Annotated in this window: 60 protein-coding genes, 1 tRNA gene and 1 pseudogene (2 of these 62 running past the window's edge); 43 read left to right on the top strand and 19 right to left on the bottom strand. The window is 61.6% G+C overall.

The window, feature by feature from the left end:
* A protein-coding gene (locus AKN84_RS04075) for a YoaK family protein (protein WP_050419479.1) crosses the window boundary here: on the top strand, positions 1-155 show its final stretch. Its footprint begins 526 nt before the window's first position; the window shows 155 of its 681 coding nt (coding positions 527-681); its start codon lies off the left edge, out of view; the stop codon is at positions 153-155.
* A gap of 99 nt (positions 156-254) precedes the next feature.
* Here AKN84_RS04075 and AKN84_RS04080 read toward each other — a convergent pair whose 3' ends face one another.
* Positions 255-890, bottom strand: a complete 636-nt coding sequence (locus AKN84_RS04080; protein ID WP_050419480.1) for an alpha/beta hydrolase — start codon at positions 888-890, stop codon at positions 255-257.
* Positions 887-1825 carry a ring-cleaving dioxygenase gene (locus tag AKN84_RS04085; RefSeq protein WP_050419481.1) on the bottom strand — a complete coding sequence of 313 codons (939 nt, stop codon included), beginning with the start codon at positions 1823-1825 and terminating at the stop codon, positions 887-889. The genes AKN84_RS04080 and AKN84_RS04085 overlap by 4 nt, the downstream gene beginning before the upstream one ends.
* Before the next feature lie 129 nt (positions 1826-1954).
* Here AKN84_RS04085 and AKN84_RS04090 point away from each other — a divergent pair.
* A pseudogene (locus tag AKN84_RS04090) lies at positions 1955-2850 on the top strand (LysR family transcriptional regulator).
* A 10-nt stretch (positions 2851-2860) separates the two neighbouring features.
* Positions 2861-4165: an adenylate/guanylate cyclase domain-containing protein gene (locus tag AKN84_RS04095; RefSeq protein ID WP_244484921.1), complete on the top strand. Its 1305-nt coding sequence runs from the start codon at positions 2861-2863 to the stop codon at positions 4163-4165.
* Here AKN84_RS04095 and AKN84_RS04100 read toward each other — a convergent pair.
* From AKN84_RS04100 to AKN84_RS04115, 4 genes are read right to left on the bottom strand one after another with little or no spacing between them, the layout of a single operon-like run.
* The gene (locus AKN84_RS04100; RefSeq protein ID WP_050419482.1) at positions 4162-5274 is read right to left on the bottom strand and encodes an alkene reductase; all 1113 of its coding nucleotides are present in this window, start codon (positions 5272-5274) and stop codon (positions 4162-4164) included. The genes AKN84_RS04095 and AKN84_RS04100 overlap by 4 nt on opposite strands.
* Before the next feature lie 47 nt (positions 5275-5321).
* Entirely contained in the window at positions 5322-6503 is a 1182-nt protein-coding gene (locus AKN84_RS04105) for an FAD binding domain-containing protein (protein ID WP_050419483.1), read from the bottom strand.
* Between the two features lie 8 nt (positions 6504-6511).
* On the bottom strand, positions 6512-7621 hold the full coding sequence (locus AKN84_RS04110; RefSeq protein WP_050419484.1) for an FAD binding domain-containing protein: 1110 nt from the start codon (positions 7619-7621) through the stop codon (positions 6512-6514).
* 28 nt (positions 7622-7649) lie between these two features.
* A complete protein-coding gene (locus AKN84_RS04115; protein WP_050419485.1) occupies positions 7650-8858 on the bottom strand; it encodes an MFS transporter in 1209 nt (402 codons plus the stop codon).
* 345 nt (positions 8859-9203) lie between these two features.
* Between AKN84_RS04115 and AKN84_RS04120 the strand changes: the two genes are divergently transcribed.
* From AKN84_RS04120 to AKN84_RS04130, 3 genes are read left to right on the top strand one after another with little or no spacing between them, the layout of a single operon-like run.
* Positions 9204-10505: a c-type cytochrome gene (locus AKN84_RS04120; RefSeq protein WP_050419486.1), complete on the top strand. Its 1302-nt coding sequence runs from the start codon at positions 9204-9206 to the stop codon at positions 10503-10505.
* Positions 10506-10546: 41 nt separating this feature from the next.
* On the top strand, positions 10547-11035 hold the full coding sequence (locus tag AKN84_RS04125) for a (2Fe-2S)-binding protein (protein WP_050419487.1): 489 nt from the start codon (positions 10547-10549) through the stop codon (positions 11033-11035).
* Positions 11032-13260, top strand: a complete 2229-nt coding sequence (locus AKN84_RS04130) for a xanthine dehydrogenase family protein molybdopterin-binding subunit (protein WP_050419488.1) — start codon at positions 11032-11034, stop codon at positions 13258-13260. Before AKN84_RS04125 ends, AKN84_RS04130 begins: the two co-directional genes overlap by 4 nt.
* A gap of 57 nt (positions 13261-13317) precedes the next feature.
* Here AKN84_RS04130 and AKN84_RS04135 read toward each other — a convergent pair whose 3' ends face one another.
* Entirely contained in the window at positions 13318-13989 is a 672-nt protein-coding gene (locus tag AKN84_RS04135) for a TetR/AcrR family transcriptional regulator (RefSeq protein ID WP_050419489.1), read from the bottom strand.
* 198 nt (positions 13990-14187) lie between these two features.
* On the opposite strand from AKN84_RS04135, the gene AKN84_RS04140 reads away from it, so the two are divergent.
* From AKN84_RS04140 to AKN84_RS04235, 21 genes are all read left to right on the top strand, one after another.
* A complete protein-coding gene (locus AKN84_RS04140) occupies positions 14188-15438 on the top strand; it encodes an FAD binding domain-containing protein (protein ID WP_050419490.1) in 1251 nt (416 codons plus the stop codon).
* A gap of 36 nt (positions 15439-15474) precedes the next feature.
* The gene (locus AKN84_RS04145) at positions 15475-15774 is read left to right on the top strand and encodes a DUF485 domain-containing protein (protein ID WP_050419491.1); all 300 of its coding nucleotides are present in this window, start codon (positions 15475-15477) and stop codon (positions 15772-15774) included.
* A complete protein-coding gene (gene actP, locus AKN84_RS04150) occupies positions 15771-17429 on the top strand; it encodes a cation/acetate symporter ActP (protein WP_050419492.1) in 1659 nt (552 codons plus the stop codon). Before AKN84_RS04145 ends, actP begins: the two co-directional genes overlap by 4 nt.
* A gap of 29 nt (positions 17430-17458) precedes the next feature.
* The gene (locus AKN84_RS04155) at positions 17459-17881 is read left to right on the top strand and encodes a cupin domain-containing protein (protein ID WP_050419605.1); all 423 of its coding nucleotides are present in this window, start codon (positions 17459-17461) and stop codon (positions 17879-17881) included.
* Positions 17882-18261: 380 nt separating this feature from the next.
* The gene (locus AKN84_RS44550; RefSeq protein ID WP_128970412.1) at positions 18262-18519 is read left to right on the top strand and encodes a hypothetical protein; all 258 of its coding nucleotides are present in this window, start codon (positions 18262-18264) and stop codon (positions 18517-18519) included.
* A gap of 20 nt (positions 18520-18539) precedes the next feature.
* On the top strand, positions 18540-19361 hold the full coding sequence (locus AKN84_RS04160; RefSeq protein WP_050419493.1) for a hypothetical protein: 822 nt from the start codon (positions 18540-18542) through the stop codon (positions 19359-19361).
* A 13-nt stretch (positions 19362-19374) separates the two neighbouring features.
* Complete coding sequence (locus AKN84_RS04165; protein WP_050419494.1) at positions 19375-20199, top strand: hypothetical protein; 825 nt, start codon at positions 19375-19377, stop codon at positions 20197-20199.
* Between the two features lie 27 nt (positions 20200-20226).
* Positions 20227-21255 (top strand): beta-ketoacyl synthase N-terminal-like domain-containing protein, encoded by a 1029-nt coding sequence (locus AKN84_RS04170; RefSeq protein ID WP_050419495.1) that lies wholly within the window; start codon positions 20227-20229, stop codon positions 21253-21255.
* A gap of 15 nt (positions 21256-21270) precedes the next feature.
* The gene (locus AKN84_RS04175) at positions 21271-21534 is read left to right on the top strand and encodes an acyl carrier protein (protein ID WP_050419496.1); all 264 of its coding nucleotides are present in this window, start codon (positions 21271-21273) and stop codon (positions 21532-21534) included.
* Complete coding sequence (locus AKN84_RS04180) at positions 21527-23956, top strand: virginiamycin B lyase family protein (protein ID WP_050419497.1); 2430 nt, start codon at positions 21527-21529, stop codon at positions 23954-23956. Before AKN84_RS04175 ends, AKN84_RS04180 begins: the two co-directional genes overlap by 8 nt.
* Positions 23953-24450 carry an SRPBCC family protein gene (locus tag AKN84_RS04185; protein WP_050419498.1) on the top strand — a complete coding sequence of 166 codons (498 nt, stop codon included), beginning with the start codon at positions 23953-23955 and terminating at the stop codon, positions 24448-24450. Before AKN84_RS04180 ends, AKN84_RS04185 begins: the two co-directional genes overlap by 4 nt.
* Positions 24447-26588 (top strand): virginiamycin B lyase family protein, encoded by a 2142-nt coding sequence (locus AKN84_RS04190; protein WP_050419499.1) that lies wholly within the window; start codon positions 24447-24449, stop codon positions 26586-26588. Before AKN84_RS04185 ends, AKN84_RS04190 begins: the two co-directional genes overlap by 4 nt.
* A 30-nt stretch (positions 26589-26618) precedes the next feature.
* On the top strand, positions 26619-27689 hold the full coding sequence (locus AKN84_RS04195) for an alpha/beta hydrolase family protein (protein WP_050419500.1): 1071 nt from the start codon (positions 26619-26621) through the stop codon (positions 27687-27689).
* Positions 27686-29545, top strand: coding sequence for a virginiamycin B lyase family protein (locus tag AKN84_RS04200; protein WP_050419501.1), 1860 nt, complete (start codon positions 27686-27688; stop codon positions 29543-29545). Before AKN84_RS04195 ends, AKN84_RS04200 begins: the two co-directional genes overlap by 4 nt.
* A complete protein-coding gene (locus tag AKN84_RS04205; RefSeq protein ID WP_050419502.1) occupies positions 29542-30324 on the top strand; it encodes a cyclase family protein in 783 nt (260 codons plus the stop codon). The genes AKN84_RS04200 and AKN84_RS04205 overlap by 4 nt, the downstream gene beginning before the upstream one ends.
* A gap of 16 nt (positions 30325-30340) precedes the next feature.
* Positions 30341-31576 (top strand): beta-ketoacyl-[acyl-carrier-protein] synthase family protein, encoded by a 1236-nt coding sequence (locus tag AKN84_RS04210; protein WP_050419503.1) that lies wholly within the window; start codon positions 30341-30343, stop codon positions 31574-31576.
* The gene (locus AKN84_RS04215) at positions 31576-32244 is read left to right on the top strand and encodes a 4'-phosphopantetheinyl transferase family protein (protein ID WP_050419504.1); all 669 of its coding nucleotides are present in this window, start codon (positions 31576-31578) and stop codon (positions 32242-32244) included. Before AKN84_RS04210 ends, AKN84_RS04215 begins: the two co-directional genes overlap by 1 nt.
* Entirely contained in the window at positions 32225-32887 is a 663-nt protein-coding gene (locus AKN84_RS04220) for a DUF3052 family protein (RefSeq protein ID WP_157863244.1), read from the top strand. Before AKN84_RS04215 ends, AKN84_RS04220 begins: the two co-directional genes overlap by 20 nt.
* A 10-nt stretch (positions 32888-32897) precedes the next feature.
* A complete protein-coding gene (locus tag AKN84_RS04225) occupies positions 32898-33425 on the top strand; it encodes an SRPBCC family protein (protein ID WP_050419506.1) in 528 nt (175 codons plus the stop codon).
* 5 nt (positions 33426-33430) lie between these two features.
* Positions 33431-34588, top strand: a complete 1158-nt coding sequence (locus tag AKN84_RS04230) for a cytochrome-c peroxidase (RefSeq protein ID WP_128970415.1) — start codon at positions 33431-33433, stop codon at positions 34586-34588.
* Between the two features lie 11 nt (positions 34589-34599).
* Positions 34600-35373, top strand: coding sequence for a hypothetical protein (locus AKN84_RS04235; protein ID WP_050419508.1), 774 nt, complete (start codon positions 34600-34602; stop codon positions 35371-35373).
* Here AKN84_RS04235 and AKN84_RS04240 read toward each other — a convergent pair.
* The 4 genes from AKN84_RS04240 to AKN84_RS04255 form a co-directional block, all read right to left on the bottom strand.
* Complete coding sequence (locus AKN84_RS04240) at positions 35363-36301, bottom strand: AfsR/SARP family transcriptional regulator (RefSeq protein ID WP_128970417.1); 939 nt, start codon at positions 36299-36301, stop codon at positions 35363-35365. The two genes, AKN84_RS04235 and AKN84_RS04240, sit on opposite strands and share 11 nt — an antisense overlap.
* A gap of 72 nt (positions 36302-36373) precedes the next feature.
* Positions 36374-36715 (bottom strand): hypothetical protein, encoded by a 342-nt coding sequence (locus AKN84_RS04245; RefSeq protein WP_128970418.1) that lies wholly within the window; start codon positions 36713-36715, stop codon positions 36374-36376.
* 218 nt (positions 36716-36933) lie between these two features.
* Positions 36934-37899, bottom strand: coding sequence for an ImmA/IrrE family metallo-endopeptidase (locus AKN84_RS04250; protein ID WP_050419511.1), 966 nt, complete (start codon positions 37897-37899; stop codon positions 36934-36936).
* Positions 37896-38276: a helix-turn-helix domain-containing protein gene (locus AKN84_RS04255; RefSeq protein ID WP_050419512.1), complete on the bottom strand. Its 381-nt coding sequence runs from the start codon at positions 38274-38276 to the stop codon at positions 37896-37898. Before AKN84_RS04255 ends, AKN84_RS04250 begins: the two co-directional genes overlap by 4 nt.
* Positions 38277-38423: 147 nt before the next feature.
* On the opposite strand from AKN84_RS04255, the gene AKN84_RS04260 reads away from it, so the two are divergent.
* The 5 genes from AKN84_RS04260 to AKN84_RS04280 all read left to right on the top strand — a co-directional run bounded on the left by AKN84_RS04260 (position 38424) and on the right by AKN84_RS04280 (position 42223).
* The gene (locus AKN84_RS04260; RefSeq protein WP_050419513.1) at positions 38424-38912 is read left to right on the top strand and encodes a hypothetical protein; all 489 of its coding nucleotides are present in this window, start codon (positions 38424-38426) and stop codon (positions 38910-38912) included.
* Positions 38913-38935: 23 nt separating this feature from the next.
* Positions 38936-39415 carry a hypothetical protein gene (locus AKN84_RS04265; protein WP_128970419.1) on the top strand — a complete coding sequence of 160 codons (480 nt, stop codon included), beginning with the start codon at positions 38936-38938 and terminating at the stop codon, positions 39413-39415.
* The gene (locus AKN84_RS04270; protein ID WP_050419515.1) at positions 39412-39957 is read left to right on the top strand and encodes a Mov34/MPN/PAD-1 family protein; all 546 of its coding nucleotides are present in this window, start codon (positions 39412-39414) and stop codon (positions 39955-39957) included. The genes AKN84_RS04265 and AKN84_RS04270 overlap by 4 nt, the downstream gene beginning before the upstream one ends.
* A gap of 89 nt (positions 39958-40046) precedes the next feature.
* Positions 40047-41507 carry a ubiquitin-activating E1 family protein gene (locus AKN84_RS04275; protein ID WP_157863245.1) on the top strand — a complete coding sequence of 487 codons (1461 nt, stop codon included), beginning with the start codon at positions 40047-40049 and terminating at the stop codon, positions 41505-41507.
* Complete coding sequence (locus AKN84_RS04280) at positions 41504-42223, top strand: hypothetical protein (protein WP_128970422.1); 720 nt, start codon at positions 41504-41506, stop codon at positions 42221-42223. Before AKN84_RS04275 ends, AKN84_RS04280 begins: the two co-directional genes overlap by 4 nt.
* 508 nt (positions 42224-42731) lie before the next feature.
* On the opposite strand, the gene AKN84_RS04285 is transcribed toward AKN84_RS04280, so the two are convergent.
* Together AKN84_RS04285 and AKN84_RS04290 are read right to left on the bottom strand one after the other, a co-directional pair.
* Positions 42732-44102: a tyrosine-type recombinase/integrase gene (locus tag AKN84_RS04285; protein ID WP_050419518.1), complete on the bottom strand. Its 1371-nt coding sequence runs from the start codon at positions 44100-44102 to the stop codon at positions 42732-42734.
* A gap of 222 nt (positions 44103-44324) precedes the next feature.
* Positions 44325-44409 (bottom strand) — tRNA-Leu (locus AKN84_RS04290).
* A 170-nt stretch (positions 44410-44579) separates the two neighbouring features.
* Here AKN84_RS04290 and AKN84_RS04295 point away from each other — a divergent pair.
* A complete protein-coding gene (locus AKN84_RS04295; protein ID WP_050419519.1) occupies positions 44580-45140 on the top strand; it encodes a disulfide bond formation protein B in 561 nt (186 codons plus the stop codon).
* A 103-nt stretch (positions 45141-45243) separates the two neighbouring features.
* On the opposite strand, the gene AKN84_RS04300 is transcribed toward AKN84_RS04295, so the two are convergent.
* Together AKN84_RS04300 and AKN84_RS04305 are read right to left on the bottom strand one after the other, a co-directional pair.
* Positions 45244-46329 carry an AbrB family transcriptional regulator gene (locus AKN84_RS04300; protein WP_128970424.1) on the bottom strand — a complete coding sequence of 362 codons (1086 nt, stop codon included), beginning with the start codon at positions 46327-46329 and terminating at the stop codon, positions 45244-45246.
* Positions 46330-46616: 287 nt separating this feature from the next.
* A complete protein-coding gene (locus AKN84_RS04305; protein WP_050419520.1) occupies positions 46617-46898 on the bottom strand; it encodes a PsiF family protein in 282 nt (93 codons plus the stop codon).
* A gap of 188 nt (positions 46899-47086) precedes the next feature.
* Here AKN84_RS04305 and AKN84_RS04310 point away from each other — a divergent pair, with 188 nt between their 5' ends.
* Complete coding sequence (locus tag AKN84_RS04310) at positions 47087-47578, top strand: hypothetical protein (protein ID WP_050419521.1); 492 nt, start codon at positions 47087-47089, stop codon at positions 47576-47578.
* A gap of 66 nt (positions 47579-47644) precedes the next feature.
* Here AKN84_RS04310 and AKN84_RS04315 read toward each other — a convergent pair whose 3' ends face one another.
* Positions 47645-48202 (bottom strand): TetR/AcrR family transcriptional regulator, encoded by a 558-nt coding sequence (locus AKN84_RS04315; protein ID WP_050419522.1) that lies wholly within the window; start codon positions 48200-48202, stop codon positions 47645-47647.
* A gap of 175 nt (positions 48203-48377) precedes the next feature.
* On the opposite strand from AKN84_RS04315, the gene AKN84_RS04320 reads away from it, so the two are divergent.
* From AKN84_RS04320 to AKN84_RS04345, 6 genes are all read left to right on the top strand, one after another.
* Positions 48378-48812, top strand: coding sequence for an acyl-CoA thioesterase (locus AKN84_RS04320; RefSeq protein ID WP_050419523.1), 435 nt, complete (start codon positions 48378-48380; stop codon positions 48810-48812).
* 5 nt (positions 48813-48817) lie between these two features.
* Positions 48818-49261 (top strand): PaaI family thioesterase, encoded by a 444-nt coding sequence (locus tag AKN84_RS04325; protein ID WP_050419607.1) that lies wholly within the window; start codon positions 48818-48820, stop codon positions 49259-49261.
* Between the two features lie 254 nt (positions 49262-49515).
* Positions 49516-49902 carry a CidA/LrgA family protein gene (locus tag AKN84_RS04330; RefSeq protein ID WP_050419524.1) on the top strand — a complete coding sequence of 129 codons (387 nt, stop codon included), beginning with the start codon at positions 49516-49518 and terminating at the stop codon, positions 49900-49902.
* On the top strand, positions 49899-50621 hold the full coding sequence (locus AKN84_RS04335; RefSeq protein WP_050419525.1) for an LrgB family protein: 723 nt from the start codon (positions 49899-49901) through the stop codon (positions 50619-50621). Before AKN84_RS04330 ends, AKN84_RS04335 begins: the two co-directional genes overlap by 4 nt.
* 135 nt (positions 50622-50756) lie before the next feature.
* Positions 50757-51494: a sulfite exporter TauE/SafE family protein gene (locus AKN84_RS04340; RefSeq protein ID WP_128970436.1), complete on the top strand. Its 738-nt coding sequence runs from the start codon at positions 50757-50759 to the stop codon at positions 51492-51494.
* A gap of 36 nt (positions 51495-51530) precedes the next feature.
* Positions 51531-52208 carry a DsbA family protein gene (locus AKN84_RS04345; RefSeq protein WP_050419527.1) on the top strand — a complete coding sequence of 226 codons (678 nt, stop codon included), beginning with the start codon at positions 51531-51533 and terminating at the stop codon, positions 52206-52208.
* A 17-nt stretch (positions 52209-52225) separates the two neighbouring features.
* Here AKN84_RS04345 and AKN84_RS04350 read toward each other — a convergent pair whose 3' ends face one another.
* Positions 52226-52828: a CGNR zinc finger domain-containing protein gene (locus AKN84_RS04350; protein WP_050419528.1), complete on the bottom strand. Its 603-nt coding sequence runs from the start codon at positions 52826-52828 to the stop codon at positions 52226-52228.
* A 68-nt stretch (positions 52829-52896) separates the two neighbouring features.
* Between AKN84_RS04350 and AKN84_RS04355 the strand changes: the two genes are divergently transcribed.
* A complete protein-coding gene (locus AKN84_RS04355) occupies positions 52897-53574 on the top strand; it encodes an AzlC family ABC transporter permease (protein ID WP_157863246.1) in 678 nt (225 codons plus the stop codon).
* Positions 53567-53869, top strand: a complete 303-nt coding sequence (locus AKN84_RS04360) for an AzlD domain-containing protein (RefSeq protein ID WP_050419530.1) — start codon at positions 53567-53569, stop codon at positions 53867-53869. Before AKN84_RS04355 ends, AKN84_RS04360 begins: the two co-directional genes overlap by 8 nt.
* A gap of 27 nt (positions 53870-53896) precedes the next feature.
* Here the strand turns inward: AKN84_RS04360 and AKN84_RS04365 are convergent, their stop codons facing one another.
* Both AKN84_RS04365 and AKN84_RS04370 read right to left on the bottom strand, forming a co-directional pair.
* Positions 53897-54103 (bottom strand): hypothetical protein, encoded by a 207-nt coding sequence (locus AKN84_RS04365; protein ID WP_050419531.1) that lies wholly within the window; start codon positions 54101-54103, stop codon positions 53897-53899.
* Positions 54104-54166: 63 nt separating this feature from the next.
* Positions 54167-55054, bottom strand: a complete 888-nt coding sequence (locus AKN84_RS04370) for a LysR family transcriptional regulator (protein WP_050419532.1) — start codon at positions 55052-55054, stop codon at positions 54167-54169.
* 120 nt (positions 55055-55174) lie between these two features.
* Between AKN84_RS04370 and AKN84_RS04375 the strand changes: the two genes are divergently transcribed.
* Positions 55175-55864 carry the 5' portion of an SDR family oxidoreductase gene (locus tag AKN84_RS04375; protein ID WP_050419533.1) on the top strand. The gene runs 51 nt beyond the window's last position, so the window shows 690 of its 741 coding nt (coding positions 1-690); the start codon lies at positions 55175-55177; its stop codon lies beyond the right edge, outside the window.

Below are 55864 nucleotides of genomic sequence, written 5' to 3' on the forward strand. Positions count from 1 at the left end.
CGCGTCTCAGCAAGATGGCCGCGAGCGTGACGGCGTTCGCGCTCGGGTGCGCCGCCGGCGCAGTCCTCTACGCGAAGCTCGGGACGTTGTGTTTCGTCATTCCTCCGCTGATCGCGTTACCGGCCGTGTTCCTGGCGTCGGCTGAACCGAAGTGACGGATTGACGAGACGATGACGTCCCCCTCTGGGTTGATCGACAGACCCACCGGTCGGCGGACCGCCTTTCCGAACGGCACACCGACCGAGGTCAGATTGTCAGGACACCGTCGCCTGGTTCCTCGTCTCGGCAATCCACGTGCGGCCGAGCGCAATGTCCGCCTGCGAGAGCTGATGGCCGATCGGCAGTATGCGATGGTCGACCTTGGCTCCCGCCGCCGACAGCATGGCGGCCAGTGCGGCGGCATTGTCGGCCGGCACGATGGGGTCTTGCCGTCCGGACAGCATCAGGACCGGCTTTCCGTCGAGCTGCGCGTCCGGGGGATCCGTCAGCGGCACCATGGTGCGAAACAGAAGTGCGCCGGACAGCGCGTGCGGATCCATCAGCATGAGAGCGGCGGCGATATTGGCGCCGTTCGAGTAGCCGACGGCCAGCGGCGCGTCGATGCCGTACCGGCTGCGCGCGCCTCGGACAAACTCTGCGAGTTCAAGCGCGCGATGGCGAACGTCCTCTTCGTCGAAGACCCCTTCCGCCAAACGACGGAAGAAGCGCGGCATTCCGTTTTCGAGCACCCGGCCGCGTGGCGCCAGCAGCGGGGATCCCGGCGAGATCATGGCGCCAAGCTGCAGCAGATCGTTTTCGTCGCCGCCGGTGCCGTGAAGGAGCAGCAAGGGCGGAGCATCCGCCCTGTTGCCGGCCTCGAAGCGATAAATGAACGGAGACTTCGCGGTCATGACGCGGCTCCTTGAAGCTTGGGCAGCACGCCCTCGATCTCCTTGCGGTGCGGCTCGAGGAAGCTCGGCAGCTTCAGGTCGCGGCCAAGCGTTTCCAGCGGTTCGTCGACCGCGAATCCCGGAATGTCAGTCGCGATCTCGAAGAGGACGCCGCCCGGCTCCCGGAAGTAGATCGAGCGGAAGTAGTTGCGGTCCTTCTGCTCGGTGGGATGCAGCCCATGATTGCTGACGAGGTTCTGCGCCATGATTGCCTGCTCGGCATCATCCTTCGCCCGGAACGCGATGTGGTGCACGGAGCCGCGGCCCTGGCTGCCGCGCAGAAAGCCCTTCGCCTCATAGATGTCGACGATGTTCCCCTGCGCATCGCCGGGTACCGTGAAGCGCGTGACCGATCCCTCCCGCGCGGTCTCTCGGAAGCCGAACACGTCGGTCAGGACCTTTGCAGTCTTGGTCGCATCGTCGAGCAGCAGCGTGACGCCCTGGAAACCGCGGATGGCGTGTTCGGCCGGTACGTCGCCGTTGCTCCAGGCAGGTTCATCCTCGGCGCCGGCAACGCCGACAAGCGCGAGCGCCATTCCGTCCGGATCGGAGAACGCGAGCACGGACTCGCCGAAACGCTTCTCGAGCGCCTCGAACTTGATGCCCTTCTCGAGGAAGCGCTGCGTCCAAAAGCCCAGCGAGCGCTGCGGCACGCGGAACGTGGTCTGATGGGTTTCGCCAACGCCGCGGCGACCCGCGGGGGCTCCCTCCCAGGGGAAGAAGGTGAGGATCGAGCCCGGCCGGCCGGCCTCGTCGCCATAATAGAAATGGTAGGTGGCCGGATCGTCGAAATTGACGGTCCTCTTGACGAAGCGCAGTCCGAGATCGCGCGTGTAGAAGCCGAAGTTCTTTTGGGGGTCGCCTGCGATGGCGGTGACGTGATGGATGCCTGACACTTTTTTGCCCTCCGGGTCCGTACGAGCCGCTTGGCTCTTGAGACGAGATATCGGATGGCTTTGATTTAAGGACAATCCATGATCATATGACATGACTGTCTACGAAATAGCGACAATTTGGATCGAGGGATGGATAAAGTCACCAGTCTGCAGGCTTTCGTGAAGGTGGTCGAAACCGGCAGTTTCTCCGAAGCGGCCCGCCAGTTGCGCCTGTCTAGGTCCGCCGTCAGCAAATACATCGGCGACCTGGAGGAGAGCCTCGGCGTCCAACTCCTCAATCGCACGACGCGGCACGCCAGCCCGAATGAGAATGGCCAACTCTATTTCGAGCGCGCGCTAGTCATTCTTTCGGAGATTGATGCGGCCGACCAGGCCGTCACGCACCTGCAGTCGGCTCCCCGCGGTCTTCTCCGAATCAATGCGCCGATGTCCTTCGGCACGATCAGGCTTGGACCGGCGCTCGCCGACTTCATGGTCAAGTATCCGGAAATGCAGCTCCAGCTTGTGCTGAGCGACGATCTCTCGATCCCGTCCAGGACGGTTTCGACGTGACCCTACGAATCGCGGAGCTCGAATCATCGAGCCTGATTGCACGAAAGATCACGCCCATGCCGAGGGCGATCTGCGCGTCGCCCGAGTATCTCGATAAGCATGGTACCCCATCGCACCCGCGGGATCTGCGCGATCACGCCTCGCTGACCTACGGCTTCCTGCTTACAGGCAACCAGTGGAAACTGACAGGCGCGGACGGGGAGCACTGGATCCAGCCCGCCTGGTCGCTGTGCGTGAACAACGCGGAAGTGTTGCGTGATGTCGCCGTCAAAGGCAGAGGAGTGGCGTTGATACCCAAGTTTATCGCCGGAGAGGCAGTCAAGAACGGAGAGTTGAAGGAGATACTGAAAGACTTCCGGTCGCCGCCGCTTACACTGTATGCGATCTATCCGCCGACGCGACATTTGTCGCTGAAGGTCAGGCTCTTCATCGATTTCCTCGTCGAACGCTTTGGCCACGAAGCCGATGCGTGAGGGAGTTGCAATGGCCTCCAGGCTCGTCGATCCGTCGCCTCGATCCTACCCCCCATCGGTTTCGTTCGTGCGCAGGGCCGGCCCCATTTTACGCGCCGTCGGCGAGACCGACACGTTCGCCGACATCCAGAACTGGCTTCTGGAGGAAGCTGCCACTGAGCGTGAAATGCTTCACCTTCTAGTCAAGCTGATCACACGAATGAAGGCTGCCGGCTCTTTGGTTGACCGCCTGACCCTGCATATCGGAACGCTCCACCCCCAGCTGGTCGGGTTCGCATGGGTGTGGAATAGCAATGACGGCTTCTGCGACGAGGTCCGCGTGGCCGACGCAACGGTCGCTTCCGATGCGTACAAGCTCAATCCGCTACAACGTATTGTCGAAACAGGGGAGACAATCAGGCGCGAGCCGAACGATCTTTCCGCACAGGCCGAATTTCCTATCATGGCCGAACTGGCGGCCGCCGGCATGACTGACTACGCGGCGATTCCGCTGTGCGGCCTGGATTCGAGAAATGTCATTACCATCGCGACGAAGTCGCCAGGTGGCTTTCGCGGGGCCGAGTTCGACTGTCTGATGGATCTTTTCAAGTTGTTTGCTCTGCATGTGCAGAGGCACAGCGAACTGAGAATCTCCGAGAATGCGTTGGGTGCCTATCTCGGATCGGGCGCTGCTGCCAAGGTGCTCGAAGGTGCGATCAAACGAGGTGCTGGAGACTCGATTCGCGCGGTGATTTGGGTCTCGGACCTCAGAAACTTCACGAAGATGTCGGACGCCTTAGCGCCGCCGGATATGCTCGTGTTGCTCAATGCATATTTCGAGGCGATGGCCAGCGCCGTTTCCGCCCACGGCGGCGAAACCCTCAAGTTCATCGGCGACGGTATGCTCGCCGTGTTTCCAGTGACGGAGGGTGTCGCCGAAGCTGCACGCGCGGCCGCGTCGGCGGCAAGAGAGGCGATCGCCAGGCTCGAGGCCTACAGTCGGAAAATCCGCGTCGCATCCGCCGCCGAAGGCCAACCCTTGCTCCGGGCGGGCATCGTCCTTCATGAAGGGGAGGTGTTCTTCGGCAACATCGGCGCTCCGGACCGTCTGGACTTCACGGTCATCGGTGCAGCCGTCAACGAGGCCTGCCGCGTCGAAGCACTGACCAAGACGATCGGCCGGGATCTTCTCATGACCGAAGCCGTGGCCAGGCACCTCCCGCACGATGTGGAGCATCTCGGCGAGCACCAGTTACGGGGCGTCTCCGCCCGGATGGCCGTGTATGGATTGCCGGATGACAGCTCCAAACGTCGCGCGCGGCTCTGTCCGCCCTAGCCTCGGCCGACAGTCGTTTCGAGGCTTGGATAGTCGAGATATCCCGTATCTGAGCCACCATAGATGCCGATCCGTTGCGGCGCATTGTACGGGCCGCCGGCTCGAATCCGTGCCGGGAGATCGGGATTGGCCAGGAAGAGGCGCCCAAAAGCGACGGCGTCCGCCTCGCCGGAGCTGATGATTCCTGCGGCGCGCTCCGGAGTAATGCCCGCATTGACAATGAGCGGCCCGCTATAGTGGCCGCGGATCATCGAATGCATCCGCTCGTAGTCAGGCGCTCCTGTCCAGGCGTTGGTGTCGGCAAGGTGCAGATAGGCAAGGCCGGCGGTCTGCAGCCAGCGCGCCAGTGGCCCATAAGTGTCTTCAGGTTTCGGGTCGCGCGTGCTGTTGTAATCCGCGAAAGGCGAAAGCCGCAGTCCTATCCGCGAAGGCGGCATGACCTCGGAGATTGCCGCGACGATTTCTTGTAGCAGTCTGGAGCGGCCTTCGGGGTTGCCGCCATAGCCGTCGGTGCGAAGATTGATGGTCGGAGAAAGAAACTGATGGATCAAATAGCCGTTGGCGCCGTGGATCTCCACGCCGTCGAAACCCGCACGAACAGCGTTGGCGGCCGCAACTCTGAACTCGTCTACGACATCCTGGATCTCACCAAGCGTCATCGCGCGTGACGATGTCGCCGCGATCCGCACATATGCTCCGTTGGCGAGGAGCGCCCACACCTGCAATGCGTCCAGATCGTCGTTGACCCCCGAGGGCGACAGCGGTTGCTCTTCGGACAATAGACCGCGCGCGCTTGCGCGCCCGGCGTGCCAGAGCTGCGCGACGATGCGTCCGCCCTTTTCGTGGACCCGATCGACAACCGCTTTCCATCCCTCGGTCTGTTCGTCCGTCCAGAGACCTGGCGTTCGGTCAAATGCCCGGGACCGCGGTCCTACGTTGATGCCTTCGCTCACAATGAGACCGGCGCCCGCACGCGTTGCGTAGTATTCAGATGCGGTCGGATTGATGACGCCGGCCTCGTTGGCGCGCGACCGCGTCATCGGGGCCATGACGATTCTGTTCGCCAGATCGAGCGCGCCCAGGTTCGTCGGATGGAAAAGATCGGTCATGTTTCTTGCTCCTTCGAGATTTGATTCCGGCGTCGAGATCTGACGAGCTAGTCGGTGCTTCTTTCGCGCGACCAGCGATTTCCCAGCGCGAGGCCATATTGATAGAGCGCACCGCCGTATTCGAGCTGCAGCTGCTCGGTGGACTGGAGCGCAACATCGACGTTCGCGCGCGCTGACTTCAAAGCGCGTGCGAGGACGGAAGCCTCATAGGCGGCCTTGGCGGTCCCTCCTGCGGTGTGGGGCCGCACGACGAACGCGGCATCGCCGGTCAGCAGGATTCGACCGAACAAGGTTTTCGGGACCGTCACGTCGCGTATGGTCTGAAGAAAAGGATCCCGCGTTTCCGAGACCAGTGCGGCCATCTTGGGATGGATCTCGCGTGATGCACGCGCCTTCAGCGCGGCAATGGTCGCCTCCGGCGTCGTGCCCCGCGGAAGCGAGGATCGATGTTGGACGCCGTTCTTGTCGGTGAGCACGTTCGCCAAGTCAGCGAGTCCAACGTGCACATACCAGACCCAGTTCAGACGGCGCGAACCTGCCGAGATCGCGCCGTCGCGTCCGGGAATGAAATACGCCAGCATATGCCCGCCGCTGCGGGCCTCGGTGAAGGTGAAGAGGTCGTCGAAAAAGGGGAGAAGATCGCGAGGCACGTCGCCTTCGTCGAGTGTCCCCCTCCAGGCGACATAGCCGGCGTATCTTGCCTCGACATCGGGAAGCAGTCTTTGCCGCGTTGGAGACCCTGAACCGTCAGCGGCCACGAACAGATCGCTTTCGATCGCAGTGCCGTCGCTTAGGGTCGCCGAAACCCTGGAGCCGATCTGGGTTACCGCCTTCACCTCGGAGCCTGCGCGATAGCATTCGTCCGGAACGGCCGCCCGCAGCGCCGCATGGACGGCCTCCCAGGACGTGAACTCCTGCGGCATATCTTGAAGGATGCCGTCCCCGCCGTCGTGGTCGAGATATCGCCGACCGCGGCAGGACGTGAAGGGAAGGGGGCCCGCACCGTTGTCTTCGAGCAGCCGTAACAATTCGTTTTGAACCACGATCCCGGCGCCTCGGGCCAGCATCGGGCCGGGCGTACGTTCATGCACGCTGACGGTTGCGCCAAGTTTTCGAAGGACAATCGCATTGCACAGCCCGGCGACCGACCCGCCGCTGATCGTCACTTTGAAGTCGTGCTCGGCATGCCAACTCATTCGCTTCTCCCAGTTCGCAATTTCGAAGACCATGCTGGCGCTCACATCAGATGGATGCCAAGTTCGCGACCGGATGCGGCGATAGCTCTGCCCGCCTGAACTCGTTCCTGAGCAAAGTTGCGCAGCGCGCTCTCGAGCGGAGCCGATGAGAGATGTTTTTGCAGCGCCATGGCGTCCGCCGCAGCCTTCGCGATTCCCATCCCGGTGTGCGGCCGCAGGACAAACGCCGCGTCGCCGACCAGAACGATCCGTCGCGACGCCATCCGCTCGGTTTCGTAGTCGAAGATGCCCTGCACGAAGGGTTGGGCCGTCGCTTCGATCGCGGCAGCGAAGGAGCCCGGGAGCAGTCGCCTGGCATCGCCGACGAGCCGTTCACGCGCGTGGTCGGAAAGCGCGCCCGGCGGCAGCGAGTATGGGTGAATGCGGCTCTCACGGTCCGTGAGAACCTCATCCCGGGCACTCGTTCCGGCCGCAGGTTGATACCAGACCCAATTGTATCTCCGGCGTCCGGTCTCGGTTTCGCCGTTGGGGCCGGGCACCAGGAAGCCGATGGCATGGGACTGGGGCATTCGAAAATATGCGAAGCGGTCGAGGAGCTGTTCTGCCGCAAAGTTCGGCAGGGCAAGTTCCGGAAGCAGACCGCGCCATCCGACGTAGCCGGCGTACGAATTCGTGGCGGACGGGCCGTCGACCGCGCGACGCGCGACGGATGCTATTCCATCAGCGCCGACGACCAGGTCCGCGATCGCTTCGCTTCCGTCCTCGAAGCATACAGTGACCCGATCGGCCTCCTCGCGAAGGTGCTCGACCTTCCTGTCGAGCAGATATGCGCCTTCCGTCATGTGCTCTCGGAAGACACGATGGACGGAATCCCACGATAGCTGCATCTGAGGCGGCATCTGGGTGACAGCCGGAGATCCTGCGCCATCGAACACGATGCGTTCTCGTGCGACCACGCCGACCCGCGCCACGTGTTCGCATCCGGAAGCGCGCAGGATCGCGAACGTTTCGCGCTTGCCCAGGAGGCCCGCGCCGCGTCCCTCGAGCCCATGGACCGAGCGTTCGTAGACCATGACATCGTGTCCATGCTGTCGAAGCAGCGTTGCGGTGAATAGTCCTGCGAGAGAACCCCCGACGACCGCGATGCGCATGCCTGATAACCTCCGGATCGCCGATGCTTCAGTGACGCGACGCGTTGCCGGTCCGGGATGCGAGCGTCGGTAGCTGCAGCAGCAGGCCCGCGGCCGCAAGCACAGCCCCGTAGCCGCAGACACCGAGCCAGGACAGATGCGCATAGGCCCAACTCGCGCCGAGGGATCCGAGCGAGCCGCCGAGGAACATCGCGGTCATGAACACGGTATTCAGCCGGCTGCGCGCCTCCGGGCGGAGCGCGAAGATCAAATGCTGATTTGAAACCAGCGCGGCATTGACACCGACATCCAGCAACACCACTCCGATGACCAGTCCCGCGACGGCGTTCCAGCCGGCGAAAACCACCCATGAGAAAAGCGATATGGCAGCGGCGATCGCGACCATAAGGTGAGAACCCCGCCTATCGGCGACCCGACCCGCGAGGGGCGCAGCAAGGATGCCCGATGCCCCGATCACACCGAACAGCCCGGCGATTTCCGGTCCGAGCCCGAATGCGGGTTCCTGAAGGTGAAGGGACAGCACGGTCCAGAAAGCGATGAACGAGGCGAACAGCATCGCTTGCGTCGCCGCGGCAAGGCGCAGCGCGGGCTCCTCGACGAGGAGGTGCACGAGCGAATGCAGCGCGGCAACGTATCCGATCTTTTGCGTCGGATGGTGCCGCGGCAGGATCGAACGGACCAGCGCGGCGGCACCGAGTGCCAAAGGCGCGCCCAGCCAAAACATCTCGCGCCATCCGAAATGCGATCCGACGAAGCCGGCGATGGTGCGGCTGAGGAGAATGCCGCCCAATATTCCACTGACGACTGTTCCGACGGCAGCCCCCCTTGTCCGATCGTCGGCAAGCGTCGCAGCGAATGGGACGATCTGCTGGGCCACCGTGGCCGCTACGCCTAGCGCAAGCGAGGCTGCGATCAATGTGGCCGCTGAGGGGGCGGCCGCGGCGAGTGCGAGAGCCGCCGCGAGAACGATGAATTGCGCAGCAATGAGGCGCCGGCGCTCGACAAGGTCACCCAACGGCACCAGCAAGAGCAAGCCGACGGCGTAGCCGAATTGTGTGGCCGTCGGGATCAGACCGATTATCGAAGAGTTCGGGAAGTTTGCCTCGATCAGGCCGAGCAGAGGCTGGTTGTAGTAGATGTTTGCGACCGCGATCCCTGCGCAAACCGCCATAGCGAATGTACGCGCCCGTGTGAGCTCGGGCGCCTTTTGGGCCGTCGCAATCGTTGACGTCTGCATCGCTGCAATCCTCGTTCGCCGGTGCGCCGTTCAGTGTCCACGTCGCCGGCTCTTGACTTCAAGCAGGTCCGAAGCTAATTATCAATTGATAAATAACAAGGCGTCGTCACGAACTGATTGCGGCCTGTGTTTATCGGTGCGCGAACGCGGCCCGCGCGCCGGCTCTTCGCGCGCGAATCCGTTGCTTACCTACGCCTTGAGCAAGCGGGTGTATTGGACGTCGTGTGTATGCTTTGGATTGGCTCGCCGCGCTGTGATCGGGAGATCGTGCAAGCCGCGCGCGAAATTGAAAAGAAGCTGCTTCGATCCTCCTGATATGGCGATCGTATCCGGGAGGAAAGGGCGATGAGGCTCAGGTTTGTTCTGCTTGTGCTGATTGCCATCGGTGCGCTCGGCGGCACCGCGGCGCTTCTCTATGCGTGGGAATCGCCAATTCCTCCCATTGATCCGCGGTCGTTCGGTGCGCCGGATCGGGCGCTGGTACGTCGCGGAGCCAGCCTTGCGCTCATTGGGGACTGCGCCACATGTCATACGGCACCCGGCGGAGTCCCCTATGCGGGAAGGCTCGCGATGCCGACGCCCTTCGGGACGATCTACTCCACCAACATCACCCCCGATCCGGAAACAGGCATCGGGCGATGGTCGATACAGGCGTTCATGCGTGCCCTGCGGTCCGGGGTTGATCGGGAAGGCCGCCATCTGTACCCGGCTTTCCCGTACGATCATTTCACGCGCGTGTCGGACGATGACGCGAGGGCGCTCTACGCCTTCTTCATGTCGATCGATCCAGTCAATTCGTCCGCACCATCCAACGCGCTTCCGTTTCCGCTCAACGTGCGTCTGACATTGGCTGGCTGGAAGCTCCTCTTCTTGCGCCAGGCGCGTTTCGTCGCCGACCCGTCGAGGGATGAAAGGTGGAACAGGGGAAAGTATCTAGTCGATGGACTGGGCCACTGCGGTGCCTGCCATTCTCCGCGAAATCTGCTCGGCGCAGAAAAGGCGTCAGCCGAATTTGAAGGTGGCGAGGCCGAAGGCTGGCGAGCCTATGCGCTCGGCCGATACTCGCAATCGCCCGTCGCATGGGACGAAGCCGCCCTCACGGATTACCTCGCGAACGGCTCGCATCCTCTGCATGGGACTGCGCAGGGACCCATGGCGAACGTGGTCGACAATCTGGCCCAGGTCGATCCTGCTGACGTGAGCGCGATGGCCTACTATCTCGCCTCGCTCGGCAAGAGTGAGGGGCGGAACAAATCGGAGAGAGTTCCCTTTGGTCCGGGACGCCTGCCGCAGGCCGCCGGCGCGCAGGCGGCGACGCCTTCTATTCCATCCGAGCCCGGGGGCGCGATCTATGCCACCGTCTGCGCGTCATGCCACGAAGGCGACAGACCTCCACCGCTGGGCGGCGCAAGACTCGATCTCTCCACCGCGGTCACGGACGACGCGCCCGCGAACCTGATCAACCTGGTGTTGAATGGCATACCCGCGGCTGGCGCTTCCGCGCGTCCGATCATGCCGGGCTTTGGCGATGTCCTTGGCGACCGTCAGATTTCGGATCTCTCCAACTATCTGCGTACCAGGTTCGCAGGAAGGAGCCCGTGGGACGGGTTGGCCGAGGCGGTTGCTGAAGCCAGAGGCGGCCGATGAGTCGACGTCCCACAAGAATCCAGAAGGCTCGGTGAAGCACCATGACAACCTTGATCATCAACGGCGAAAGCCGATCCGTCGCGGCGAGCCCTGATACGCCGTTGCTCTACGTCCTCAGGGACGAGCTCGGCCTGAACGCCGCGAAATACGGTTGCGGGCTCGGCCAATGCGGAGCTTGCACCGTCATCGTCGATGGCAAGGCGGTCTTCTCCTGCGTAACGGCGGTAACGGTGCTGGAGGGACGTGCAGTCACCACGCTGGAAGGACTCGGAAGCCATGATGCGCCTGGCCCGATGCAGCTGGCGTTCATCGCCGAGCAGGCCGCACAATGCGGCTATTGCATTCCCGGCATGATGATGCGTGCGCAGGCGTTGCTAAATCGCGATCCCCACGCCACCGATGAGGCAATCAGAGCGGAACTGCAGCCTCATCTCTGCCGCTGCGGCACGCACATGCGGATCTTGCGTGCGATCCGGCGCGCGGCGGAGGAGACGAGGCCGAAGGCCGCAGAGTCGAGGACAGGTCGATGACGCAAGCAATTTCTCGGCGCAGCGTTCTGACCGGCGCCGGCGCGCTCATCGTCGCCTTCCGGCTGTCCGGGGCGCAGGCACAGACAGAGACCGGCACGGGCGGCGCGCCGTCGAAGCATGGTTTGCCGGGGAGCCTCGACGACACGCCGAGGATCGACGCTTGGATTCGCATCGACGCGTCAGGCGCCGCTTCGATCCTCACCGGAAAGGCCGAGCTTGGTCAGGGCCTCAAGACGGCGCTGCTTCAGGTCGCCGCGGAGGAGCTCAAATTGCCGCTCGGCAGGCTATCGCTGGTTACGGCCGACACGGCGCGGACGCCCAATGAAGGTTACACGGCTGCCAGCCACTCGATGCAGGACTCCGGCACCGCGATCAGGCATGCCGCAGCGCAAGCGCGAGAGCTACTCAAGGACGAGGCGGCTCGCAGGTTCGGTGTGCCCGCCAACGCACTTCAGGTGCGCGACGGCCAGGTGTTCGGCGCTAACGGCAAGCGCCTCTCCTATGGCGAACTGGTTCGCGATCAGCTGCTGTCGGTCGACGCCACCCCGACCTCGCGCCTGACCTCGCCTGCAGACTTTACCGTGATGAGCCAGCCAGTGCCGCGGGTGGATATTCCTGCCAAGGTGACGGGTGGGGCGGCTTACGTCCAGGATATGCGCCCTGACGGGATGCTGCACGGTCGAGTCGTCCGGCCGCCGAGTTACGGCGCCACGTTGCGGGACTGCGATACTTCTCCAGTTGAGAAGATACGGGGAGTCGTCAAGGTCATACGCGACGGCAATTTCCTCGGCGTCATTGCGGAGCGCGAGTGGACCGCGGTGCAGGCGATGCGAACGCTCGCGGCCACGACGACGTGGATCGAACGGCAGGAGTTGCCGGACGAGGCAGATTTGCCGGCAGCATTGATGAGCCTGCCTTCGCGTGACTCGACCATTCGCGACACTGGAAGTCCGGGCAACCCGGGAATTCTGGTCGAGGGCACCTTCAGCAGACCCTATCTGACGCACGGATCAATCGGACCGGCATGCGCGCTTGCGCAATTCGCGGATCAAAAGCTCACGGTGTGGACTCATACCCAAGGCGTGTTCTTCCTGCGCGACGCGATCGCCGGCATGCTGCGGATGCCTACCGAGAACGTGCGCTGTGTCCACGCCGAGGGCGCCGGATGTTACGGCCACAATGGCGCCGATGATGCCGCAGCCGATGCGGCGATGCTCGCCCTCGCAGTGCCTGGGCGGCCGGTCAGGGTCCAACTGATGCGCGAGCAGGAGCACGCGTGGGACCCGTTCGGGCCCGGCATGGTGGTCAAGCTGAGAGCGACGGTCGGAACCGACGGTGCCATTGCCGATTGGCACCACGAAGTATGGAGCCAGTCGCATATGATGCGGCCCGGCCCGCCGGGAACGCTGATCGCCGCCAGACTGAAATCGGACGCCTCTCCGCCGGCGCCGCCCGTCGCCCTTGCGCAGCCCGAGGGAGGCGGCGACCGGAACGCGATTCCGCTCTACGCGATCGCGAACTGCAAGGTGATCAGCCACTTTCTGCCCGATATGCCCTTGCGCGGCTCGTCCATGCGCTCGCTGGGCGGCTATCTCAACGTCCTCTCGATCGAGAGCGTCATTGACGAATTGGCAGTCCGTTCGGGCCAGGATCCCGTGGCGTTCCGGCTTCGCCACATCGAAGATCCGCGCGCGCGCGACGTCATCGAGGCTGCGGCGTCACGCTTCGGGTGGACCGCGCGGGTCAAGTCTTCGGAAAGCACGGGATTCGGGTTTGGTTTCGCACGCTACAAGAATCTCGAAGCCTGGTGCGCGGTGGCGGTCGAGATCGAGGTTCCCCGATTGAGCGGCGTGGTTCGCATCCGTCGCGTCGTGGCGGCGGTGGACACCGGGCAGATTGTGAACCCGGATGGGGTCCGCAACCAGATCGAAGGCGGCATCCTGCAGGCTGCGAGTTGGACGCTGTTCGAGCGGGTGACGTTCGACCGCACCCGCGTGACGTCGGTGGATTGGTCGGCCTATCCGATCATGCGTTTCGATAGCGTTCCGGAGTCAGTCGACGTCCATCTGGTAGACCGGCCGGGCGATGCATTCTATGGCGTCGCCGAGGCTGCGCAAGGACCGACCGGAGCCGCGCTTGCGAACGCAATCAGGGACGCGACGGGAACTCGGCTACACGAACTTCCCTTGACGCCGGCACGCATCAGAAAAGCGATATCGAGGTGACTGCCCGCCGCTTGATGGACGCAGGCCTTTTCCTTCCGGGGGCGCGAGACGGCGTGCCTACACGGTCTCCTTTGCCGGCAGGATAGAGCGAATGCCGCCGAGGAACGTTGTCACCTTCGCGTCGATGATCGAATTGACGTCCGTTTCGAGTGGCATCGAATAGATGAACTTGCGCACCCCGAGATAGAAGATCGCCGCGTGAAGGCCCCAAACCATCTCGATTTCGAGAACGGTGATCGGGAGGTCGCGGGTCGACGGGCGCCCATACTCGAACCTGATTTCCTCGATCAGCTTCTCGAACGCGCGTTCGCGCAGCATCTTGAGATAGCGTGCGTTCAATCCGAGGTCCTTCAGGCCCGCGAACATGAACAGGCGGATCCACTCATAAGTGAGAATGACCCCAGCGTACTCGCGATAGAACTGGATCAGCCTGGTCTTGAGCGGGACCGAGCGATCGGTGATGATCGCCTCCCATGAAGGCCTCCATCGTTCGACGAACACCTCCTGATAGACCCGCTCTATGAGGGCTTCCTTGCTCGGGAAGTAGCGATAGAGCAGGGGTTGGGTGATCCGCAGCCGTCTCGCGAGCTCGCGGGTTTGCCCCTCGAATCCATACTCGGCGAAGAATGAGACCGCCTCTCGCGCGATGATGCCTTCCCGCTCGGACGGGTCCAGCCTTTGCTGCTCTCGGATAGACGTCCTGGAACGCGCTCTGTTGGGCTTCTTCACCGGATTCGTGGGTTTGAGGGCAAATCTGCAGCTTCATACACTGATTTGCTGCCGGAGCCGATCCCGGAGCCCCTGTCACTTTTTGTTTATCGAATGATAAATAAGCATTGACGCCAGTCAATGTCGTGCACATAATTGATCAAACGATAAATAACGAACAATGTTGACCGGTCTAACCGCACCCAAGGGAGGCTGCTGATGCCCAAAGTTCGCTGGACGGAGGAAGTACAGCCGAGAGCACTCGTGATCGGCGGATCCATGGCCGGGTTGTTCGCGGCATTGCTGCTGCGCCGCCAAGGCTGGAACGTTGACGTATACGAACGTATCGGCGCCGAACTGGCTGGCCGAGGCGCAGGAATCGTCACGCACGGCGAATTGTTCGATGTGCTGGCAAGGGTCGGCATCGACACCGATGCGGCCGCTGTCGGAGTCGCGGTTCCCGGCAGACGGGTGCTCGATCGCTTCGGCCGCATCGAAGGCGAGCGCGACTTGCGCCAGGTGCTGACGTCGTGGGGACGCCTCTATGGGCTTCTGAGGGCTGCTCTCCCAGCTGAAAACTACCATCATGGCAGGAGCCTTGTGGAAGTTGCGGAGGCCGCCGACCGCGTGGTGGCGCGCTTCTCAGACGGCTCTGAAGCTTCAGGCGATCTTCTGATCGGCGCAGACGGCCTGTTTTCGTCCGTCCGCGCCCGGCTCGCGGCGGGCGTCCGGCCCAGATACGCCGGATATATCGCTTGGCGGGGCCTCGTTGACGAACGCGACCTGTCACGCCGGACGCGCGCGGAATTGTGCGACTGGTTCGCCTTCAGTCTTCCCCCCGGGGAGCAGATGCTCGGCTATCCCGTCGCCGGCGCCAACGAGGAGATGAATGTCGGAGAACGGCGCTTCAATTTCGTTTGGTACCGTCCGGCCGATGCCGACCATAGGTTGGGCGATCTCCTGACGGACATCGATGGTGTCAGGCACGAACTGTCCATTCCGCCGACCCGGATTCGCCCTGACGTGATCGCTTCCATGCGCCGGGACGCGGAGCGACTTCTCGCTCCGCAGTTCGCGGAGGTAGTCCGCCGTACGCACCAGCCTTTCATTCAGGCCATCCTCGATCTCGAGACGCCGCGCATGGCGCTTGGATCTCGAACCGTCATTCTGGGCGATGCCGCCTTTGTGGCCAGACCGCACGTCGGAATGGGTGTGACGAAAGCTGCCGGCGACGCGGCCGCGCTTGCCGATGCGCTACAGGCCCATTCGGACGATCTCTCAGCCGCGCTGGCCAAATTCGAATCCACGCGGCTGCCCTTCGGAACGGCGGTCGTTCGACGTGCGCGCGATCTCGGCGCCTACATGCAGGCGCAGATCGCCACCGCCGAAGAACGCGCGATGGCGGAACTGCACCGCAGCCCCGAAGCCGTGATGGCGGAAACCGCCGTTACCAAGGGAATAGCCGCCTGACCGCAGTCAAGATTCAAGGAGGGAGGACGACCAACAATGGACCTGCAAGCCATTCAAAACAATCCTACGTTCAGACAGCTCGCGACCGAGCGCTCGCGACTTGGTGCCGGTATGTCGATCGTCATGGCGGCGGCGTACTTCGCTTACATCATGACCATCGCATTCTGGCCGCGCTTGCTCGGTCATCCGCTCTGGAGCGGCACCGTGATTACCTGGGGCGTGTTGATCGGCGTTGGTCTGATCGCGCTCGGATTCGTGCTCACGGCGCTCTATGTGCGCCGGGCGAACTCCCGTTTCGATCGGCTCAATCAGCTCCTAAAGGAGGATTTTCGATGATCTCGCGTCCGGCCTGCGTCGCTTTCCTCGCAACAGCATTTGCCTCTGTTTCTCATCCAGCGGCAGCCGATGCACTCACTGGTGCGATCGGCGCGCGACAATCGTTGAACGGGACAGCGATAGCGATGTTCCTCGGGTTCGTGGCCGTCAGTCTCGTCATTACATGGTGGGCCGCGAGACGGGGCACGAACACGGCAAGGGATTTCTACGCCGCTGGCGCTGGGCTTAAAGGCGTCCAGAATGGACTGGCGATCGCGGGCGACTACACCTCGGCGGCGACGTTCCTGGGCGTCACGGCGCTCGTCTACACATCCGGTTACGACGGCATGATCTACGCGATCGGCTTTCTCGTCGGCTTCCCGATGATCTTATTCCTGATTGCCGAGCCCTTACGCAACCTTGGCCGCTACACCTTTGCCGACGTGGCGGCGTATCGGTTGTCCGAGGTGCCAGTAAGAGCAGTTGCCGGCGTCAACACCCTCGTCATCGTGGTGTTCTATCTGATCGCGCAGTTGGTCGGGGCGGGGAAGCTGATCCAGCTGTTGTTCGGGCTTCCCTACATCTACGCTGTCGGCATCGTGGGCGTCCTCATGATGGTCTATGTGACCGTTGGAGGCATGCTTGCGACGACCTGGGTGCAGATCATCAAGGCCGTGCTGTTGATGTCTGGTTCGGTGCTGATGTCGGTTCTGATTCTCGGTCACTTCGGCTTCAGTCTGGAGGCGCTGTTTCGGGAAGCTGTCGCTCTGCATCCGAAAGCTGACGCGATCATGGCGCCTGGCGGCCTCGTCAAGGACCCGGTGTCGGCGATCTCGCTCGGGCTGGCCCTCATCTTCGGTACGGCCGGATTACCGCACATCCTGATGCGTTTCTTCACGGTGAGCAATGCGCGCGAGGCGCGTACGTCCGTGCTGGTCGCGACCGGGTTCATCTCCGTGTTCTATAGCCTGCTGTTCGTCCTCGGCTTCGGTGCCATCGCGATCGTCTCGGCGAATCCGCAGTTTCGGGATGCGTCGGGGGGACTGCTCGGAGGCGTGAATATGGTTGCCCTGCACCTGGCAGACGCGGTTGGCGGGTCGCTGCTGCTCGGGTTCATTTCTGCAGTGGCGTTTGCGACGATCCTCGCCGTCGTATCCGGGCTGACGCTCGCAGGCGCTTCGGCGGCGAGCCACGATCTCTACGCCCGCGTGATCCGCAGCGGACGTGCGAGCGAGCGGGAGGAAGTACTTGTCTCCAAGGCGGCCGCTATCGCGATCAGCCTGCTTTCGATGGGCCTGGGTATCCTATTCGAGAACCAGAACATCGCATTCATGGTTGGACTGGTCTTCGCGATGGCTGCGAGCGCAAATTTCCCGGTCATACTTCTCTCGATCACGTGGCCCGATCTCACTACGCGGGGGGCGGTGAGTGGATCGCTAGTCGGCCTGCTGGCTTCGGTCGGACTGGTAGCCCTTAGCCCCGGCGTATGGACCGCCACGTTCAAGCTCGGCCCAGCGCCATTTCCGTACGACAATCCGGCGCTGGTTTCGGTTCCGCTGGCCTTCGCTGTGTCATGGGCAGTGTCGGTGTTGGACCGCAGCGCGGCGGCTGCCTCGGTCCGCGCCTCCTTCGGTGCTCAGCACGTTCGCGCTCAGACCGGCTTGGCCGCCGAATGACGCCCATCGGAAACAAAGGAGAAACTACGATGAACGCTGTTGTGACTGAGAAAGGTAGGACCGCCTGGTCCGAGGTCATCCGCAAGGAGTTCGACGCCAATCAGCTCAACGGGCGGGTCGGCACCCGGCTCCTGTCCGAAACGGACCGGGTGCGCGTCTGGGAAATTCGGCTGGCTCCTGGCGAGCGCATCGGATTCCATCGTCACGTGCTGGATTACTTTTGGACCGCAGTGACGCCGGGGCGGGCGCAATCGCACGCGGAGGATGGGACGATCGTCGATGCCGTCTATTCAGTCGGCGAGACCCGGCACTTCACGTACGGAAAGGGAGAGTACAAGATTCACGATCTCAAGAACGTCGGAGATGCCGATTTGTGGTTCACCACCGTGGAGTTTCTCGACAGCGCCAATGCTCCCCTGGAACTCGGCCATGCCGCCGTTCAAGCAGTCTGAGGTGCGATTCTCTGTTGTTCGCGCGAATGAGACAGCACAGCACTTCCGAATTGCGCGTCGGTATCACGCTGTAAAGCAAAGCAAAACTGGCGCACCCGACACGATTCGAACGTGTGACCTTTGCCTTCGGAGGGCAAGCGCTTGGCGCTACCAATCGCGGAATAACCCACGTAACCAATCGGAATAATCGCTTGAGCCACGCCACAGCGCCACTCGAAGCCATGCCTGCGCGACACGCGCGGCCTTGTCTGGACCGCAAATGCCGATCGCATGTGCGATTTGACGCCGAATAGACGCCGCTGTGACGTCCTGGAGACGAACAACTGTTAGTGGTCCCGGAGTTACGGCTTTGACATTAGGTCGCGATTTAGAGAGCGCGAATGAGCGGGGAAAAGCCGTCGGGTGACAACGAGGCAGGTCAAAATCGGTCTCGCTTGCGCGAGGCATTTACTTTGGTGGTTCGGATATGGCGTCATTCATGGACAGCGCACGAAGGAACCCAAGACTGGCAGGCCGAGATCTCGATCGTCGAACCAAAATCGACATCGTCGTCGACCCGCTATGCCATCGGTACCAAGCACATTGTCAACGCTGTCACTGAGTCGCTTGAGGACCGGATGGATCGTGAATCACCGTAGGCACGGGAGGGAGCAGCCCCATGATTGAATCGCGCGCCAAGATTCTATTTGCCATCGTCCTTGCACTGTTCCTGCCGCGATCGGCCTCTGCCGACCATCCGCTCCAAATCATGCGTGGCACTTACGCGGCCCGCTTCGCACTGATCTCACTGTTCGAGGTCCAACCAGGACATGAGACCGATTTCCAGACAATTCTAGCGCAATCTGGCCCGTTCAACCACGTTGTTCCAGGCTTTGCCAACGAGCGTGTGCTCGAAATGAGCACGACGGCCAACACCGAGCCTGCCGCCGCCAAAACCATAGGGCAGCGCGTGGTTTCAGTGATCCGGTGCTTCGACGCCGAAAGCTGTCAGTACATTATGCAAGAACGGGCGCCGGCGATCAGAAGTGTACTGCGCAATGACCCGGTCTACACGCCCGTCAAGTTGGTTGCGCATTTGTTTGGTAACTGGAGTTGGGAAAAGCAGGGGGCGGCCGCTTCGGCCTTTGCAGTCACGATGACGGCGGTCAGCCAATCCCAAAATCTACTGGCACAAAGCGTCTCGCTCTTTGCGCAGCCGAATGTCAGCCTAAGCTTCCTCAAGGACGGTTATGTCGGCCAACTCGGAATGCTGGAAACAGCGCCAGCCAATTCCGACCTGCAGAGCATTCGAGGCCAACTGCAGCAACGTACCGCTCTCATGGGCGCCTCAATCTATCAAGCCGATGACAATTCCTACCTGGTCTACAGCGAGTACTTCCAGGCACCGTCCGCAACTAGGTCTGCCGCGCTCAGCGTCGAAGCGAACAAGTTGCAAGGCGGGCAACTTGGCTCTGTGGTCCAAAACTACGCCGCGCGCTAAAGGGGAAAAAGCTATGCGCACCATGACACGACGCGGTTCGTTCATTCTCCTCACTGGGCTCGTCACATTGACGTCGCTTTCGCAACTCGAGGCTCGAACTCGTGTCCGCACGGCGGCTCCTGCCACGAAACTTACGGCGCTCGTCGTTCTGTATGACGCTATCCCTGGGCAAGAAGCAGCGCTCGAACGCGAGTTGATGACACCGATATCGCAATCGGACATTGCTCGTTACGGCATCGTCAACGACCGAGTTCTCAAAAATATCGATCCGGTGGCCGCCCAGTTCGCGAGCTACACTAAGTTCTCCGGGCGATCCAACAGCAACGACTTCCTTTCGGCGCGCCTCGACAAGGTCAAGAATCTCGTTCGACGAGCGCCCGAAAACCATATCGTCAAACTCGACAGTACGTTCACGCCAGGCCACCGAACGGATAGTCCGACCGGCAAGGAATTTGGCTACAAATCTGTGGGCCAGACAGCTCATTTGTTCCTGGGCGTGCCTGCCCCAAAGTTCGAGCAAGACTACGTGAACTCATTAGCGCAAGTGAAAACCCTGACGGAGAATCGCTCTCCGCAAGGCTGGTTCGGAGACGACCTGTTGTCCTCAACGGCGCCGCGGTCGGCAGAACAACTCGCGCCTTATACGCCGCGCCCCGCGGCGTCGACAATGATGTCGATCAACTATGCAGAATATCAGACGTTCGAAGCGGCCGAAGACGCGTATCTGAATCGCCAGCAGTCCGACGATCCCACCTTCTTACAGTTAGCACGTGTGTTTTTTAGCTCGCTTGAGGTGCCGTCCCGTTTCTACATTTTTAAGGTCGTCGCAAACCGCTAACTGCCTTGCCTACACTTGGAATCACCGATGTATCAGCGCAAAAGCGAGTGCGTGGTCGCCGTCCATGGTGCCGGAAGCGTTCTTCCTGCTGGGGCGCTATGGACTGACGTAAATCGCGCAGAGACTGACGCCAACGCTGACAACCAGCGGAGGCTTCGGGACAACTTCCTAGCCGAAGGTACCGGCCTTAGTCGCCGCGATCTAAAGAAGATCGATCGGATGGCAATGCTAGCACTGTTTGCCGCGCGGTCTGCGATTGAAGAAGCCGCGCTATCTGAAGACGAAATAGCCGGTTGCGGAATTCTCACAGGTAACGCAGTCGCCGGTTGGTCATTCACCGAGCCGCAATTGCGCTCGCTCTATCAGAATGGCCTTTCCAATATCAGCCCCTATCTAGCCTCTGCTTGGTTTCCCGCCGCCTCCCAGGGGCAGATTGCTATCCACATGCACTTGCTCGGGTATGCGAAGACGGTCACGACTGACCGCTGTGCTGGAACCCAGGCCATCGGGATGGCATACGATGCAGTTCGCGCGGGTCGCGCTACCCATCTGTTAGCTGGGGCAGCCGAAGCACCTGTCACGCCGTTCGTCGAAGGCGCGGCAAGACATGCGGGCGCGCCGGATATCAACCTTATCGAGGGAGCGGCCTATCTCGTGCTGGGCGAGTCTATGGCTCGCCGCGCGGCGATTGCCGAGTTGGCGGATCATTCGTCGTTCACCTTGCCGTCCGCAATGTCCGATCGGCTCGCTCTTTGCGCCAAGCAACTGATGCGCCTTTACCAACGCAATTGCGAGGTCGGGCAACTAGTCGACCTCATGATCGATAGCCGCCAGTCGGCGGACCGCGAGTTGGTCACCATATTGCGAGAGCGCGGCTGGCTGGGCGAAGCGCATTTCAATGGGACTATCAATGGTGATGCGCTTGCAGCGACCGGCCCGACCGCCGCAGTCACATTATGCCGTCGGTACATCACGACATCGTACAGGTTGCCGGCAATCGTATTCTCCCTCGGCCGTGATTTCGCAAGTGCGATCTTACTTCGTCCTCCGCACTAAGAAAGGAAAGCAAAAATGTCAGTCGCTCGAACCGACAAGCTGGAAAGCGCTGTGGTCGGACTGCTTCGAACTCTGGGGTGCGATGCACCGACAATTTTGCCTGTGCACGATCTTGCGATCGACCTGGGGATCGATTCAACCGAACTGATCGAACTCGCTATCCTCGTGCGAGATGAGTTTGGCCTCAGCATCAAGCCGGACTTGCGGTCAATGGGAACGGTTTCGGAACTGACAGCCGAACTGTCGCGGTTGCTGAAGCAAGAGCAGATCAGTGTCTGAGAAGCGCACGCCCTGGTTCATCGCGGCCTCGCAATGGCGCCGTGGTTTTTCGCTTGCAGAGGCCATCGCACTTGGTGGCATCCTGGGCGGTTGCCTCGGGATCGCTGTGGGTTCGGCCGAAACCATGCAAGGCGCGAGCCACGTCGTCAAGATGACCGATGCGGCTCCATACTTCAGTGAACCCGATCTGAATATCGCGGTCGGCGATTCAGTCGAATGGGTCAACGAGGGGCCGGAAAAAAAGCACATCGTTACCGACAAGCAGATGAACATGTTTTCCGGGTCGATCGAGATCAAGGATAGATGGAAGTACACTTTCGACCACGCCGGGATCTATGAAATAATCTGCGGTCAGCACTACTACATGCGGTCTCGAATAGCGGTGCACAACGCCGATGGTTCGACCGAACGACGCTTCGAGTTCCCCTACCAGACTGCTTTCAAGGAGTTCGTTATCCCCACGCCGGACGCTGTCCCGCGGATGATCATCAAGAGCAAGCTCGACAAGTCGATGTGGTTCACGATTGGCGGCGGCGGCTTCTACGGCTTTGAGGAGTTTCCGGCACAAAACAAACTCGCCCAAGTCACGGACGATGGCCAGTTTATCGAATATTCAACTCCTGCGCCGGATCACGATGGCTCCAAAGTGGGCGTTGATTCTCTAGTGATGGCCGACAACGGGGATATTTGGTTCACCGAGCGGTTGACCAATCGGATTGGTGTGCTGCGCGACGACGGCGTCATCAACGAATTTCAGATTCCAACTCCCGATGGTTACGCGTTGGGCGTCGATATCGACGCACACGGAAATATTTGGTTCGCCGAACGTCTGGGCAACCGGATTGGCTTCATTACCCCGGCCGGCGCAATTACCGAAATCGAAATGCCAAAGCCAAATTCCGAGCCGCGAACGATCTACGTGGATACCCGTGGGCGTGTCTGGTACACCGCGCGCGAGGCGAACGAGATTGGCTACTACGACACGGGAACCAGGAGTTTCAATCACATCCTCATCCCGACAAAATTGGCGCGACCCGCTGGCATCGCTGAGGGCAAGGACGGCGCAATCTACTTCGTCCAAATGGTCGGCAACAAGATCGGTAAGATCGATGCGGACAAAGTAACCGAATATACGCTCCCAACCTCGTTCTCGGCGCCATTCAAGATCGTCGCCGACGACCAGGGAATTCTGTGGTTTACGGAGGTTTACGGAAATGCGATCGGCCGCTTTGATCCGCAGACCGGCGCGATCACGGAATATAAGATTCCTACCAAAGACAGCCGACCCGGCGGCATTTCGGTCGACGGCCAAGGGCGGATCTGGTTCATTGAGCAGAAGGGCAACAAGGTCGGCTATCTCGATTCGAAGATGCTGCCCGGTCTCTCGAAGAACCAAAGTGCTGAAAAACAGAAGTCACCAGCGAGCCCGATCTCATTCGATAGCCGCGGGCCCGAGCTCGAACAGGAAATCCGGCAGCTTGGCGTTCGGACCAATTTCTCCATTCCGGTGCCTGGCGCCCATCCGGGCAGTTCCCTGGTCGAGGATCGAAGCAAGCGCCTGTGGTTTCCCCTAATACTTGCCAACAGGGTCGCGGTTTACGATCGCAATTCGGGCGGCTACCGCGACTACCAGATGCCCACCGACATCAGCATGCCGACGGCGCTGGATATCGACCGCGCTGGTGATGTGTGGATCGCGGAATTTCGCGGTAACCGCCTAGCGCGTCTGGCCATGGATACCGGTCATATCTCTGAATATGAGATCCCCATCGCCAATGCGCTTCCGAGCGGCGTGGCTATCGACGAGTCCGGCACGATCTGGACCACCCTTCTCAACGGCAATAGCATCGAGGCGTTCGACCGGACCACCCAGGGCTTCAAGAATTACCCACTGCCGCGCGCGGACAGTTCGCCGCTGAGCGTTATCGCCGATGGTCATGGTAGCCTGTGGGTGTCGGCGTCGAATGAAGATAACAGCTATCTAGCGCGCTTCGACCTCGCCTCGCGTCGCTTTGAAACTGTCGAACTTCCAGTCGAGCGGGCCGTTCCAGTCGGAATGATGGCGGGTAAGGACGAACTGTGGGTTGCGCTTGGAGGCGTAGGCGTCATTGCCCGGCTCGACACGGCTACGCGCAGCTGGTCGCAGTACCCTGTGCCCGGATCGAGCTCCGAACCGGCAATGCTAGCTCGCGGACGCGACGGCAGGATCTGGGCTACCGACGGGGGAGGGCTCGGTTCTACCGGTGGAAACCAACTCGTCGTGGTGGATCCAAAATCGGGCTCGATCGGCACCGTGCCTATGACAACGCGCGAAGCAAAGCCAATGGGGATTCTCGCGGCGTCTGACGGTCAGATTTGGTTCACCCAGCAAGGTGCCAATCGATTGTCGAGCATCGGTATTACAGAAGGGAGCAGGCCGTGAATTCATTCCATTCCTCCGTTACTATCGCGCGCAACGTCACCGAGGTTATGGCGGCCTTCTGGAGATTGGAGGAATGGCCAAAGATCACCGCGCACGTGCGCGCAATCGATCTTCTGTTCGATGACGAGAATGTGCAGGTACTTTTGATGCACGTCGACTCGCGTGGCAAACGCGACGTCTTCAAATCGGTCCGCGTCAGGCAGGCTAACGTCATTTTCTATTTTCAGCCGGTACCACCTCCAACTCTGAAATTCCACCGCGGTGCTTGGGAATTCGAAGCCGTGCCGACTGGAACGCGAGTGACGTGCCGACACGAGATAGTCGCTGATCCAAACGGCTGTCGCCAGTTCTTCCTCAATACAGGGCTCGAACTTGAGGCGAACGCCGCCGTCGTCAAACTTGAGGATCTCATCAAGAACAACAGCAACCAGACCATGGAAGCGCTGAAGCGCAGCCTGGAAGCCATTGCGGTCGCCCAAGAGGCCGCCTCATGATCATTCGCGATCTGTCTCGGACTAGGAAAGCCGCTTGGATCGCCGCGACCACGCTCGTCCTGGGTCTAGGGCTTTGTGATGTATGCGCAGCTGGGGAGCCGGGCGGCGCGGTAACGAGCCGTACGACGTCCGTCAATTTCGCCAGCCACATAGGTTTATCGTCGTTGGGCCAAAAATTCACCGTCTCAACCTACGACGTGCCAACGGCTGATGCCGTTCCGCATATCCTAGCGATCGACTCCGAAGACCATGTGTGGTTCAGCGAAAGTGGGGGGCGTTTTGCGGGAAAATTCCTTGACGTTCCCCCGCAAAGCAAGATCGGCCGCATAGAATCTAACGGCGCGATCACCGAATGGTCCTTGCCAGGTGAAGAAACGAGCCCGATGGGCGTGCTCTTCGACCGCAAAGGCTATCTCTGGATCGCCGAGCGGCTTGGCAACCGGATCACACGGATGTCGTACGACGGCGCCGTTACGTACTTCCCCGTGCCGACCCAGGGATCCTGGCCGACCGGTCTCGCCTTCGATTCGCAAGGAGGTGTTTGGTTTACCGAGACCAAGGGAAACAGGATCGGGCGCGTGGATCCGTCAACTGGCCAAATCGAGGAATTTCCCTTTAAGCCAGAGGGCATGTCGGCGACGGGCATCGCGATCGACAGTCGCGACCGTGTCTGGGTCGCCGGCCGCGACGCGAACATCATTGCTGAATGGGATCCACAGAGCAGGGAATTTCAGTACTTCCCACTATCCACGCCGAACGCCAAACCGTGCGGTATCGTCGTCGATGCCCGTGATCGTGTCTGGTTCACTCAGCGCAACGCCGGCAAACTGGCCACGATTTCTGTCGACGGACACATTCAAGAATTCGCGTTGAAAGAGATGAAAACCGGGCCGTTCCTGCCGGTGGTTGATCGCCAGGGCAACATCTGGTTCAGCCAAATTTGGTCGAACAAGGTCGCCAAGTTCAATCCTGAAGCGCGGGAATTCGAAGAATTCCAGGTCGCCGATGATATCAACCATGTCGCGGGCCTGGCTATCGACTCACGCGGCAACGTCTGGTTTGCCTCGCAAACAGGCAACAAAGTCGGCACCATCGCGCGACAAAATCTCACTTATTTCGGTGCCGACGACAAAACCCCAGTTGAGGAGCGGTTGGCCGTTAATGACTCGGACAAGTTCGACTTCCGCTCGTTGGAAGTGCCGACCAAGCAGTCTGTTCCCGGGATTGTTGAGGTCGCGCCCGACGACACAATCTGGTTCACACAGATGGGCGGCGGCTTTGTCGTGCCTGGTTTCCCTCCCGGACCGCCGGGACAAAAGATCGGATACATCCGCGACGGAGCGATAGCGGAATTGGCCACGCCCACGCCCGAGTCGGGGCCGACTTCGATGGCGATCGACTCTAAGAATGGCGATGTTTGGGTAACGCTGCGCTCCGCCAACAAGATTGCACTCGTCCGCAACTATACAGTGACGGAATTTGATTTGCCGGTCGCCAATACGTTGCCAGTGGGAATCACCGTAGACGGCGAGCATAACGTCTGGGTCGCGCTCAGTACGATCGGTGCAGTAGCGCGCCGAACTCCGGACGGCGAATGGCGAGTGCTCAATTTGCCGCATCGCGACGGGAACCCGCGCACGATCTATGCCGATCGCTCAGACACCATCTGGTACACAGAGAAAGACGGTAATCGGCTGGGAGTAGTGAATCAGTCGGACTGGACCGTGCGTGAGTGGACGATCCCCACCCGCGTGGCGTGGCCCTTGTCTCTTTCGGAAGATGACGCGGGCAATATCTGGTTTGCTGAAATGCGCGCGGACAAGCTCGCCCGTTTCGACCGCAAGCTCGAAAAGATTGAAGAGTTCAAGCTCCCAGCCCACTCCGCGCCCTTCAAGATTCTATTCGATCAGAGCAAGCAATTGTTCTGGATTTCGACAGTGTTCGGCAATTCCGTCCTGCGGTTCGACATCGGTCGCCAAAAGGCCACTGCTGCTTTCCGCGTTCCCCACGAGGGAGTGTGGCTTGGCGGTATCGCACGCATGAGCAACGGTTGCTTCTGGGTCACCGAACAATTTGGCAATCGCGTGGATCAACTGTGCATACCAGAAAACTATACCAAGCGAGCAAGTGCTCCTTGATCGTGTGCAGCTTTGTCATGGAGCGGTGTGATGGGTGCCTCGAACCAGTTCATCGTTGACCGGCTGCTGTTTGCTGGTCTGCCGTTCGGCGACCTTCGCCGCTCGGCGGAAACTGCGGCCGATCAAGGCGAGTGGGGCGCGACGTTTTGCGCCCTGGCTGACCGCTATGCAGAGAAGGCCAGCATGGCGGCAAACCGCGGATGGTTGGCCTCGGCACACACCTATTGGCGATGGTCCGCGATAGCGCTGCAGGGTGCTAGCTTCGAGCTTCACTTATTTCCCGAACGTCATCGCGAATATCTGCAAGCAGAACGTCTGCGCCGGAGTGCCCGGGCTGCCTATCGCAAGGCGCTGATGTATGCGGCGCCCGACAGGATTTCCCGCGAACCGGTGTGCATCGAGGCGATGGGCGAGCGAGTGGAGGGTTATCTCGATAAGCCACCTGGGCGCTCGCTGGGCTTGGTCATCTTGGTCAACGGCCTGGATTCCATCGCCGAGGTGGAGTTGCGGGCGTTCGGCACCTGGTTCCTGGAGCGCAGCAACGCAGTATTGTCGCTAAACATTCCAATCAATTACGCAGAAGAGCGACGACGTCCAGCGGTGGACGTCCGCCACCTGGTGCCGTCTATTTGCGATTGGATCGAGCGTAACGGCGGCGTCGAAACGGCAAAATATGGCGTCTTCGGCGTCAGCTTTGGCGGGCACCTCGTCGCGCAGTTTCTTTCAGCGGATCCGCGGATCGTTTGCGGCGTAGCCGTCTGTCCGCCCGCCTTCATCGGCACCAAGGAACTCGCGATCGATCGCATTCGCATCATGTGGGCCTGCGCCCTCGCCAAGTCGTTCAACGGGCTCAATGGCGCGGAGAATTCGCTGACGGACGTCAGGACGTTTGCGCCGCCGCTGGGAAAACTACTGCTCTACGGATGTCACGCGGACCCCGTGTTCGGCGACGAACATCTAGATGCGTACCGCGAGTGGGCGGGCGATAGAGCCGACCTCCGCATGATGGCCGCGGAACATGTGGGGACCTCGCGGTTCTCGGATTGGATTCCTGAGGTCTCGGATTGGATCTGCGACCGGATTGCATCGGGTGGATCATGACCAGATTGTATCGGACCGGCTTCGTCGATTTGGTCGGCCTCGCCATGCTAGCGGTTGTGGCCGGGGGTAGTTGCGCTTTCGCAACGGAAATCATCAACGTTCCCGCCTCGCCCGAAGTGGCCAGGGTGGAGGGGCATTTCCGCGAGTATGCCCTCGATCATTTGCGCAGTGGCCCGGCCATCGTTGCGGTTGACCGCGATGACGACGTTTGGGTTGCTCTGGCGCGCAGTGGCAAACTTATGCGCCTGCGCAATGATCAATTGCGCGCGTATGATATTGGACAAGACAGCCGGCCGGTGGCGCTCGCGCTGGGCACCGCTGAGAATGGTCGTCCTAACGAAATCTGGATTTCTGCGGCCTTCGACGAGAAACTAGTGCGCTTCAACCGACAGACTGAAGCCGTCACGAAATACGCTGTCGGTGGTAGCGGCACTTTTTGGCCATTCATGATCGCTCTCGGGCCGCATGGCGAAGTCTGGTTCAGCGAGCGCGCGGCCGGCCAGATCGGTCGGCTGGATCCGGAAAGTGGGAAGGTCGAACATTTCAAACTCCATTCCGCGGAAGCCGGTCCGGCCGGCCTGGTAGTCGCTCCCAAGGACGGCACCCTATGGTTCACCGAAGGTCAGACCGATCGGATTGGCCGGCTTGATCCCAAGACTGGCGTCGTCACCGACTATGTCATGGGCGAGCAGTCGACTGGTATGATCTCAGGACCCGCGGGCATTGCACTAGATGCCAGCGGTCGCGTCTGGTTCACGAAACTCGAAGGCAAACTCGGCGCCATCGATCCCGAGCACGATAAGGTGGAACTCATCGATCTTCCGGCTGATGCCCGCCGGCCGGCGGGTATAGCAGTTGCACCCGATGGTACCGTCTGGTGCCTTGCGCTCGACGGCAATATGGCCGTTCGCTACGAGCCGCAGACCCACAGATTCACGCTATATCCGCTTCCAACTGGAAGCCCGGACGAAGAACCGGATGCCCCGCCCAGTGCGCGCACCTCGCGGCCTTTCGGCATCGCGTTCGATCGATCCGGAAATCTCTGGTTCTCCGAACAATACACCGGGCAACTCGGCGTGCTGGTATTAGCTCCGCCGTCCGTCAATGTTGTCTCGCCGCGCGACAGGATCCAACAGCACGACCCGTTTGTCACCGTGCGTGCCCTGGACCGCGCCGGCGGGGTATCATCTTTGCAATATGCGCTGGATGATCATCGCATCAGCCTAGACGCGGGCCGACTATCACTGCTGGATACGAAGCCTGGCCCACATCGGTTGGTGGTCACTGCGACCAACGCCGCCGGGCTTTCGGCGAGCGACAGCGTAACGTTCGAATTCCTTCCGGACAGCCCCACTGTCGACGCGCTGTTGAATCAACTCAAGCCGGTGGACGGAGCTGCTATAAGCTCGCGCAATCAGATGCGAACGATGTTGCAGCACGCGCCAAAAGACGAAGGTCGGTCGGCCGCGCTCGTCGCAATTTTGGAAGAACTTCAGACCAAAGCCGACAGATTTGCGAATTTCCCGAGTGCCTACGTCAAAACACTGACCGCCTATTTCCGTCAAACTCAGGTGAGCTTGCTCGAGGTGAAAGTGCTTGATGAAGCGCCCTACTTTTCGCAGGCCACGCTGCGGATCCGGGCTGGCGAAACGGTGACCTGGCGCTACGATCCGCCCAGCCGTGGCCACGTCATGCCCCAATACCCCAATCGAATTGAGATTCCCGGCGAAGGTGTAGTGTCGCCACAACTGCGGGCGGGTGAAAGCTTCGTGCATCGCTTTGCGAGCGTCGGGAAATTTTCCGTCTTGAACAGGGACCGCCCTGAGGCCCGCTTGACAATCGAGGTAATGGAATGATCGAGAGCTGCGATTTACTTGATCTTAGCGTGCCGCTCGGGCCTGGTCCCGGCAACGCCGTCCCAGTCGAGATCGAATATATGTCTCACGCCGCCGGCGGTGTGCACCTCGCGCAGCTCGTCGGCACGACACCGGAATGCCTGTGTGGCGGCAAGGCTTGGGCGAGTGAGCGCGTCTCGGCGATTACACACAGCGGCACCCATGTCGACGCTCCGTTCCACTATTCGGAACTGACAGGCACCCGCCCCAGTCGAACCATCGACCAGATGCCGCTCGACTGGTTTTGGGGGCCGGGCAAGAAGATCACCGTCGAACCCAGAGCGATCAATGTACCCGTTACGATCGAGGAACTGATCGAAGCCGAAGGTAAGGCCGGCATGACGATCGAGGCCCACGACATCGTCGTGTTTGATACCGGCGCGCAGGCCTACTGGGATACGGCTAAGTACAATCGACGGGGACGCGGATTGTCGCCACAGCTTATTAGACATTTAGTGGATCGCGGGGTGTGCGTATTCGGTACCGATGCTTGGAGCCTTGACCCGCCCTATTGGGTGATGCGGCGCCGCATGAAGCGGTTCGGTGCCGATACTGTCTGGGGGGCGCATTACGTCGGCCGGGAGCAGGAATTCTGCGCGATCGAAAAACTGGCTAACCTAAATCTGTTGCCAGCACAGGGATTTTATGTGGCCGCGTTTCCGATCAAGGTTGTCGGCGGCAGCGCCGGTTGGGCACGCGTTGTCGGCTTTGTGCCCCGGAAAAGTCCAACAGACGCGTGATCCGAGAGGGAAGACAATGTCGCGCAGGGTGGCGGTGACCGGTCTTGGCGTCGTATCGCCGGTAGGTGTCGGTACGGAATCGTTCTGGTCGGCTGTCAAAGCCGGCAACAATGGTGTGACCGAGATTCCTGCATCGATTCTGCAGATTCTTCCGGGCCTTCGAACCCGGTCGGCGGCAGGCATATCGGAGCATTGGCTCGCTCAGCCAAAGGGTTCTGGCGCGCGAGTCGAGCGGCTCGGCACCATTGCCTTTCGCCAAGCTCTTGATGACGCTGGGCTCGCGAGCCTGCAGGACGTAAGCAGCGGTCTCGTGTTCGGTACGGCCGTCGGGGATACCGCCGGCATGGAACGCAGTTTCGTCAGTATTGACGAGCGCGGAGCGTTCGACTTCACTAAGGCCGACACCCATCTATTCAATACAATGCATTTTCATGCGACCGCCGCGGAATGGGCGCGCTCATCTCGCTGCGAGGGGCCGACGATCGTGGTCTCGACCGGTTGCACAGCGGGAATCGATTCATTCGGCATTGCGTTCGATCTAGTTCGGAATAATAGGGTTGATGTGGCGGTCTGCGGCGCCGCAGACGCTCCTTTGACCCCCATCGTTTTCGCGGCATTCGATGCGCTTGGTGCATTGTCCAAACGCGACCATGATGTCACTCGCGCCTCGCGTCCGTTTGACCGCACTCGCGACGGCTTCGTACTCGGCGAGGGCGCCGGAGTTCTCGTGTTGGAGGAATACGAGCATGCGCTCAGGCGGGGCGCTAAGATTTACGCCGAAGCAAGCGGCTTTAGCTCGCTGAGCAACGGCTTCCACATGACGGACCTGCCGTCGGACGGTAAAGCGTTGGCTCGTTGCTTCGAACAGGCTATTCTTGATGCCGGAATAAGAGCCTGCGAGATCGATTGCGTCAATGCACATGGCAGTTCTACCAAGCAAAATGACGTGTGCGAGACTAGCTCCATCGCGGCTGTGCTTGGCGATCAAGCTGAAAACGTATCAGTTAATTCGCTGAAGGCGATGGTCGGACATGCCCTCGGCGCGTCGAACGCTATCGAACTTGTGGCTTGTGCCCTCAGTATTCATGAGCAGTTCGTGTTTCCCACGATCAACCTCGATCATCCCGACCCGGACTGCTATCTCGATTATGTTCCCAATCGTGGGCGCAAGCGGCGCATCAGGCATCTCGCAAAATTGAGCAACGGATTTTCCGGAATCCACTCGACGGCCATTCTGAGTAGGGCCACGTAGTGAAGCACGAGACCGACCAGAACGTTGATACCCTAGTTCAGTGTCCGGTCGGGGCGCTGGTCCTGGTTTCGCTGAAAAGGCTCCGGATCGTCTTCAGCATTGGCCGGACGCCTCAGATGCTAACCGGTTGCGAGGTTGCTCTCTGGCAGCGTCTGCAAACCGATCGGCGCCGACTCGAATTTATCGGCGGTCGTCTTGCCGCGAAACTTGCTATCGCGCGGTTGTCGACCGACAACATTGCGTTGTGCAACATCGAGGTGGCGCGGTCAGAAAGTGGAAAGCCGGTCGTGCGTGGAATGATGGGACCTGTCACTGAGGTCTCAATTTCGCATACGCGTGAGTGGGCCGTGGCGCTGGCAGTTCCTGGGCAAGCTCCGTGTGGTATCGACATCGAAGATCGGACTTCGCGGGTACGACTGTCCGGCGACTACTTTCATAAGTCTGAAATCGAACTCGCCGCCAGAATAGGTCCGAAGCGGCATTGGGTGCTCAAGGAAGCCCTGGCGAAACTGAGCAGCAAGGGGCTTGGCGGGGATCCGCATTCCGTCAAACTTGTTGAAGCCCGATCTCCCTCCGAAGCGGCAATATGCCAACGTCAGTCGACTGTTCATGCCTTCTCAGGCGTGCGCCGTTCGCTTGCGGTGGGAATTGCGCTCGGTCGAACTTGAGTTGTGGGAAGTCAAACCGGTATTTGTTACGATGGGCCAGGAAATAAAGTGCAAGGTGGTAGTTGGCGGCCGCAAGGCCGAAGGGCGCCTCCAACTCGAGACGGAGCGACTGTATTTCCGCTCGCCAACTGAAAAACTAGACGTCGCGACGAAAGATGTGAAGGTCAAGGCCAGCAAAGGCGTGTTGTTTGTCAGCATTGGCAAGACCCAATACGAGTTCGAACTTGGCGCGGTCGCCGAGCGATGGGCGGATCGCATTCAGAATCCTAAAAGCTTAGTTCAAAAACTCGGCGTGAAAGCCGGCGCATCCATTGTAGCCATTGGTCGCCGGGATGCAGAACTCATCGACGAGTTGAAGAAGGTCGGCGCAAAAATATCAGCAAGGAAAGGTGGCAAAGACCACGACTGGGTGTTTGTTGGCGTGGAGCAACCCGGCGACCTCAATTTGCTAGAAGGTTTGACAGATACGATCAAGTCGAACGGCGCTGTCTGGATCATATTCCCGAAGGGCCGCTCCGACCTGAAAGCCGAGCACCTTATCGCAACTGGAAAGGCGAATGGCCTTGTCGATACGAAGGTCGCGCGTGTATCGGACCGGTTGACCGGCATGAAGTTCGTGATTCCTGTCAAACAGCGGAAATGATGGTGAGCAAATGACGATAGCCTTTGTTGTTGTCGCAATTCTGGTCCTGCTGATTGCTGCGGTATTCGGTATTGGTGCGGCGTTGCCGAAGGAGCACCGCGCAGAGGTTGATGCCGTCGTACCGCTCAGTCCGGATCACCTATGGAAACTTATCGCTGATCCAAGCCAAGCGACAAAGTGGCGAACTGATCTTGCAAGTGCAGAGGAGATCTCTCCAAACGTTGTGCGCGAGACCTCCAAAAAGGGTGAAGCCATGACGTTCGAGACGATGCACAGCGATCCACCGAACGTTCTTGTGCGTCGGATCGCGGATACCAACCTGCCGTTCGGCGGACAATGGAGAATCACCATCGACCCGGATCAGGGGCAGTCGCGGATTAACATCGTCGAAGACGGTTTCGTAAAGCCTGCCTTGTTCCGATTTGTATCGCGCTTTGCGATGGGCCACGACCGCACGATCAAGAATTTCCTGAGTGACCTGAAGGATTACAGCAGCAAGTTGTCTGCTTCTTCGGACGAATGGACTAGGAAGGAGTAAACTCCATGAATCGTCGCGGCGTATTGCTCCGACGTTTCTTTTCAATCGGCGTCACGGGTTTGCTTACACTTTGCGGCGGAGTCTTGGTGGATGCGAGGCCGTTGAACTCCGAACTCTCCGACGTCGATCCGCTTTTTGCACCGCTCCAAGATCGTCAGGCACCGCCTGTCGATGCTCGCAACGTCGAACAAATCGAATTAGGAAAGATGCTGTTTTTTGATACGCGCCTGTCTGGCGACGCTTCGATTTCGTGCGCCTCGTGCCACGATCCTGAGCAAGGTTGGTCCTTCGCTGACGAGCTTTCACGCGGGTATCCGGGGACTGCGAACTGGAGAAACAGCCCGACCATCGTTAACGCAGTATTTTTGCGTCGGTTTTTCTGGACAGGGCATGCTCCGACGCTAGAAGCGCAGGCGAAGGCCGCTGGTATGGGTGCCATTGAGATGCATGGCACGCCAGGTCTCGTCGAATTGCGCCTTGCGGCCATCCCCGAATATCGCGAACGTTTTGCCCGCGCGTTCGGCGGCGAGATACCGAAGAGCGATGACGTCTGGCGCGCGATCGCTGCCTTCGAACGGACACTGACACAAACCGACACGCCGTTCGATCGCTTCCTACGCGGCGACAGAACGGCTTTGGATGAGAGTCAGGTCAGGGGATTCTCCCTCTTCAAGGGCAAAGCGGGTTGCGCGCGCTGCCACCATGGGCCGCTTCTTACAGACGAGCAATTCCACAACACCGGTGTTCCCGCAAGCACGCGTTGGCGGACCGACACACTTGCCCGCATCAGTTTCAACTTCATGCAGGCTGAACTAGGTGAGGCTAAGGCGGGGCTAAGTGACGACGCAGGGTTGTTTCTATTCAGCAAGCGCCGGGAAGACCTGGGAAAGTTCCGAACGGCCCCGCTTCGCTACACCAAGTACACCGCACCATACATGCATAACGGCTCCTTGGCCGACTTGCGTCAGGTGGTCGAGTTCTATAACGGCGGCGGTGATGTCAATCCCTTCAACGACAACAAGGATGTCAAAATGTCGAGGCTGAACCTCTCGGACAGCGAGATAGCCGACCTCGTTGATTTCCTAGAGTCGCTAAGCGGCGATGAAGTCCGGGTCACAAAGCCAAGGCTTCCCTCCTATCCGGCGCGACCGGTTGACGACTAGGCGTAATGGCTATGTCAAGGCGGGCCCGTCAGCAGTTGTTGCGCGTCATAGCGGGAGGATTCCTGGTCGGATTGTCAGGTGGTCTCTTGTTGGTGAGGTCCCAAGCCGGAGTCCCCGAAGGGGTATATCAAGCAGTTGAGCTTGCCGATGCTGGCAGCATTGTTGGCGAGGTGCTGCGGCCGTCGGGCGAGGGAGAAACAGAGGAATTCCCTGTCAACAAAGACTTCGCCGCGTGCGGCAAGGAACCGCGGCACATAGAGTGGGTACGCGTCAAGGACGGCCGGCTTTTGGATGCCGTGGTTTTTATCGACCGCATTGGATCGGGTAAGCCATTTTCAGCGGCAGAAGACACGGTAGCCTTGCGACAGACTCATTGCAGTTTCGAGCCGCAGCTGCAAATTGTCCGCGATGGCGGAAATCTCGAACTGCGTAACCTCGATCCAGTCATGCACAGCGCCCGGATCTACGAGGTTATCCAGTCAGCGCGGCGTCAAATCCTCAATGCAGTACAGGATCGCGACGCCGATCCGATCTCGACCGTGATAGGCGCTACTCGCGGAAACGCCGTGAAGATCGAATGCGGTGTTCATGATTTTATGTATGCCTGGATCTTTGTTGCTCGCAATCCCTACTATGCCGTGGTGGACGACCGCGGTGTCTTTCACATCGACAATGTACCAGCCGGGACGTACCGCCTTCGAGCGTGGCATGGGCGGCTAGGGTACCGAGAGACGAAAGTGGTCATCTCCGCGCGAGAACAATCTCACGTTGAGTTCATTTACTGAGGCGGCTAGGGTCGTTGGGCGCTCGGTTTTTCTCTTGGGACGGCCCTGCCAATTGAGCCAGGCGCGCTTCAAAGTGCGATGTCGCTCGCGCAATATCCTGGCGCATAGCGCTGAGCGCGCGTGAGATCATTTCCTGATCTAACGCAACTCGAAAACTGGTCCTGTTAAAAGGCTTCCCGGTACGAGTCTGCTGCTTAGCAATCCGTTCAGCCAATGCAGTTGTCTCGGGCATTGGTGAGATGTTGAATGTTGTGGCAAGCGTCCGCCTATAAGTATCATATTGTCGCACCGCTGCGGCACGATTACCCGTCGCGGTGTAACACTCCATCAATTTGACATGGATGTGCTCGGCGAAGGGATCGTAGATCAAGAATCGAATCCCAAGCTCGATGGCTTCACGGTAACGCTTCTCAGCTGCGTTGATGTCAATCATCTCCTCCAGGACAGACAGATAACGCGTCCTGTAAAGCTCGCGATGATAGATACACCAATCTGCGTCGATGCCTTCCAGCAAGTCACCGCTGTACAATGAAGTCGCCTTTTGAAGACGCTCGAATTTGTCCGCTGTCTCGTTGCTCAAAATGACATCGAATTGCTCGAAATCGACCAAGCATTCCAGTGCGGGTACGAAACTTAGTCCCGATCCTGTCTCTGCAAATATTGCCTTGGCATCTTCATGAGCGCTGCCAAATATTGTGCGGATGCGCCACAACTCGGTACGAAGCGAACCCTGACCTTGAGTTAAGTCACGATCTGGCCAAAATAGCTCGACCAGATACTCCCTTCGGAAGAAGCGCCCTCTATTCAAGATTAGGAAATAGAGTAGTTTTTGAGCACGAGCTGTATGGAAATGCTTTAGCTCGCGCCCGCCGACCGAAATTCGTGCGCCGCCAAAAAAAGCCACTGAAATTTTAGGTTTGGGAGGCATGCGAACTCCCTAAGATTGTATTGCAGTATGCAACAACCATAGCGAAGTTATCGTAATTTGCGAGTCCCAAATTTATGAGATCCGCTGGGTCCTGGAGGCAACCACTGCTGCCGCAGCCCTTTCTGCTGCCGGGTCAGCCGCTGGCTTGGGCTGCGTAGGGTGGATGTCGATCGCCTTCGGGATCTCATCCCTCAGGAATGGAAGTTTCAAGGTGACGACCGGCTTTCCGGCTTCCTTCTTGGCCCAGTGGCCTCGTGGAGGATAAGGCACGTCCAGCTTGTCGCAGACCTTGGCGAGACCGTTTCCTGTGATCCCGAATTCCTCGGCAAGCCGAATAATCGGCTTAAGCCAAACCATCCGGTACAGTTCTTCGCGCGTAACGCGCCGTGCATGGGAAGGTGTCGGTACTTCCACCGTTGTTCGCTCCCGGTTAGGTCTTGAAGGGGCAAAGTTCCGGCACAGCATAACTCAAGGGTTGAAGGACGAAAGAAAATCGCCGTTTGCCGCTGAACTCGAAGCGTTGGCGGCAATGGCGGTGCTGAGGACACAAAGACTCACAACTCCGGCTTGACGCTCGGCCCACAATTGACACCGATCGTGCACGCGATGACCGCGCCGGCCTTAGCGGTCAGCTAGGAAGGTTTGGCGATTTTGCCAAGAGTTGCGCGAAACTCTTGCATGCCGGGCATGATAACCGTCGTCGTGTTGACCGGGCGATGGTCGCGCAACAAGACCAGCGTCTGATGGCCCGTGTGGAATGCTTCGCCAATACATTCCCGCGGTTCGCCGTTACGGTCCGTCAATTGAACGCCGCGCGGCGCGATCATGCGCTGCTTGCCGCGGGGCACGAGGGAGCGGAGGGCATGCTGGCCCGTTACCGGCAGCGCCAGCGCCGCGCTGTCATAGATCCTATCGAATGAGATCGATGCAACCACGCGGCGAACATTTGCCCTGAAACCACCAGCGCCGTCGGACGATGCTGGCTCCAGAACAATCAAACAGCAGGCGTGCGGGTTCGTCGTCACATAGCGGCGGAACGTGGCGTAGTTCGACCCGCCGAACTGCTTCGCGAGCGCCATCGCCGTCTTGACTCCGAATTCACGGTCGTGGGCGTGCTTGGCAAACACCTCGCCCTGGAACATGGCCTCCGAGGCGAACACGTTGGCCTCGCGCTCGAACAGGTCCGTGATCTCGGGGTCCAGGGTCTTCTCGCAGTCCTGCATCAAGGCGTACAGCCTCGTTTGATGCGGCATCGAGCCATGGCCGGTTTCATGGAGCTTGACGAAGGCAATCCGGGGGCGCGGCACATCCTTGTCGATAACCACAAGGCGGTCATTGGCTTCGAACAGGCCCAGCACCTTGCTCAGCGCGGATTTGATCGTGGCCAGCCCCGCCGCTGCCTTGGCCGCGAGGCGTTTCATGAAGCTTTCGTTGAGAATCTCGTCGTCGACGACCGTCACTTTCGCGGCCGCGAGGATGTCGTCGATAGGGGTTGGAAATCGTCCGAGCGCGGCGGCGTCTCGTAGAAGACGGTCGGCGTGGCGCCGGACGTTCGCGAGTTGCTCAGGGGTCAGGTAGGAATCGTCGGGCCTGCTCACTTCTGCTTCTTTTGCTGCCGGATGAAACCGAGATAGGCAATAAGTGCCTTTTCTTCCTCCGGCGTCAGGTTTTCGATCGCAAACGTAGCGGCGCGAGCTTGCCTGCGTCCCGATGCTTCTGAATGTGCAGGCAAATAACCCGCCCGCTCCATAAGGTCTTCGTAGGAGGTGCTGTAGACCTCGGACAGCGCGTACAAAATGTTGGGCGAAGGTTTGCTTATTTTATCCTTTTCGAGCTGGCTCAAATACGCGTTCGAGACTTCCTTGTCCGTCGCCTCCTCCACCTGGCGCAAGGTCAGTCCGGCGGCGTTGCGTAGGGCTGCGAGATGCTCTCCTAGCGTTGGCTTTTGATGCGGGCGGTTGCTGCCCTCCGGCATGGCATCCTCTTATCTTATTGATTCATAGTCCATTTTAGCGTTGAGGCTTGGCCTGTCAAGCAGCGCTATTGATTTGCTTGACATATTTAGCAATGCCTCATAAATGTAGCGTGACGCTCGCGTTGCGGGCCCGAAAAGGAACAAGATATGGATTCGAGTGCCGACCACGAGGTGCGCGTTCACATCGACCAGCACCCCTACCGCTCGCCGACCCCGACCACGGGCGCGGCGCTTTACACGCTGGGCCAGGTGCAGCCGCACCACGAGCTCTTCCGGGAAGTCGAGGGCGACCGCGAAGACACGCCGGTCCCGAACGACGGCACGCCCCTGCATCTGCAACAGGACGACCACTTCCACAGCGCTGAGGCGCGGCCCGACGAGGTGAAGGTCGAGTTCGAGGACATCAACGCGGTCGAGACCGTCGATTTCCGGACCTCGCTCGCGACTACGCTCAACGCGGCCTGGGACGAGGCGGTGACGCTGCTCGGCGAGCCGCGCAAACCGACCGATCGCTTGCAGACGCCAGGCGGCGCCGACCTGATGCCCTATCTCGGCCTGACGTTGCGTGAACTGAGGGAGCGCAAGATCGTCCACGCGTTCAAGTTCCAGATCGTCGGACCGACGGGCGGGGCGTGATGTCGATCCATGGCAACGCGCCGGTGCAGGACATCGCGCGAGGGCAGCAGGCTTTCGCCGACCATCTCGAGCGCGTCCTGCGCGGACGAACGCTCGACGATCTCGGCTGGGCGAAGCCCGATGACTTGACCCTGCAGGTGCCCATGTTCGGCACGACTGCGGCCGGGCGCAAGGACCTTTACCTGCTGCAGCTTTATTTTGATCATTACCCCGCCTGGCCGCCGGGCGCGCAGTTCGTCAATCCGCTCACCTTGGAATATCGCGTGGGCCAGGACGCCAAGTGGGTGCCCCAGTCGAACGGCCATCAGGAGATTGCCTTTCACACCGACTACACCAATCGAGGTCAGCTCATATGCTGCTCGCTGACGCTTGAATTCTACAAGGTCAACCACTCGGTCGAGCCCCATCTCGTATGGAACGGCGAGAAGCAGACCTTCGCCGCGACCATCGCGGCCATCAAGCGGGCGCTGGTGCCGCCCTATTACGCGGGGCGATTTTCATGAAGAATGCCATTGTTCGAGCCGGCCTCGCGGTCCCGGCGGACGCCATCCGCATGACCTCTGCCTTTCTGCAATCGATGACCGGCGTCGAAAGCTGCTGCTTCTGGCTCGGTTCGCGGAATCCGAGCGGCAAAGCGACGGTCATGGCGATCGTCGTCCCGCGCCAACGCAACCAGCCCGGCAACTATCACGTCGAGGCAGACGCCATGGTGGGCGTCGCCGACGTCGCGCGGCAGCGCGGATGGACCAACCTCGCGCAGATTCACTCGCATCCGGGTACCGACGTCAGGCATTCCGGCTATGACGACGAGATGGCCAACAGCCGGCGCGCCCTCTCGCTGGTCTACCCCACCTACGGCGCCCTTCCGGGAATGTGGTGCTTCCGCGGGTGGCTCTGGCGGCTATGGCCGGTACCGATTCCCCAGGAAATCGGCGTTCACGCCTTCCTGCGCGCCAAATGGACCCTGCTCGATGCGGCAGGCGTCGCGGCGGCGATGCAGGTCATCTCCGGTCCGAAGCCGGCCTTCATCGACCTGCGCACATGACAGCTGATCTTGATCAACTGGCCGACCGCCACTTCCGGCCAGACCCGCAAGGCGCGCTCGCAACACCTGAGTCGGCGCGCCGCGCCTGCGTGCTGGTGGCGATCGACCCGGCCGTCGCCGAGACCAAGGCGGGCCAGGACACGGTCTGGATGCTGGCGAATCTGCTTTCTCGGCAGTTCAAGCTCGTGACCGGCATCACGCTCGACATTCCCTCGCAGGTGGCGCTTCGCCCTAGCGTCGCCGCTTTCGGGGAGGCGCCGACGCTCAAGGAGACTATCGCCAATTGCATACGCCTGGTTGCAGGTAAGCACGTCTCGGTGCACGACCATGGCAGCGCGGTCGAGCCGCATCCGATCGAGATTTTCATCGGCCGCCCTTCCGGCGCACCGCGCGCCGCGCTGCGGCTCGTGCTCTTTGCCGACGGCTGGCGTCTTTTCCTCGGCGACGCGTTTGCGGCGGCGGATCTGCCGCGTTCGGAACTCACCTTCGGTCCCTATATGGGCGCATGCTTTGCCGCCGGAGAAGTCTTCAAGCATCTGCGCGGCATGAAGCCCGGCAAAGGGCAATTCATCGGTGAGGGCCACGATCTATGCCTGTCACTATGGACCACGAGGACCGCGGCGTCCTGGGTGGAGCTCGATCCCGATCCGGCCATCGAGCGGCTCGATTTTCCGCCGTTCTATCTTGCCGGCGCCGGTGCCGTTGCCCAGGCCGCGGCCTTGTCGATCGGAGGCTTGCCCGGCGTGACGGGGCACGCGACCGGCGTCGACCACGACCCGCTCGATCTCTCCAACGACAACCGCTATGCGCTCGCAACGCTAGACGATGACCGGGAGCCAAAGGCGCCGTTCCTGACGGCGTTTCTCGCTGGGCGGGGCTTCACGCAATATCCTCACGCCGGCACATGGCAGGATTATGTGACGCGGCGCAACCGCCCCCCCAACCGCTCCGAACTCGATGCGCTCGAAGCCCACTTTCGCTACCGCGTCATCCTGTCCTGCGTCGACGACAACGCCGCGCGGCACGCGATCCAGAACCTCTGGCCCGAACTCATTATTGGCGGCAGCACACACGGCCTTACCGCCAAGGCGATCGCCTACGACATGGCCGGCGATCAGCTCTGCCTCAAATGCTATAACCCGGTCGTCGAGCGCAACGAGCTTGTCAAAAAGCGGCTCGAAGAGTTGCGGCCCATGACCCCTGAAGCGCGTGCCCAACTGTTCGTCGAGCTCGGCGTCGATCCGGTCAAGGCGGAAGAGCACCTGCGCGATCCCCGCTGCGGGCAATTGTCGGAACAGGACTTGAACCGGTTTGCCGCCGGCGAGCCTATGATGTCGGTCGGATTCGTATCCGTGGCGGCCGGCGTGCTGCTGGCCGCGCAGTTTCTGCGCTTCGTTCATCTAGGCCGCGAGGGCCTCGTTGAGGATGGTCCCATGTTGATCGCCAACTTCTACCGACCTGGCCTTCGCTGGCTCCGAACGTCGCCCGAACAAGGATGTGATTGCGCCACCCGGCGGTTGACGGACTGGTCCTCGCGGTGGGTCGCATGAGTCAGGACCGCACAGCGAACGGGACGCTTCCCGCGCCATTTCTGCCCGCCCAGCCGTACACGATTGCAGAGCTGAGGCGCACGGCCGCCGCGACCCTGCAACAGCGGCAACGCGACCCAGCGCTGTCGGCCAAGCTTCGCACACAGTTACGCTCGGACATTCCCTGGGCCAAGAGCTGGAACGAAGAGTTCTTTCCACTGACGATGTTTGCCGACCACGCGGGGCTGGCCGACGAGGATATGTTTCGATGGACGCCCGACGCGGCTGCGGATTTTACGGTCACGTCCTCGGGGGAAATCATCGCGCTCCAATGTACGATGGCCTATCCGGTCTGGACCGCCGCCGGAGACATGCCGCCCGGCCAGGTTCATCATCTTGAGATGCGCCAGTTCAACACGGTCGGTTACTCGTACCGTGGTGGCCTTGTGTCGGGCCCCTGTGCGCGCGGGCCCGACGAGGACCTAAGGGCATGGCGTTCCGCCATATCCGACGCGCTCAGGAACAAGCTCAAGCCCGGTTACGAAGCATGCGGTCTTTTGATTTTCGCGCGAGGCTGCCAGATCGACACCATCGATTTTGATTTTGGCGAAGTCGTCAGGCCCGCGATCGAGAGCATTGGCCGCCAGACGTGGGGACAATATTTTCAGGCGATCTATGTGCTGGATTCGCCCAAGGCCGCCTTTTGCGCCTTTCACGGCGCTAGCCAGGAGCGATAAACCCGCTTCGCTTGGCCAAGCCAAGGCTCGACCAGGATCGAAAGATTCTGAGCAGAATCGGTATGCCGGCCAGCGAACGGCAGCACCGCGGTCAGGTAGTGCTCGAGCTTGCTTTTTTCGTGGTTGCAGCCCTTCGCAGGCGGGAACCTTCGGAAGGTTCCCGCGGCGCACGTTGATGAAAAACTCGCGCGCGAAGACATGATCGCGAGTAGTCGTCGACGGCGCCGCGCCGCAATACACGCAGGTCTTACCTTTGAATCGCTTGTTCATAGGCCATTATACCATAGCCGGCGCGGAGTTGCCGGTCGCGCAACTGGCCGCTGTTGGGTTATCAGAATCTGCCAGGTGCCAATTCCCCCCGGCGACACTGTCGAGCAGGAGCGTGCTCGTCGAGATCAGCGACAAATCGATCCGCTTCCAGCACGAGATGCACAAGCGTCGACGATTATCAGATGAGCTTGCCACGGGTTGAATTGGGCCACATTAACCAGGCCTGATGATGGGCGGCTCAAGCCTGCGCGCCTCCCTTGATCGGCATCACCTTCTTGGGATCGAGCCACTGGTCGATCCGATCAGCCCAATGCTGCATCAGCTTCGTGCGCGAGCCGATCAACGCGAGCGGTCCGTGCTTCTTGTAGAGACCTTCGACAGTAGAGTTATCGAGATGCGCGAGCTGCAGCTCGACGACATCGCCATCCCATGCCTTGGCATCCTTGATCTCTTCGTGATGAGATAGCGTCGAGAACGTGGTCCGGAATCCGTGGGCACAATGATCAGTCTTGGTGTCAATGCCAAGCAGCCGCAAGCGCTTGTTGAGCGTGTTGTTTGATAGCGGGGCGTCCTTCGAGCAGGAAAACGCGTACCGGCGATGGCCGGTCAGCTTCTGAACGCTGCGCAGGATTGCGAGTGCCTGCCGTGACAAAGGCACGACATGGTCCCAACCGGTCTTCATCTTGGCGGCTGGAACAGTCCAGCGTTCTGTATCCCAATCGACTTCGCTCCACTCCATTTCATTGACCATGCCGGGGCGCGGAATGGTCAGCGCATCGAAGCGCAAGGCAAGGCCAACAACGTCACCAAACCTCGCTCTCGTCCACGGTGTGCTGATGAGCTTGAAGACGCGCGTCACGTCGCGTGGTTCGGTGACGCCGGGACGTGGCGTCGAAATGTTGGCAATCATCTGTCCATTCAGGTTGCGGAATGGATTGTAGCCGTCGCCTTCGACGTCGGCATAGTCGCAGATTTGCTCACAGATGCTCCGCACTCGGTCCCGGGTTTCCAGCCTTCCCTCTGCTTCATATGAACGCATGAAGGCGAGCACGTCGGGACGCTTGATTTCCTGCCTGCACAGCTTGCCGAAGCGAGCCTTGACGTAGCCGACGCGCAGCTCGAGCACCTCGACGGTCTTGGGGTCGCGCACTGCGACGATCCTGCCGCGCTTGACTTTCTCCACCTTCTTCTTGGCGAGCCACTCATCGGCCCATTGCGCGAAAGGCCGGGCGGCGGCCTGCCTGTGCTTTTCGAGCTGCTTCTCGATGCTCGGGTCTTTGCCTTCCTTGAGCAGGTCTTTGGCCTTGTCGCGCTCGCGCCGCGCGTCTGCGAGCGAGAACGTGCCATCCCTCCCGTTGCCGTAGGGGCCGATGGAGTAGGTTTTCTGGCGGCCGTGGAAACGGTAGTCCATCCGCCAGAGCTTGGAGGCAGCGTTGCCGGGCCTGCTCACGTCCGGCGTGACGAAGAGATAGAGCCAGCCGCCGGTCACGTCGGAAATCTTGGCGGGACTCCACGCGCCATTGTCGAATTTCGGTCGGGCGGCGCGGCAGTCGAGGTCGGTCTTGATCTGCTTGGGATTGGCGCACGCGCCGTCGTTCTTGCCGGCCATCTGCTCAATTCCTTCATTCGGAAAAGCGAAAGTCGCCGTGAACGTTTGTTCTCCCGAGACCAACACGATGCCAGCAAAAATACCAGCAAATCGGGCGGCTGGGATCGGAGGAGAACAAACGGTGACGAACTAGAATGTACGCGGAAGTGCCTATTTTTCAAGGGTTTCCGAGCACTGCGCGAACGGTTGGGGACGTTTTGGAACGGGCCCGAACAGCCTAGATGGTGCCCCTGGCCGGAATCGAACCAGCACTCCTTGCGGAACTCGATTTTGAGTCGAGCGCGTCTACCAGTTCCGCCACAGGGGCATTCACGATGATCCAGGCCCGGAAGGGCCTGAGGTCGCGAAGCGCGGCGGACTATAGCGGCCGGCCCGTCGCGGTCAACCCGCGCGGATGTGATTGTCCCGCGCCTCGACAGCGGTATTTCCACGCGATACGACCCGGAGCGAGCATGGGGCAGGGCCTGACCTTGCCGAATGGATGCTCGCAGGAGGACCGCCGTGACGACCGCCACCGCCCATCCGTCGGATGCTTCCGCGACCGGCAATCCGGCGCTGACCTCGGCTCTGGCGATCGCCGTGATCGCAGCAGTGACGCTGGCCGGTGCCTGGTTCTTCCAGCTCGTGCTGGAGATCATGCCCTGTCCGCTCTGCCTCGAGCAGCGCTATGCCTATTATCTTGCGGTCCCGCTCGGCGCCGTGGTGGCGCTGGCGGCCGCCCGCGGCACGGCGCGCCCGGTGCTGCTCGCGGGGCTTGCGATCCTTGGCCTCGCCGCGCTCGCCAATGCCGGGCTCGGCGCCTATCACGCCGGCGTCGAATGGGGCTTCTGGCAGGGGCCGACCGATTGCAGCGGCCCGATGGTGGATTTCGGCAAGGCCGGCTCGCTGCTGGATCAACTCGACAAGGTCAAGGTGGTCCGTTGCGACGAGGTGCAGTGGCGCTTCCTCGGCATCTCGCTCGCCGGTTACAACGTGTTGATCTCGCTCTTGATGGCCGCGATCGCCGGCTGGGGCGTGATGCGGGCCGCGAAAGCTTGAGCCCGTACTGCGTAGGGTGGGTAGAGCGAAGCGAAACCCACCATCTCAATCCACGACGAAAGTGATGGGTTTCGCTGCGCTCTACCCATCCTACGCTTTCGAGCTAATCGTCGACGTCGTCCTGCGGCCGTCCGAACAGATGGATGATGCCCGGCGTCGAGATGGTGACGAACAAGAACCGCGACAGGTGATGCGCGCCGACGAAGATCGGGTCGATGTGCAGCGTCAGGGCCAGCGCCAGCATCGCGTCCATCGCACCGGGCGCGAAGGCGACCACGACGTCGGCGAGCCGCACGTGGGTGGTGAAGGCGATCACCGCGACGAACACGGCCGAGATCAGGATGGCGATCGCAAACGAGCCGAGCCCGGCATTGACATGGCTGAGCAGCGTCGAGGTCTTCATCCGCGCGAAGCGGGTGCCGATAATGGCGCCGATGCCGACCAGCGCGATATTGCGGAGCCAGGGCGGCAGGCCGCCATCGACCAGGCCCGAGCCATGCAGCAGGCTGGAGGCGAGCATCGCACCGAACATCCAGCTGGCGGGAAACTTGATCCAGCGCAGCAGCAACGAGACGCCGATCGACCCGGCGACCAGGGCGATCAGGCCGAACGGCGAGGCGACGGTCGTCGGCAATGGCGGCGGCGCGGCATGCGTCACCCCGGTCAGCGCCAGCACCAGCGGCAGGGCTGCGGTCAGAATGATGACGCGCATGGTCTGCACCACGGCGATCGCCGCGACGTCGGCGCCCTTCTCCGCGGCGAGGATCGTGATCTGCGAGAGCGCGCCGGGGCTGCCGGCGAGGAAGGCCGAGGTCTGGTCCCAGCCATGGATGCGCTGGAGGTACAGGCTCGAGCCGAAGGTCGAGCAGAACGTCGCCAGCGCCAACAGGGCGATGGTGAGGGGATAGGAGCTCATATGCTGCAGCAGTTGCTGTGACATCAGCGAGCCCAGCGAGATACCGAGCAGCAGCAGCACGGATTGTGTCAGCACCGGCGGCACCGCGAGCGGCCGGCCGGCCAGTGCGGCGATTCCGACCGCGCACATCGCCCCCGAGATCAGGCCGCCCGGCAAGCCCGCCCATAAAAACAGCAGGCCGCCGCCGGCGCCGATGACGAGAGTCTCGAGCCCGTTCAGAACTTTGCTGCGGTCGGGAATGGCTGACGCCATCGAAGCGCGGATCAGGGTCACGCCGCCTTATGGCAAATTCGCGCGGACGCGACAAATGCATCTCGCGATTGCAGCATTGCGCCCCGAATTCCCGGGGAATCTTCCTTCAACCTCGCCTGGAGGGGGACGAGACGAGCGAAGCGCGCTCTTGGGTCGACGCGAAATGAAATGAGCGGCGGGGTGGGGGGACGGTCTCTCCTATCGGGAGCTGCCCGTGTTGAGAGATCACCCCACCCCGACACACGTTTCGCTGCGCTCAACGTGTGCCGACCCTCCCCCTCCAGGGGAGGGTGGCCACGGCGTGTGTGTTACTTCGTGCCCGCGGGCGCAGCGGCGCCGCCGCCCGACGCGTTCTTCTTGCACTCGGAGCGGAATTTCTTGCGCTCCTTGCCGTGCAGGCCCTTGGCGTCGGCCTCCTTCGAGCATTCCAACGATTCGGCGGTACGCGGCTTGGCTTCCTTGGCCATCTTGGCGTCGGCCTTCGGAGCGGCGTCCTTGGCAGCGGGCGCGGCGGTCTGCGCGAAGGCACCGCCGATCAGCAGCGCGGAGGCAAGGGCGGTCACGGTCGCAAGGGAGGAAATCTTCATCATGGGGCACCTCGTGAGGAAAGGAGCCGAAACGTTGCGCGGCGATGCTGAACCGTGGATGAACATGCAGTGGTCCTGCCGCCACAATATTTTAATGCGCTGGCGCGCCCGCACGTTGTCGCAAGTCCGGGTTGCGCTAGGATAATGGTCTTACGCCAATGCCCCCAACCAGGGATGACGGGAGACCAGGGATGACCATTCAGACCAGATTGTTGTGTGTGATTGCGGTGTCGGGCTTTGCAGCCTTTGCGGCGAGCGCCCCGGCGCAGGCCCTGACCGCGCAGGAATGCAGCGCCAAGTACCAGGCGGCCAAGACGGCCGGCACCCTCAACGGCCAGAAGTGGAATGATTTCCGCAAGGCGCAATGCGGCGCCGACGCGACCCCGGCCGCGGCGCCCGCCGCGCCGCCGCCCGCTGCCGCCGCGCCTGCTCCGGCCGCGCCGAAGGAAGCCAAGCGCGAAGCCGCTCCCGCGGCAGCACCCGCGGCGCCGGCAGGGCCCGCCGTGTTTCCGAACGCGGTCGATCCCAAATACGCCAAGGAAACCGAGGGCAAGCAGCGCATGCACAGCTGCCTCGACCAGTACAACGCCAACAAGACCACCGGCGGCAATGGCGGCATGAAGTGGATCCAGAAGGGCGGCGGCTATTACAGCGAATGCAACAAGCATCTGAAGGGCGCCTGAGCCTCTCTGCGATGCGTTTTCGAGGAGGCGGCCGGCGTAAGCCGGCCGCTTTCTTTTGGCCGAAGCTCACTGGCCTTCCGCAAGCAGCTTGTCTGCCGATTGCGCCAGCAGTTGCGCGCGCTTGCGCGGGCCGCGCTCGAGAAACAACAGGCTCTGGCCGAAGATGAAGCAGTAGAACAGGAAGGCCTGCGCATCGGCCTCTTCAGTCGGCAGCCCCGTGGCGCGATAGAGCTGGCCGACCTGCTTCAGTCGTGCCGCATCGACACTCGCGGCGGCGGTCGCAGCGGCCTCGTCGGTGCGCGCCCATTGCCGGATCGCGAGCTCGACTGCCATCGCCTCGGTGTTCATGCGCTCCGAATAGAGCGTGATGATCGCCTTCAGCCGTTCGCGCGCGCTCGCACCGTCGAGCGCAGTCTGCTTCTCGATCGATGCGATGCGGCCATCGCGCCAGCGCGTCAGCATGGCCTCGAGCAGCGCGGCGCGATCCCTGAAGCGGCGGTAGAAGCCGCCCTTGGTGACGCCGAGATTCTTCGCCAGCACCTCGACCCGCACGCCGTCGACGCCGTTATGGGCGAGTTCGGCAAAGCCGGCGGCGACCCAGACATCGCCCTTGCTCTCAGTCATGTGATCTCCGCGGATCCCAATGCGCGATCGGGTCATCGCGCATTAGTCTCTTGTTTGAGCACGATCTTTTCGGAAAACCGCTGCGCACTCTTCCGGATCGTGCTTGATACGGTACCGTATTGCTAGCCCACCTTGCGCTTGATACGCTACCGTATCACAATCGGGGAGAACCAGAATGGAAGGCGAGGCGACCTACCGCGGCACGGTCTATCCCTGGCACTGCGACCACATCGGCCACATGAACGTTATGTGGTATGTCGGCAAGTTCGACGAAGCGAGCTGGAATATGTTTGCGCGGCTTGGCCTCACGCCCACCTATCTGCGCGAGTCCGGCCGCGGCATGGCCGCCGTGCAGCAGAACATCGCCTACAAGCGCGAACTGCTCGCCGGCGATCTCGTCGAGGTCAAGAGCCGGCTGGTCGAGTTCCGCGACAAGTCGATCCGCATCCTGCACGAGATGCGCAACGCCGAGACCGGCGAGATCGCCGCGACCTGCGAGATCACCGCCGTGCACATCGACCGTGCCGCGCGCAAGGCGGCGCCGTTTGCGCCGGCGATCCGCTACGCGGCGATGCCGCATCTCGTCCCGTCAGAACCCGCGATCGCATGACCGCCATGCCCCGTTTCGAGCCGAAGAATCCCGACTATCGCGCAATTGCAGGCGAGACGTTCGCGCGCCAGCGCGCGATGCAGACGCTTGGTATCTCGATCGCGCGGATCGAGCCGGGCGAAGTCGATCTCGCGATGCCCTATGCGCCTGAGTACAGCCAGCAGAACGGCTTCGTGCATGCCGGAATCATCACCGCGGGGCTCGACAATGCCTGCGGCATTGCCGCCTTCACGCTGATGCCCGAAGGCTCCGACATCCTCACCGTCGAGTTCAAGACCAATCTGCTGGCGCCGGCACGTGGCGAGCGGTTCGTGTTCCGCGGCGTGGTGGTCAAGCCCGGCCGCACGCTGACCGTCTGCGACGGCCGTGCCTATGCCGTGCAGGACGGCATTGAGACGCTGGTCGCGACCATGAGCGGCACACTGATGGCGCTGCAGCGGCGGGCATAAGCGGTCATCGGGACGAACAATCTTTCCCCGTCATGCTGAGGAGCCGCGAAGCGGCGTCTCGAAGCATGCACGGCCCGGCTGGTGGCCGTCGACCCTTCGAGGCGCGCTGCGCGCTCCTCAGGGTGACGGGTCTCAGAGACCCGCGTGCTTAGGACAGGCATGCCCAACATCTGCGCATCCATTTGAGATCGGCGCATTGACAAGCCTCCGTCACGGCGACCTGATAGGCGGATGTTTCGCGTGAGCGCCTTGTCATGATCGCCAGCCTCAGCCTGATCCTGCTTTGTCAGCTCGTCGGTGAGGTTGCCGTGCGCGCGCTCGCGGTGCCGGTGCCGGGCCCGGTGGTTGGTCTCGTGCTCCTGCTGTTGCTGCTGCTGGCGCGCGACCGCTATCCGGCGCTGGCGCGCGGGCCGCTTGGCAATGACGGCGTCGAGAGCGCAAGCCGCGGCATGCTCGCCAATCTCTCGCTGCTGTTCATTCCGGCCGGCGTCGGCGTGGTGCAGAAGCTCGATCTGCTCGCCGAGCACGGCATCGCGATCCTTGTGATCCTCGCGGTGTCGGTCATCGTCACGCTGCTGGCGACGGTCGCGACCTTTGTCGCGGTGAGCAGTCTCTTCTCGCGCGAGGACGAGACGCCGTGAACGACAATCCGTTCTCGCTCTGGGTCTATCTCTCGCAGTCGCCGCTGCTCTGGCTGACGGTGACGCTCGTGACCTATGCCGCGACCGATGCGGTGTCGCTGAAGACCAGGCGGCATCCGCTCGCCAATCCGGTGCTGCATTCGCTGTGGATCATCGGCCTGTTCCTGCTGCTGACCAACACCTCCTACACCACCTACTTCGCCGGCGCGCAGTTCGTGCACTTCCTGCTCGGGCCGGCGACAGTCGCGCTCGCGGTGCCGCTCTACGAGAACCGCACGCGGGTTGCAGCGGCGGTCCTGCCGATGCTGGTTGCGCTCGCGGTCGGCTCGCTGACGGCGATCGTCTCGGTGGTGCTGCTGGCGCGGGCCTTCGGCCTGCCGCGCGAGATCATCCTGTCACTGGCGCCGAAATCGGTGACGGCCGGCGTCGCGATGGGCGTCAGCGAATCCCTGCATGCCGATCCCTCGCTGACCGCGGTGTCGGTGATCCTCACCGGCATCATGGGGGCGATCATCGTCACGCCGCTGATGAACTTCGCAGGGATTACCGACTTCCGCGGCCGCGGCTTTGCCGCCGGCATCGCCGCCCATGGCATCGGCACCGCGCGGGCCTTCCAGGTCGACGAGGTCGCCGGCGTCTTTGCCGGCATCGCGATGAGCCTGAACGCGCTGGTCACCTCGCTGCTGGTGCCCCTGGCCGTGACATATCTGCTGCGCTGACTGCCGTTACGGGGCGGTTTTGTGCTATGGGTATGGCACTGGGCAGCAAATCCTTCTATGGTCGCCGCCGCAAACGCGAGTCTGTTCCCCTTGGTCTTCTCCGCAACCCAGAGCGTGCTTGGGCTGGCATCGGGCATGCTGGTCGGCTTTTCGCTTGGCCTGGTCGGCGGCGGCGGATCGATCCTGGCCGTGCCGCTGATGGTCTATGTGGTCGGGGTGCCCCAGCCGCATGTCGCGATCGGCACCTCGGCGATCGCGGTCGCCGCTAACGCTGCGATCAACCTGTCGAACCACGCCCGCGGCGGCACGGTGATATGGTCCTGCGCGCTGGTATTCGCGCTGTCAGGCATGTTCGGCGCCTTCGGCGGCTCGATCCTCGGCAAGATGCTGGACGGGCAGAAGCTGCTGGCGCTGTTTTCGGTGGTGATGCTTGTCATCGCGGGCCTGATGCTGAAGACCCGCGCGCGGGTCGGGCTGACCGACGTCAAGATCTCGATGTCCAACATGCCCGCGATCATCGGTCTCGGGCTTGCCACCGGAACCATGTCCGGCTTCTTCGGCATCGGCGGCGGCTTTTTGATCGTGCCGGCCCTGATGCTGGCGACCGGGATGCCGATCATGAACGCGGTCAGTTCCTCGCTGGTGGCGGTCACCGCCTTCGGCGTGACCACGGCCCTGAGCTATGCGTGGTCAGGGCTGGTGTCATGGGGCCTTGCGGGGCTATTCGTCGCCGGCGGCATCGCGGGCGGCCTCCTGGGTACGAGGAGCGCCCGGCACCTGTCGGAACGTCGCGGCGCGCTCAATATCGTGTTCGCGGCTGTGATTATCGTCGTGGCGATCTATATGCTGCTGCGTAACATCAATGTGTCCTGAACGTAGAAGGGCGAGGAGCCCTTCCGGAAGCCAGCTATGAACCATCTGACGAAATCACCCTTCGACAATGCCGGCGCCACCCGCCGCGACGCGCTCGGCCTTATCGGTGCCGGCATCGCGCTGCTGGCCGCGAGCGGCGCGCGCGCCGAGGACGACAAGGTTCTGACCGAGGAGCAGGTGCTGCGCGATCCGGATATTCCCGTGATCGGCAATGCCAAGGGCGACATCACGATCGTCGAATGGTTCGATTACAACTGCCCGTATTGCCGCAAGCTCGCGCCGGAACTCCGCCAGGTAGTGCAGGACGACGGCAAGGTCCGCCTGGTGCTGAAGGACTGGCCGATCCTCGGGCCGGTCTCCAAGGTCGCGGCGCGGATGGCGCTGGCGGCGAAGTACCAGGGCAAGTTCGACACTGCGCATGAGGCGATGATCTCGGTCAATTCGCGCATCACTGAGCCGCGCATTGCCGAACTGCTCTCGGGCGCCGGCCTCGACATGGACAAGCTGAAGAAGGATCTCGACGCCAACGCCAAGGCGATCGACGCGATCCTCGCGCGCAACGACGAGCAGGCGCAGGCGTTCGGCTTCAACGGCACGCCGTCATTCATTGTCGGCAAGTATCGCGTGCCGGGCGTGCTCAGCATCGATCAGTTCGAGCAGGTGATTGCCGACGCCCGCAAGGCCAATATGGGCCGCAAGACCGAGCAGAATTAGACGCCTTCGCGTTCGGCTTACGCTGAGCCCTTGCGCTTGGCGTAGGCGCGCCGGGCGCGCTCGCGATTGCCGCACACCTCGCTCGAGCACCATCGGCGGGTCCGGTTCGGGCTCTCGTCGACAAAGAACCAGCCGCAGCCGTCGGCCTCGCAGCATCCGATCCGCCTGGCGTCGTCGGACGCCAGCAGGGCCGTCAGCGACCAAAGCACCGGCCATAACGGCTCGCTCACGTCGGTCCCCGCGAAGGCGTGGCGATATGCTCGATCCTGCCGCACGAGGTCGGGTTGCCGCGGCGCCGCCGAGAGCATCTGATTGATCAGACGAAGGTCAGCACCGCGGCCGCCGCGCAGCGCGTCCGAGATGGTCCAGATGTCGCGGCGCAAATCATATGCCTTCTGCATCGCAGCCGCTGCCTCGCTGCTTGCCGAACGCGCCTTCAGCTTCCTGGTCGCGGCAAGGGGCAGGGTCCCGCGGCGTTCGCTCCAGGACAACAGCGCCGCATAGTCCGGAATCAGCTCCTGCGGATCGTCCGAGGTGCGCCAGTCCAGCGTGTTCGCGAAGTCAAGGCAGACCCGTCCACCGAAGAACTGCGTCGCTGCCCGCGCGGGATCTCTTGACATCACGGCCTCTCACCAAGTCTAATCTAATGGTCATGACCATTACAAGCGCCTCGCCATCAGCCTCCACGATGACTGCCGCAGGTTTCAGGCGCGGCCTGGTCGCGGCGTTGCCGTTCCTGCTCAGCAATGGCGCCGCCGGCCTCGTGATGGGACTGACGTACAAGGGACTTGGGCTGGGGGCAGAGCACGCCATTCTGTTCAGCCTGCTGGTCTACTCCGCCACGGCGCAAGCGATCACGCTGAGCATGTGGGCTCATCCGCTGCCGGTCGTCGCCATGGTCGTTGCCTGCATTGCCACGAATTCGCGATACTTACTGATGGGCGCCCATCTGCGCCAGCTGTTTGGCGGACTGGCACCCCGGAAGGTGCTGCCCACGCTGTTCCAGCTGGCGGATGCATCGTGGCTGATGACGAGCTCGGACGCCGACCGCAATGGACCTGACGCAGGCTATCTGCTCGGATCGAGCATCCCGATGGCGATCGGCTGGGTCGGCGGCACCGCGCTCGCCTATGCCGCTCCGCTCGCGGCGAACGAACCGCTCAGGCTCGCCGCTACGTTGCTGCCGACGATGTTCATCGCGACCCTGCTGCCCAGCCAATGGAAGAATGTGAGATCGCTTTGGCCGTGGCTGACCTCGGCCGTCGCGGCACTTCTCGTGGCCCGGTTCGTGGATCCCAGCTGGTCGATGCTGATCGGAGGCGGATGCGGCACGCTTGTGAGCATGATGGAGCCGAAAGATGCATGACCTTAAGGTGCTCGGCGTCATCTGCATCCTCGGCGTCACCTGCTATGTCATGCGCGCCAGCGGATACGTCCTTGCTGCATCGATGCGCGACGACGGCATCGCCGCGCGGTTCTTGCAGCTCGCGCCCGGCAATCTGTTCATTGCATTCATTGTCGGCGGTTGCCTATCAGGCGGGCTGGCTGGCTTCGTCGGGACCGTGGTCGCGCTTGCGACCATGGCCATCACGGCGCGGGAATGGGCCGCGCTGGGAGCCGGATTCGGCGCAGCCTTGGCGGCGTCTGCGCTCGGGCTGTGACGCCGATCGGATTGTGAACGTCGGTCGTTACTTCGACGCGATCTTGCCCCACTGCTCGCGGGTGCGCGTCTTCAGCAGGTTCCAGTCATGCGCCGCGACGTCCCAATTGACGATGGTGCGCGCGTCCCGCGCCATCTCGCCATTGGCTGCGCTCGATGTCCGCATCGAGTCATAGAGATAGACGCTGCATATCAGCAGCAGCGCGCCCAAAATCATTCCGAAAAACGTCCGCATCGCTTAATCCCTCCGGTGTCGAAGGGATAACGTCGCGGGGTTCGCCGTGGTTCCGGCGGCCGATCAACTGCGCGCGAACACGCGCATGACATAATCGATGAACACGCGCACGCGCGGCGAAAGCTGGCGGTTGCGTGGATAGAGCAGGTTGATCGGCACCATTGGCGGCGGCCATTGCTGCAGCACTGCAACGAGCGTGCCGTTGGCGAGATCGGCCTCGGCGTGGAAGCGCGGCACCTGCACGAGGCCGAGGCCGAGCCTGGCGCTCGCGAGATAGCTCTCGGGTCCGGTCACCGACATCGGTGCGGGCAGCGGAAACTGCTTCACGGCACCGTCGATCACGAACTCCATCGGCCGCAGGCGTCCTGTCGTCAGCGAGCGGATGCCGATCATGCGATGGCCGTCGAGCGCGAACGGATCGGCCGGCAGACCGAAGCGCGCGAAATAGTCAGGCGCGGCGCAGGTCAATCGCTCCAGCATCGTCACCTGCCGCGCGATCATGTCGCTGTCGGGCAGGCGGCCGAAGCGCAGCACGCAGTCGACGCCTTCGCGGATCACGTCGATGAAGCGATCGCTCTCGCTCATGTTGATCTCGATGTCGGGATACTCGGTGAGGAAGCCCGGCAGGTTCGGCAGCAGGAAGTGCCGCGCCAGCGTGCCCTGCACTTCGAGCCGGAGCAGCCCCTTCGGCCGCGCGCCGCCGAACGCGCCCTCGGCATCTTCGAGATCTGATATCAGCGACACGCAGCGGCGGTAGTGCGCCTCGCCGTCGAGCGTCGGGCGCACCGTGCGCGTGGTGCGCTCGAGCAGGCGGACGCCGAGCCGCGCTTCCAGCCCCTTCACGGCGTCCGTCACCGTCGAGCGCGGCAGGCCGAGATCGTCGGCGGCCAGCGAAAAGCTGCGCCGCTCGACCACCCGGGTGAACACGCGCATCGCGTCGAAGCGGTCCATCTATTGTCCGAAATTCGCGAATAGTGATGCCAAAAAATGCCAGATTATCCGGTCGATGCCAAGCCGTAGCGTCCTCCCATCGAACGCGGCCGTAGCCGCTCAACTGATGGGAGATCGAAAATGACCAACCAGACCAACAAGGTAGCTCTGGTGACGGGCGCCTCGCGCGGTATCGGCGCGGCGGTCGCCGAGCGCCTCGCCAAGGACGGCTTCACTGTCGTCATCAACTATTCCGGCGATGCCAAGCCCGCCCAGGCGGTTGCCGACCGGATCGAGGCCGCCGGCGGTCGGGCGCTGACGGCGAAGGCCGATGTCAGCGATCCCAACGCGGTGCGCGGCATGTTCGACGCGGCGGAAGCGGCGTTCGGCGGCGTCGACGTGCTGGTCAACAATGCCGGCATCATGAAGCTCGGCAAGATCGCCGACAGCGACGATGCAACCTTCGACCAACAGGTCGCGGTCAACCTGAAGGGCAGCTTCAACACCATGCGCGAGGCGGCCCGCCGGCTGCGCAACGGCGGACGCATCGTCAATTTCTCGACCAGCGTCGTCGGCACCAAGCTCGAGACCTACGGCATCTATGTCGCCACCAAGGCGGCGATCGAATCCCTCACCGCGATCCTCTCCAAGGAATTGCGCGGCCGCGGCATCACCGTGAATGCGATCGCGCCGGGCCCGACAGCGACCGATCTGTTCCTCAACGGCAAGTCAGACGAACTGATCGACCGCTTCGCCAAGATGGTCCCGCTGGAGCGGCTCGGCACGCCCGACGACATCGCGAATGCCGTGTCGTTCCTCGCCGGTCCCGAC

Source organism: Bradyrhizobium tropiciagri (genome assembly GCF_001189845.1).
In the GTDB taxonomy this organism is placed as follows: domain Bacteria; phylum Pseudomonadota; class Alphaproteobacteria; order Rhizobiales; family Xanthobacteraceae; genus Bradyrhizobium; species Bradyrhizobium tropiciagri.

Excerpts from the sequence above, each read along its gene's own strand:
- AKN84_RS04285 (WP_050419518.1), bottom strand. The coding sequence starts at position 44,102 with ATGGCCGGCAAGAACGACGGCGCGTGCGCCAATCCCAAGCAGATCAAG.
- AKN84_RS04240 (WP_128970417.1), bottom strand. The coding sequence starts at position 36,301 with ATGCCTCCCAAACCTAAAATTTCAGTGGCTTTTTTTGGCGGCGCACGA.
- AKN84_RS04160 (WP_050419493.1), top strand. The coding sequence starts at position 18,540 with ATGATTGAATCGCGCGCCAAGATTCTATTTGCCATCGTCCTTGCACTG.
- AKN84_RS04110 (WP_050419484.1), bottom strand. The coding sequence starts at position 7,621 with ATGCGCATCGCGGTCGTCGGGGGTTCTCTCGCAGGACTATTCACCGCA.
- AKN84_RS04360 (WP_050419530.1), top strand. The coding sequence starts at position 53,567 with ATGCATGACCTTAAGGTGCTCGGCGTCATCTGCATCCTCGGCGTCACC.
- AKN84_RS04305 (WP_050419520.1), bottom strand. The coding sequence starts at position 46,898 with ATGATGAAGATTTCCTCCCTTGCGACCGTGACCGCCCTTGCCTCCGCG.
- AKN84_RS04120 (WP_050419486.1), top strand. The coding sequence starts at position 9,204 with ATGAGGCTCAGGTTTGTTCTGCTTGTGCTGATTGCCATCGGTGCGCTC.
- AKN84_RS04295 (WP_050419519.1), top strand. The coding sequence starts at position 44,580 with ATGGATGCTCGCAGGAGGACCGCCGTGACGACCGCCACCGCCCATCCG.
- actP (WP_050419492.1), top strand. The coding sequence starts at position 15,771 with ATGATCTCGCGTCCGGCCTGCGTCGCTTTCCTCGCAACAGCATTTGCC.
- AKN84_RS04270 (WP_050419515.1), top strand. The coding sequence starts at position 39,412 with ATGAAGAATGCCATTGTTCGAGCCGGCCTCGCGGTCCCGGCGGACGCC.
- AKN84_RS04105 (WP_050419483.1), bottom strand. The coding sequence starts at position 6,503 with ATGGTCTTCGAAATTGCGAACTGGGAGAAGCGAATGAGTTGGCATGCC.
- AKN84_RS04355 (WP_157863246.1), top strand. The coding sequence starts at position 52,897 with ATGACTGCCGCAGGTTTCAGGCGCGGCCTGGTCGCGGCGTTGCCGTTC.
- AKN84_RS04200 (WP_050419501.1), top strand. The coding sequence starts at position 27,686 with ATGACCAGATTGTATCGGACCGGCTTCGTCGATTTGGTCGGCCTCGCC.
- AKN84_RS04165 (WP_050419494.1), top strand. The coding sequence starts at position 19,375 with ATGCGCACCATGACACGACGCGGTTCGTTCATTCTCCTCACTGGGCTC.
- AKN84_RS04345 (WP_050419527.1), top strand. The coding sequence starts at position 51,531 with ATGAACCATCTGACGAAATCACCCTTCGACAATGCCGGCGCCACCCGC.
- AKN84_RS04225 (WP_050419506.1), top strand. The coding sequence starts at position 32,898 with ATGACGATAGCCTTTGTTGTTGTCGCAATTCTGGTCCTGCTGATTGCT.
- AKN84_RS04255 (WP_050419512.1), bottom strand. The coding sequence starts at position 38,276 with ATGCCGGAGGGCAGCAACCGCCCGCATCAAAAGCCAACGCTAGGAGAG.
- AKN84_RS04145 (WP_050419491.1), top strand. The coding sequence starts at position 15,475 with ATGGACCTGCAAGCCATTCAAAACAATCCTACGTTCAGACAGCTCGCG.
- AKN84_RS04130 (WP_050419488.1), top strand. The coding sequence starts at position 11,032 with ATGACGCAAGCAATTTCTCGGCGCAGCGTTCTGACCGGCGCCGGCGCG.
- AKN84_RS04095 (WP_244484921.1), top strand. The coding sequence starts at position 2,861 with ATGGCCTCCAGGCTCGTCGATCCGTCGCCTCGATCCTACCCCCCATCG.
- AKN84_RS04350 (WP_050419528.1), bottom strand. The coding sequence starts at position 52,828 with ATGTCAAGAGATCCCGCGCGGGCAGCGACGCAGTTCTTCGGTGGACGG.
- AKN84_RS04195 (WP_050419500.1), top strand. The coding sequence starts at position 26,619 with ATGGGTGCCTCGAACCAGTTCATCGTTGACCGGCTGCTGTTTGCTGGT.
- AKN84_RS04235 (WP_050419508.1), top strand. The coding sequence starts at position 34,600 with ATGTCAAGGCGGGCCCGTCAGCAGTTGTTGCGCGTCATAGCGGGAGGA.
- AKN84_RS04330 (WP_050419524.1), top strand. The coding sequence starts at position 49,516 with ATGATCGCCAGCCTCAGCCTGATCCTGCTTTGTCAGCTCGTCGGTGAG.
- AKN84_RS04170 (WP_050419495.1), top strand. The coding sequence starts at position 20,227 with ATGTATCAGCGCAAAAGCGAGTGCGTGGTCGCCGTCCATGGTGCCGGA.
- AKN84_RS04320 (WP_050419523.1), top strand. The coding sequence starts at position 48,378 with ATGGAAGGCGAGGCGACCTACCGCGGCACGGTCTATCCCTGGCACTGC.
- AKN84_RS04175 (WP_050419496.1), top strand. The coding sequence starts at position 21,271 with ATGTCAGTCGCTCGAACCGACAAGCTGGAAAGCGCTGTGGTCGGACTG.
- AKN84_RS04100 (WP_050419482.1), bottom strand. The coding sequence starts at position 5,274 with ATGACCGATCTTTTCCATCCGACGAACCTGGGCGCGCTCGATCTGGCG.
- AKN84_RS04315 (WP_050419522.1), bottom strand. The coding sequence starts at position 48,202 with ATGACTGAGAGCAAGGGCGATGTCTGGGTCGCCGCCGGCTTTGCCGAA.
- AKN84_RS04230 (WP_128970415.1), top strand. The coding sequence starts at position 33,431 with ATGAATCGTCGCGGCGTATTGCTCCGACGTTTCTTTTCAATCGGCGTC.
- AKN84_RS04325 (WP_050419607.1), top strand. The coding sequence starts at position 48,818 with ATGCCCCGTTTCGAGCCGAAGAATCCCGACTATCGCGCAATTGCAGGC.
- AKN84_RS04280 (WP_128970422.1), top strand. The coding sequence starts at position 41,504 with ATGAGTCAGGACCGCACAGCGAACGGGACGCTTCCCGCGCCATTTCTG.
- AKN84_RS04155 (WP_050419605.1), top strand. The coding sequence starts at position 17,459 with ATGAACGCTGTTGTGACTGAGAAAGGTAGGACCGCCTGGTCCGAGGTC.
- AKN84_RS04310 (WP_050419521.1), top strand. The coding sequence starts at position 47,087 with ATGACCATTCAGACCAGATTGTTGTGTGTGATTGCGGTGTCGGGCTTT.
- AKN84_RS04370 (WP_050419532.1), bottom strand. The coding sequence starts at position 55,054 with ATGGACCGCTTCGACGCGATGCGCGTGTTCACCCGGGTGGTCGAGCGG.
- AKN84_RS04125 (WP_050419487.1), top strand. The coding sequence starts at position 10,547 with ATGACAACCTTGATCATCAACGGCGAAAGCCGATCCGTCGCGGCGAGC.
- AKN84_RS04205 (WP_050419502.1), top strand. The coding sequence starts at position 29,542 with ATGATCGAGAGCTGCGATTTACTTGATCTTAGCGTGCCGCTCGGGCCT.
- AKN84_RS04115 (WP_050419485.1), bottom strand. The coding sequence starts at position 8,858 with ATGCAGACGTCAACGATTGCGACGGCCCAAAAGGCGCCCGAGCTCACA.
- AKN84_RS04260 (WP_050419513.1), top strand. The coding sequence starts at position 38,424 with ATGGATTCGAGTGCCGACCACGAGGTGCGCGTTCACATCGACCAGCAC.
- AKN84_RS04210 (WP_050419503.1), top strand. The coding sequence starts at position 30,341 with ATGTCGCGCAGGGTGGCGGTGACCGGTCTTGGCGTCGTATCGCCGGTA.
- AKN84_RS04190 (WP_050419499.1), top strand. The coding sequence starts at position 24,447 with ATGATCATTCGCGATCTGTCTCGGACTAGGAAAGCCGCTTGGATCGCC.
- AKN84_RS04080 (WP_050419480.1), bottom strand. The coding sequence starts at position 890 with ATGACCGCGAAGTCTCCGTTCATTTATCGCTTCGAGGCCGGCAACAGG.
- AKN84_RS04340 (WP_128970436.1), top strand. The coding sequence starts at position 50,757 with ATGCTGGTCGGCTTTTCGCTTGGCCTGGTCGGCGGCGGCGGATCGATC.
- AKN84_RS44550 (WP_128970412.1), top strand. The coding sequence starts at position 18,262 with ATGAGCGGGGAAAAGCCGTCGGGTGACAACGAGGCAGGTCAAAATCGG.
- AKN84_RS04365 (WP_050419531.1), bottom strand. The coding sequence starts at position 54,103 with ATGCGGACGTTTTTCGGAATGATTTTGGGCGCGCTGCTGCTGATATGC.
- AKN84_RS04140 (WP_050419490.1), top strand. The coding sequence starts at position 14,188 with ATGCCCAAAGTTCGCTGGACGGAGGAAGTACAGCCGAGAGCACTCGTG.